The organism is Collinsella aerofaciens, from assembly GCF_015554145.1.
In the GTDB taxonomy this organism is placed as follows: domain Bacteria; phylum Actinomycetota; class Coriobacteriia; order Coriobacteriales; family Coriobacteriaceae; genus Collinsella; species Collinsella aerofaciens_AA.
Map to the genome: position 1 here is coordinate 1 of NZ_JADNHZ010000007.1, position 57,671 is coordinate 57,671.

The window sequence follows — 57,671 nt, forward strand, 5'->3', positions numbered from 1 at the left end:
ATCATGCTTCACTCTCAAATCAACGCGCATAAAGAAAGCCTCCCATTTCTCATGTCCAAGAAATGGGAGGCAGTTCACACAGCCGAGGAGGGTCTTGTTGTCATCGCTATCTTTGAGCGCGGGCGCCTCGCGTTACAGTCCGCGAATCCGTACGGCCTCGGGCGGAAACTCCTGCTCGCCGGCATCGGTCTTGATGGTCGCGCGGCCCCAGATGTCCAGGCCCGCAAACACACCGACCGCAAGCGGCAAGCCGCTGGGCGACACCGCCGCGACCTGACGACCCAGCAGTGGCACCATATCGAAGTACTCACCCAGCACCGGAGCCAGCGGGCCGGCAGCGCCCTGCGGCGTGTTGGCGGCAACCGCCCAGGCGTCAACGCGGGTCAGCACAGCGGCGGCCAATGCCTCGATCAGCGCCTCATCTGCCATATCCACGCCAAGCTCACCCAGCGCCGCACGCTCAATATCAACCGTCACCGCGGCAAACATGCCCGCAGCACCGGCACCGCCGTTCACGGCAACACGCGCGAGCGACGTCTCAAACGCAGGCGCACCGCACACGATATCGCTCGGCCACTGGATACCAACTTTACCGGCAAGGCCCAACCCCGGCGTCGAAGCCGTGCCCACGAGCGCGTCCATCATGCCCATCGCGGCCACAAACGGCAGGCCGTGGAAGGCGTGCATGTTCACATCGGGACGCACGACCAGCGAAAACGTCAGCGAAGCATCGCCCACGCTCCACGCGCACCAGCCCGCGGACACGCCCTCGCGGCCCGCGTCGCGCGCCGCGTCGAGCTCGGTGCCAGCGGCAACAGCATTCATCTCGATCATCTACATACGCCCCAATTCGCCCACGATATGGCCCACGCGGTCCTCGGGCTCCTTGACCTCGACGCCGTTGTAGCGGAAGAACCGCGCCGGGTCGTGCATCAGATCCTCGAGCGGCACCAGCACAAAGTCACGCTCGCCGATCAGCGGATGCGGCAGGCGCAGCTTTTTGCCGCCGTGGGTCTCGCCGTCCATCCACAGCAGGTCCAAGTCGATGGTGCGCGGACCGTTGGCCTTGGCCTTTTTGGAGCGGTCGCGACCCAGCTCGGCCTCGATCTTCATGAGCTCGTCGAGCAGCACCAACGGCGCCAGCTCGGTCTTAATCTCGATGACGGCGTTGGCAAACGCGTCCTGGCGTGTCTCGTAGGCCGGCTCGCTCTCGTAGATCTTGGAGGAGTTGGACACGCAGGTGAGTGGAATCTCGGCGATCATGTCGCGTGCGGCGCGGATGTTGTCGCAGCGATGCCCCAGGTTGGAGCCCACGGCCACAAACGCGCGGCGCGGCTGCGGCTTGGCAACCGCCCAGTAGCCGTTCAGGAACTGCGCAAAACCCGCGGCGTCGTGCACGCGCACGATGTTGGCACCGGCCTGGATGGCGCCCAGGCACACGCCAAACGTAGCGGCATCGCGCTCGGCGGCCTCGGTCACGCCCGAGACGGCGCCCACAAAGCGCTTGCGCGATACGGCGCACATGAGCGGATAGCCCAGTGACGCCATCTTGGCAGTCTCGCGCTGGATGACGATGTCCTCGTTGGCCGTCTTGCCAAAGCCCGGACCGGGATCGATGCAGATGCGGTCGCGCGACACGCCGGCGTGGATGAGCGCGCGGGCCTGGTCGGACAGAAAGCCCATGACGCGGCGCATGATGGGCGCCGAATCGGGCAGGGTGAAGCGGCGGAGCTGCGAGGTGGGCACGTAGGCTTCCTCGCGGCGGGCGCTGCGGCGCATCATGGCGGCCAGGTGGTCATTGGGCTCCGATGCGGCCTCGGTGGCTGCGGGCGCGGCCTCGGGCGCGGGCGCGACGGTCTCGGCGGCAGTAGCCTGCTCGGCGGCGGGCGCCTCCTGCTCGCTTGCGGGCTCAGACGTGGGCTCCGGTTCACCAAACGGCAACGAGGGCTGCACCACGCCACCCGGAAGCTTGGCCTCCGGCTTAGACTCGCCCAGCAACTTGCCGCGACGGCGGCGAGCCGGCTTCTCGGCCTCACGCGCGGCCTCGGCAGCCGCCTCGCGCGCCTTCTCGGCAACAAACGCCGCTGCCGAGGTATCGAGCTGCACCGTTGCGTGCGTGCGCGCGGGCGCGGCGACCTCGCCGGCATGCATCACGATGACGCCGCAGGTGCTCGTCTTAACAAACTCGACCATCTTGGGGTCGGTGAAGCCGGTCACGTCGTTGACGATCGAGGCGCCGCAGCGCACGGCCGCCTTGGCAACCGCCACGTGACGCGTGTCGATCGAGACGATGGCGCCCTCCTTGGCCAGCGCGCGCACCACGGGCAGCACGCGGCGAGCCTCCTCGTCGGGATTGACCGGGGTAAAACCAGGGCGCGTGGACTCGCCGCCTACGTCGATGATGTCGGCGCCGGCGTCGAGCATCGTCAGGCCATACTCGATCGCGGCATCCGGGTCGAAGTGCTCCCCGCCATCGCTAAACGAATCGGGCGTCACGTTGAGGACGCCCATGATGCGCGGACGGTCAAAGCTGAGCTCGTACTTTCCGCACCGCCATGTCTTGCTGTCGTTCGCCATGAACATCCTCCTAAAATGCCCACGCCGCCGAGCTTGGGGAGCTGGCGGCGGGGTCGCTTTGCACTCAGTCTTTCTATTGTATCCGCGCGCGCGGGCTAGAACGCAAACGCGGCCGCGATGTCGCAAGAAATCAGCAGGTCGGCATTTGCATCCTGATCGGTGGGGGCAAGGTTGCATATGGCCAGTGTATCGCCGGTAAAGTAGCGTGTAAGGCCCGCCGCCGGATACACCACGAGCGAGGTCCCGCCTACAATGAGGGCATCGGCCGCGGCGATGGCGACAACGGCACCGGTCAACACATGCTCGTCGAGCGGCTCTTCGTAGAGCACCACATCGGGCTTGATGCGACCACCGCACGCGGGGCACACGGGCACGCCCGCGGCGTCCTCGTGCTCGCGCGAGCAAATCCACTCGGCGCTATAGACCGCTCCGCATGACTGGCAAATGTTGCGATGGACCGATCCGTGCAACTCAAACACGCGCTGCGAGCCCGCCATCTGATGCAAGCCGTCGATGTTTTGCGTCACCACGGCGTCAAGCTTGCCGGCTCGCTCCAGTTCGGTCAGCTTGGTGTGGCAGCGGTTGGGCTTAGCGTTAAGCGCGATCATCTTGGTTCGGTAAAAGTCGAAGAACTCCGCCGGATGTGTCTCGTAAAAGCTGTGCGACAGCATGGTCTCGGGCGGATAGGCAAACTGCTGGTGATACAGGCCGTCCACGCTGCGAAAATCGGGAATGCCGCTTGCCGTGGAAACACCAGCGCCGCCAAAGAACACCACGCGCTCGTGGGTATTGAACAGCTCCGCCAGCGCGGCGGAGGCCTGCCTGGGGTCCGATATTGCCTGCGTCATATGAGTCCTCCGTCCTTGTTAGTCGGGCAGCGTTGGGCGACGTCCCAGCATGCGGCCTTTAAGTCAGCATGCGCGGAGCCCGCCCCGCCCCTGTTGCGCTAATCTTAAGCCTGCCAACCCCGTCGAAAGGACACCATGCCTCAGACTTACACTTTCGCCTCGTGGAACGTCAACGGCCTGCGCGCCGTGCTAAAAAAGGACCCGAGCTTTATCCAGATCGCGCAAGAACTCGACGTCGATATCCTGGCGCTGCAAGAGACCAAGCTGCAAGAAGGCCAGGTCGATATTGACCTGCCCGGCTATCACCAAACCTGGAGCTACGCCGAGCGTAAAGGCTATTCGGGCACTGCGGTCTTTAGCCGCCAGGAACCGCTGCGCGTGCTGCGCGCCGACGCGCTGCTACCCTACGCCGGCGAGGGCGAGGCGGCCGCACTCGTCGCCCAAGCCGTAACCGAGGGCCGCGTCTGCGCGCTCGAGTTCGACAAGTTTTGGTTTGTCGACGTCTATACGCCCAACGCCCAAAATGAACTCGCCCGCATCGACGTGCGCATGGCCTGGGACGATGCTTACCGCGGCTTTTTGAACGCACTCGAGCGCGAGACCGGCAAACCCGTCGTGACCTGCGGCGACTTTAACGTGGCGCACGAGGAGATCGACCTTAAGAACCCCAAGTCCAACCGCGGCAACGCGGGCTTTTCGGACGAAGAACGCGGCAAGTTCACCGAGCTACTCAACGCCGGCTTTACCGATACCTGGCGCACGGCAAACCCCGACGTCGAGGGCGTCTACAGCTGGTGGAGCTATCGCTTTAATGCCCGCAAGAACAACGCAGGCTGGCGCATCGACTACTTCCTGGTAAGCGACGCAATCGCCGACAACGTACGCGACACCGGCATCCGCGGCGACATCTTTGGCAGCGACCACTGCCCCGTCACCCTCACGCTAGAGCTCTAGCCCCAACTGATCCCCTGGGGACGGAGGAAAACGGATCATTTTGGGCCTCGTGAGGGTATCCGCATGACCCATCCGCCACGAAACACGCCCATCTACTACGTTTAAGCCACCACCCTCAACCACAGCGAACAACGCAAAAAGAAAACCGCAGGTAGAAAGCCTGCGGTTTTTCATAAAACGCGGTCATGGTCGGGGGTATCAAGCTAAACGTAGTAGATGGGCCAGTTTCGTGGCAAGCGCCGTCAACTGATTCCCTGGGGACATCTGGGGACGGAAGAAAATGGATCAATTTGGCTCTCTGAGGGCCACGATGCCCGTCATATCAGCCGGCCATTCCAAAACTATGCCGGTTTACGGGGCTGAATCGCGAACCCCCAACCATACGCAATTCCGAGATAATAAAACCGCAGGTGAACGGCTTGCTCTATTTCAAAAAAGCCGGCATGGTCTGCCTGCGCCAATCTAGCCCCGTAAACCGGCATAGTTTTAAAATGGCACCGAAGCAGTATTGATTCCCGCCCCGACGCAACCAGCCCTACAGCCCGTATTTCACGACGACACGGTTAATGCGACGGCACCAAGGCTTGTACAAGGCGGCCAAAAACACGCAGGTCGCAAGGCCGTGCGTAATATCGAACGGCACCGCCGTGGCAAGACGCGCCACGGCACCCGCCCAAGTAAGCGGCTGTACAAAACCAATGATGTCATACGCGTTGATCACGACGCCATAGAGCAGGCCCGACGCAAAGCCGTACGCCAGCAGTGCTGGCATGCGCACGGTGCCGTCGGCGCGGTCGAACGCACCCGCATGCGCCAGCGCGCCGCCGACATAGCCAACCAGGCCCCAGGCATACATCTGCCACGGCGTCCACATGCCCTGTCCAAAAAAGAAATTGCTGGTCAGCGCCGCCAGCGCGCCAACCATAAAACCATTGCGGCGACCAAGCGTCGCCCCCGCGATAATGGCGATGGCACTCACCGGTTTAAAGTCGGGAATGGGACCGAACAAGATGCGCCCTGCCGCGGCCAACGCCGCCAACACCAGCGTGGGCATAATCTGGCGCAGGCCCGGGCGCGACGCCTCGTAACCCGCAAAGAACAGCGCAAGCACCAGTGCCACCACGACAAGCATGGCAAGCGCCGCCTGCTCAATGCCCGCCAGCAACGTTGCAGCCATCACCGCAGGAACTGCCAGCAGCAGCGGGATCTCCATATGTTGCAACGCACGCGACAACGGCAGCCTCCATCAGACAAATGCCCGTACATGGTAGCACGCGCAAAAAAAGAAGCCGACCAGTCCCCCGGTCGGCCCCGACAGCCATTCGTCTGTTATACCCGCTGCACAAGCGGCACCAAGCTCTATTCGCCCGTCACCTTAGCGGCAAGCGCCGCGGCAAAGGGGTCAAACAGCAAGCCGCCCACAACAACAAACGCCCAGCCACCCGTCACAAGACGTGCCCAGCGCGAAAAATAAGGCATGCCATTGACCACGCCAAAGCCCGTCTGAAAAGCAATCTCAAACAGTCCGATAAGGCAAAAGAGCAGCGTAGCGCCCACAACGGTTCCGCAGACACGCGCGCCGGGAGTACCTGGCTCAAAGCCAAAAAACTCGACGCACATGCCGACGGTTTTACCAAAGAGCGGCATAAAGCTCACAATTTGCGCAATGGCAATGGCTAGGGCAAGCTGTCCCCAAAAGCCCGTGACGCCTTGAAAATCGAGTGCGGCTTTTCCCTCGATAATCGGCAAAAACGAACACATGAGCAGGGGGTTGACGATGCCATTGAGGATCGTCACGACGGTGCTCTTTTTCAACGTCAAGTAAATCAACTCCTAGTATTGTGCCAACCGGCATCGAACAAACGGGGGCGTGGCACTACGTAAGCGAATCGGGCGAGGGCAGAAGCGGAGACGCCAGCGCCGTGGCGCCAAACAGAACGGCGCATCCCAAAAGGAGCGTTTCGTAGCTCTCGCCAATGCAGCAAGAAAGCACCACGGGAATCAAAAACGTCAATCCCAGCGAGACGGTACTCACCACACCGCCGGCGCTTCCCGCAAGGCCATCGCGCACGCCGGGAAGCATGTACGGCAGCGACTGGACGACGGGCCCGGCAACGGCGCTCGCGATGCCGATCGCAAACATCAGCCCTATCGAAGACGTGGAAATAAAGGCTTCCCCAGCCCACATGAGCACGCCTCCGGCGACCGCCGACAAAGCCATAAATGCACGGTAGTCCTTAAACTGCGCGCGCATATAGGGGCCGACCACGCTCCCGACAATCGATCCGAGGGTTACAAACGAAGCCAGGACTCCAGCGGTTTGCGGCTCGATCGAAACCTCGAGCGCCGATACCAAATAACCGGAGTACGCCGTAGCCGACGCGAGGGCGACTCCAAGTAGCACCGCCACAAGCCAAATCATCGGCATCTTGGCCACCGTTCCAAAAGCGCCCGCCATCGGCACGGAGTCACCGGCGCCGCCATCGCTTGCTGCACGCACGGCGTCCGCCGACGGCGCGACAAGCAGCCACAGCAGCCCAAATACCGCAAACAAGACAGCGGCGAGCACGTATGCCTGCCCAGCCGCCGCAAAGAGAGGAGACGTCGCAAGCGAGCAGGCAATGCCGGCGGAGCCCGCCGCATAAAACCACCCCATGGCGCGATCGGTGTCATCGCCAAAAGCAGGTCCCAACACCTTCAACGCAATGGCGTTGATGACGCAGGGCGCCGCGCCCAGCAGCATGCTCGCTGCAAACAGCGTCGCAAACGAGGAACACGCGACGCGCGCGGCCGCCGCGGCCGCAGAAACCGCCGATGCGAAAAACACGAGCGCCTTCACGCCGCGACGATCGGCACAAACGCCTGCCGGCATACCAAACACCACGGCAGGAATAAACGGGGCAAACAGGACAGCCGAAAACTCGGCAGACGACAACCGCAGGCTCGACACAACCATGTGCGCCAACCCCGACACCTGGTACTGCGCGTAGTTGGCGGCAAACACGACGCCGCACACCACAAACAGCAACGCGTACTTCTCGACCGTCCCTTTGCTCACATCAATCACCCTAACTATGCCTCGTCCTTGCGATAGACAATACGCCCATCGAATATGGTCGTCTCGACCTCCAGCTCACGAAGCGCCATCGGGTCCATCTCAAACGGGTTACCCGACAGGATAACGATGTCGGCCAGCTTGCCGGCGGCAAGACTGCCCAGACGGCGCTCGAAACCCTCGACATAGGCGGAGCCGAGCGTATGCGCCTGGAGCGTCTCGCCAAGCGTCAGCGCGTTCTCGCGGAAATAGCCTTCCGCCGGATGCCCATCGAACTCGCTGCGCGTCACCGCGGCATATACGGTGTCGATGGGATCGATCGACATGACCGCAGGCCAGTCGGTACCAAGGCCCAGATGGATTCCGCCGTCGGCCTCCTCCCGGTAGCGCCACATATGGCTCATGCGCTCCTCGCCGAGCGAGCCCTCGTACACGCCCTGCCCAAGGCCTCCAATGGGATGCTGCGGCTGAATCGCGGCGTTGATGCCCAGGCGCTTCATACGCGCAATGTCCTCAAACTGCAGGTTGTCGGTGTGCTCGATGGCAAAACGCGTCCCCTTGTCGCCGCACGCCTCCTCGGCGCGCTCGACGGCATCGATGATCATCGTGGCCGAGGCATCGCCAATGGCATGGATGCGAACGTCAAAGCCGTTCTTATCGGCCTCGAGCACCATGTGGTCGAGCGTCTCTTGGTTGCACGCCGGCTCGCCGCGGAAGCCCTTGCCCATGGGGGCGTTGAGATACGGCTCGTGCATGTATGCCGTATAGGCCTCGGGGCAGCCGTCCAGGATGTACTTAAGGCCCGCCATGCGCACGCGCTCGCCATGATGGCGCGCCCTCAGAGCCTGCGACTCCGCCATGGGAGCATCGAGCGCAGAGTAATAGCTAATGCGCAGCGTGCTGAGGTCCTCGTTTGCCAGTCGGTCGTAAATGTCGTACACGCCGGGCGTAGTCACGCCCAGGGGATGCATGTCGCCGATCGAAGTGATGCCGAGCCTGTTAAACTTGCGCATCGACTTGAGCAGCGAAGCATCGAGGTCCGGCTTGTTGAGCACCACATCGAGCAGAATGTTCGTCGCCTGGGGCTCGGACAGAAAACCGTTGGGCTCGCCGTTGTCAAAGTGGCGGATGAGGCCGCCCTCGGGCGTCGGGGTGTTACGGTCGATGCCGACCGCTTTGAGCGCGGCGGTATTGCACCAAACCACGTGCATCGAAAAGTCCGAAAGCACAATCGGGCGATCGATGTCGAGTGCATCGAGGCTACGGCAGTCGGGATCAGTCGGATCCTCCCATGCGGGCGAATACCAGCCCTGGCCGTAGATCCACGGGTTGTCGGGGTGCTCGGCGGCAAACTTCGCCACGGCATCGACGCAGGCCTGCTCGCTCGGCAAGAACATCAAATCGCAGCAGAAGTCCTCGTCTTTCTGGATGGAGCCGAGCGCAAAGTGCATGTGCGAATCGTTGAATCCGGGCATGACCAGCTTGTTGCCCGCATCGATCACCTCGGTATCGGGACCGACAAACGGCTGCACCTTGTCGGGTGCGCCCACGGCGACGATCTCGTTGCCGCGAACCGCGACGCATCCCGCATGGGGCTCAAGCTCCTCGGCCGTAAACAGCGCCGTCGTCTTAATGACGATGTCGGCAGGAACCACCGCCTCCATGATTACTCGCCGTCCTTAGCGGCGGCAGCCTGCATAGCCTTGCGGCCGAGCTCGGGCAGGAAGAAGACCGGCACCACGGAAAGCAGGAAGCAGAGGCTCTCGAGGCCCATGTTCATGGTGTAGTCGGCGCCGGCGACAGCGGAGATGCCGATGGGCAGGAAGTAGCTCATGAGCAGGGAGATGGTGCCAACGATGCCGCCAGCGGAACCGGCGTACGTGTCGCCGATCTCGGGGAGCAGAACCGGCATGGACTGCATGATCGGACCGTTGATGGCGGTGAAGAAGCCGTTGGTGACCAGGATCGCCCACAGCAGGAAGCCGACGGGGGTGTACCACGTCACGAACATCGAGACAGCGCCGATGAGCGTGGTGACGATGAGGAAGCCCTTGAACTTGCCAAGCTTGTCGCAGAAAGCAGGTCCCACGATGCAGCCGAAGAAGCTGCCGACGGTGACGATGGCGGCCATGAAGCCGGCGGTAGCGGCATCGATGCCCTTGCCGAGCTGGAGCGCCTGGGGCAGGAAGCCGGCATAGGCAGTGGTGGAGGCGAGGCCAAAGCCAACGCCGATGGAGATCAGCCACACGCCGGGGCTCTTGATGGCGACCTTGAGGTAGTCGAGCACGGGCTCGGGCTCGGGAAGCGGCTGACCCTCGGGCACGTCACGGTCGAGTACGATCCAAAGGACCCAGGAGATGGTCATGGCGACAGCGGCAACCATGTAGGAGTTGAAAACGCTGCCGAACATGCCGGCGCAGATCTGGGCGACGACGATGGCGACGCACGAAGCGGCGTAGAACAAGCCCATGGCAAAGCCGGTCTGCTCGCGGAACCACGTGCCGAGCACCTTGATGAGGTTGGCGTTGAGCGCCGAGATGCCCATGCCGATCAGGAACATCGACACCATCTGCATCGTGAACGAGTCGAGCGTAAAGCAGCGGAGGAAGCCGCCGGCAACCGAAATTGCGGTGCAGACCGCAACGACCTTCTTGGAACCGATGCGGTCACCGAGGGCGCCCAGCGGAATCGAGAAGAAGACAGCAGTAAGCATGGGGACGAGGAACAGCATCGAGAAGCCGACGGTATCGATGTTGAGCATCGGCATGACCTCGACGGCGAGCGCCGAGACCTGGTACTGCATGTAGTTAGCCATAAAGCACAGCAAGCAAACGACCGAAACGATCGCCCAGCGCCATGAAGGAAGCTTCTCTTCCATGATGACTCCTTTGGTTAGTCGAGTATTCAGACAGCTTGGAGAGCCGGGCCCTGGCTCTTCGGTGCCCACATTTTGCGATTGACCCTTCACCGAAACCATTCGGCATCCGGCTTATCATCATGCGAAAAAAAAGGAGTAGTATCACTACGCTAAATAGCTAAAACGCCAGCTTAAACCCTACGCAATTTCATCGGAGGTCATCTTGAGCTTTCTGTCCGATTCCGAGTGGCTCTGCTTAAACGATCTTGTGCTTTCGATTAATTCCATCGACAACGACCGAGAATTCCGGTCGACCATCCTCAAGAAGTTGCGTTTTCTTATCCCCTACGAGTCGGCAGCGTTTTTCCTGAGCGATCTTTCCAAAGACCTCGTTTCCACCCCGCAGGAATGGAAGACGCGCGTCTTTCTCGACCCGCTCGGCATCGACGTCCCCGCCGGGATGCTCGAGCGCTACACCGAAGAGTACTGGCAACAGGATATGATCGTCGCGCATCGCAACCTCACGCGCTCGACGGTGCTGCGCGAATCCGACCAGCTCAGCCCCGGCGATATCGAGAGTAGCTATATGAAGGACTACCTTGGCGGCCGTCATGTCGTCAACGTGAGTTTCTTTAACGATGAGGGCTTTTTGGGATCGCTCAATCTCAATCGCAAAAAAGAGGAAGGCGACTTCACCGACCGCGAAGTCCAGATTCTGGAGCTGGTCGAGCCCCACCTTACCAATCGCCTATCCAAATGGCGCGTCCGGGCCGACCGCAGCTCATCCGAGGTGGTGTTCGCCCATGACTACGATGTCTCGGCGCGCGAAATCGATGTGTGTCGTTGCGTGTTATCGGGCATGGACAACGCGGCCATCGCCGAAGAGCTCTCCATCAGCACTGGCACCGTTAAAAAGCATCTGGAGAACATCTTTCGAAAAACACAGGTCAACAGCCGCGTTGGGCTCATGGCGCTCCTTCAGCAGTACACGGCGCTCAAGCAGTAAGACCGTTCTCGCCCGCGAACCCGCTCACGCCCTATAAAACACGTTGTCGGCAAAGAAGTCGGTCGGCGGCTCCATGCAGGCGATCTCGCCATCAAACATCATGGCAATGTCATCGGCAACCTGCTCGGCAAAATCCAGGTCGTGCGTTGCCATGATGACGGTGCCGCCAGCCCGCGCATGGTCGCGCAGGGCGCGGGCGATGATGCGGCGGCTGGCCAGGTCCAGACCCTTGGTGGGCTCATCGAGCAATAGCAGTTCGGGGCCGATTAGCAGTAGCTTTGCCAACGCAAGCAGTTGGCGCTGTCCGCCCGAAAGGTCATAGGGGTGGCGTTCCCCTAAGCCCGCGAGCCCCAGACTCACCGCGCGCTCCCGCGCCATATCCTCGCCGTACCCGCAGGTCGAAGCCCATTCCATCAGCTCGTCGCGCACCGTCTCGGCAACCAGCAATGCTTTGGGATTCTGAGGCAGCAGCGCCGCCGAGGCCGCTCCGCGCATCATGCGGCCGCGCTGCAGCTTGGCGGTCTTCGCCAGCACCGAAAGCATTGTCGACTTGCCGCAGCCGTTACCGCCAACAACCGCATGCACCGCGCCAGCCGAAAACGACGCATCGAGCCCGCGCAGCACCCAACCGCCTGCGCGATCGTAGCGAAACCAGCTCCCTGCCAGGGTGGTAGCCGACCCAGCGTGCATTTTTTGGAGTATTCTGCTTCCATCCGTGCGCGGGAAGGCTTCCGAGCCGTTCTTGAGCGACGTTTGCGCCACAAATTCGGACGATTTGTCCAATTCCGAACTTTTTTTCGCGCTCGATGCGTCCACGGGCGACTCCAGAGAGCCCAAACTGTCCTCACGCCTGCTGAATACTCCTGTTTTTGCACATCGGATGGCACCCCACCCCAACATGTCATCGGAAAACAGCGATTCTCGGCGTCCCAAAGAAGCCATATCCGCCACCTCGCGCACGCGGCCGCCCTCAATCCGATACGCGCACGTCGCATATTCGAGCATCGGGCGCGGCTGGTGCGTTGCCACAACAACCGTGCAACCCAGCTCGCGGTTCACGCGAAACAGCGCGTGCAGAAAATTTTTCTCGGCAACAGGATCGAGCTGGGACGTGGGCTCGTCGAGCAGCAGCACGCGCGGGCGCAAGGCCAGCACGGCCGCCAACGACAGCAGCTGCTTGCGTCCGCCCGAAAGTGTATCGGTATCGCGGTGGAGCCAATCCTCCAGCCCAAAGAAATAGCTGGTCTCGGCTACGCGACGGCGCATCTCGTCGCGCGACATACCCAGATTTTCCAGGCCAAACGCCATCTCGTGCCACACGGTTTCGCACACGATCTGGTTCTCGGGATCCTGGAACACATAGCCCACGCGCTCCGCCGATGCCCGCACGTCCATGTCGGCAACGTTCTCGCCCAGCACGCGCGCATCACCAGTGCGCTCGCCCGCCGGAGCGATCTCGGGCTTGAGCAGCGAGAGTAGCGTCGATTTGCCCGACCCAGTACCACCAACCAGCAGTGCAAACGCACCTTGGGGAACAGACCAGTCGAGCTCGTCGAGTACCGGCGCCTCAGCCCCGGGGTAGGTAAAGCTCAGGCCCCGCACCTCAATCGCAGGCACATCGGAGCCGCACGCCCCGCCCGTTACCGAGCAGTTATCCAACCGGGTCATCAGCCAAACCTCTTCTCGTCAATCGCGTGCAGCACACAGGGCAACACCATCCAAGCCGCGTACACAATATAGCCAGGCCACGGCGCCGGCACCGAAAGCTGCGGGTAAAACGAATACTGCGTCGTCGCGGTCCACGCCACCGCCACCGCGGCAGCACCAAGCAGCGCGAGCCCGACCAGCGCGGCAACGTCGCTGCACCCCAGTCGATACCGCGCATACGTCGTACGACGCGTCGCGGCACCCCACCCGCGCGAGCGCATCGCGTCCGCACGCTCCAGCGAATCTTCCATGCCCCAGCCCATCAACACGCTCGACGCCCGCAAGCGCGAGCGCACGGGGTCGGCCGGCGCGCGGCCCGGCACATCAATCGCATCCTGCACCGCCAACACCGTACGACCGCGGCGCAAAAACTGCGGGATAAGCCTCATGCACATCGAGATCATGAGCGCAATCACCGGTGCGGCATTGCCCAGCAGCGCGAGCACCTTGTCGTATTCGAGCATCGACGCCGCCGCCTCAAACCACAGCACGCTCGCCACAAACAGCCCGCCCATGCACAGGCCGTATACCATGCTCTCCAGATACACCGCGCGCATGCCAATACGGAACAGCTCCGTCGAGCCCGAGGCGCTAAACAGCGGATTGAGCACCGCGACGATCAAAATCACCGGCAGCTGCCAGCGGAGTGCGCCCAGCGTGCGGGCAGCCCCACGCGTCGCAAATCCATACGCCAGCCCGCCCGCAAGTGACAGCGCAATCAGTACCGGCTGCATCGAGAACATAGTGAGCCCCAGCGTCAGCACTATATAGAGTGCCGGCACAGCCGGATGCGACATCGAGAATGCCGCGACGGGCTCGCCGCCAAACTCCTCTCGTATGTTGTCCACGGGCACCCCCGTCCCCTCGCTCAAACAACAGCTCCGCAGCACCGCCAACGCCGCACGTACGCAGTGCAAACGCCACGCCGGCGGCGCAAGCCTCAACCGCCGCAAACCAATCGTTACGCGCTCGTCATATGCCTGCGGTATCATATTGCGCCGTGTATCGTTTCCAAACACACGTCTCTATAACGTAACAGGAGATCACATGGACGCAACCGCAATTATCCTCGCTGCCGGCGAGGGCACCCGCATGAAGTCGAACCACTGCAAGGTTTCGCACAAGATCCTGGGTAAGCCCATGGTCCAGTGGATCGTCGACGCTACCATCAAGGCCGGCTGCAGCCGCGTCGTGGTTGTCATCGGCAGCCACGCCGACGAGATGCGCGCCCTCATCGACGGCGCCTACGCCAGCAGCGCCACCAAGGTCGAGTGCGTCGAGCAGACCGAGCGTCTGGGCACCGGTCACGCCGTGAAGGTCGCGCTCGAGGCCTGTGGCATCACGCAAGGCCCCGTCGTGGTGCTCAACGGCGACCTGCCGCTCATCACCGCCGACACCGTCGCCAAGTTCGCGCAAACCGTCGCCACCGGCGAGCTCGCCTGCACCGTCATGACCATGACCCCGCCCGATCCTTTCGGCTACGGCCGCATCAAGCTGGGCGCCGACGGTCAGATCGAGCGCATCATCGAGCAGAAGGACTGCACGCCCGAGCAGGCCGCCACGCTGCTGGAGTGCAACGCCGGCTGCTACGCCTTTGACGGCGCGCAGCTCGCCGCCCACATTAACGAGATCGGCAACGACAACGCGCAATCCGAGTACTACCTGCCCGACATGCTCGAGATCCTCAAAGGCCACGGCCAGGCTGTCTCCATCTTCCACTGCGACGACTACCGCGACGGCCTGGGCGTCAACAGCCGCATCCAGCTCGCACAGCTCACCGCCATCGCGCGCGACCGCATCAACGAGCACTGGATGGCCGAGGGCGTTACCTTCATCGACCCCACGCAGGCCTGGATCGGCCCCGATGCCGTTATCGGCCGCGATACCGTCGTGTGGCCGCAGACGCACCTGATCGGCCACGTCACCGTGGGCGAGGAGTGCCAGCTCGGTCCCAACAGCCGCCTCACCGACACCACCGTCGGCAGCGGCTGCACCATCGATGAGACCATCGCCATCGAGGCCGTCATCGAGAACGGCGTCGACTGCGGCCCGCGCGCCTACCTGCGCCCGGGCACCCACATGCTCGACGGCTCCAAGGCCGGCACGCACGTGGAGATCAAGAAGTCCACGATCGGCGAGGGCTCCAAGGTGCCGCACCTGTCCTACATCGGCGACACCACCATGGGCTCCGGCGTCAACGTGGGCGCGGGCTCCATCACCTGCAACTACGACGGCGTTCACAAGCACAAGACCGTCATCGGCAAGGATGCCTTCATCGGCTCCGACACCATGATGGTCGCGCCCGCCCAGATCGGCGACGGCGCGCTCGTGGCCGCCGGCTCCGTCATCACCGAGCCGGTCCCGGCCGACGCACTTGGTCTGGGCCGCGCCCGTCAGGTAAATATTGAGGGCTGGGCCGCCGATTACCGCCGCCGCCTGCACGAGGACGACGAGGTATAACGTTTTACCAAGCACAAAAGGAGCTGCTCCATGGGGGCGGCTCCTTTTTCTATCGTGACCTGCGCAACCGGATGAGTGGTCGGTTCGTGTCCGTTGGCGGTAAAGACGTTATCAGGACCCGATAAACCCCGCCGCGCGGTTACAATGCAACAAGGCATCTATATGGCATTCGATGTATAAAGGAGAAGGGTAATGCCGATTAATGATCCCGAGAAGTCGGAGAATATGCGCAAGTCCATCCGCGTGTATTCCGGTTCCTCCAACCGTCCCCTCGCTCAGAAGATTGCTGAGTACCTTGGGGTCGAGCTTTCGGGCCTTACGCTAAAGCAGTTCGCCAATGGTGAGATTTACGCCCGCTACGACGAGACCGTCCGCGGCGCCGACGTCTTCCTGATTCAGTCCGTGGCCGGCGGCAACGTCAACGACATGCTCATGGAGCTGCTCATCGCCACCGACGCTGCCAAGCGTGCATCCGCCCGCTCCATCACCGCCGTCATCACCCACTACGGCTATGCCCGCCAGGACCGCAAGGCCGGCCCGCGCGAGCCCATCACCGCCCGCCTCGTCGCCAACCTGCTCGAGCGTGCCGGCGTCAACCGCATCATCACCCTCGACCTGCACCAGGGCCAGATCCAGGGCTTCTTCGATATCCCGGTTAACCACCTGTCCGCACTGCCGCTGTTTGGCCAGTACTACAACGACATGCACTTCGACACCGACAACCTGGTTGTCGTCTCCCCCGACGTGGGTCGCGCCAAGGCCGCCAAGAAGCTGTCCGACATGCTCGGCTGCGACCTGGCCATCGCCCACAAGGGCCGTCCGCGCCACAACGCCGCCGAGGTCATGGGCATCATCGGTGACATCAAGGGCAAGACCTGCATCATCAACGACGACATGATCGACACTGCTGGCACCCTGTGCGCCAACGTCAAGGAGCTCAAGGCTATGGGCGCCGGCGACATCTACGTCTGCGCCACCCACGGCATCTTCTCCGGTCCGGCCATCGAGCGTCTGAACGACGCCCCCATCGTCGAGTGCGTCGTCACCGACGCCATCCCCGTCGAGGTCGGCGGCAAGATCAAGACTATCTCGGTCGCCGAGGAGTTCGCTCAGGCCATCTCCGCCGTTTACCACGAGGAGCCCGTCTCCACGCTCGTCGGCGGCGACTTCGCGCTGTAATCGCATCGTCCTTGCAACCCGGCGCTTCGCCGTCGGAACAGAAGAAACCCCCGCGCTCCCCCTTGCTTCGCAAAGGTCGCGCGGGGGTTTCTTCTGTTCCGACGGCTCGCTCTGCCGCGGCCGCGCTTTTGTCTGGTGGGATTTCGCTGAAACGAAGTCTCGCCTTCGGCGGGCGTGGTAGCCTTTGTCGTTGATTAAACTTTTATGTGTAACGGAAGGACAAATATGGCAGCTGCACAGCCGCTTAAGATTCGCATGGTTGCCGGGCTTGGCAACCCGGGCGAGGAATATGCCGAAACCCGCCACAACGCCGGCTTTAAGGCGATTGACGAGCTGGCCCGTCAGGCCGGCGTCACGTACTGGAAAAACCAGGCCGGCGCCGAGGTCGCGCTCATCAACATCAACGATCCCGAGGAAGAGGGCGGTAAGCGCCAGATTGTACTGGTCAAGCCGCAGTCGTACATGAACACCTCGGGCGGACCCATCTCCAAGCTCTGCCGCGAGTACAAGATCAAGGCCGAGGAGCTGCTCGTCATCCACGACGAGCTCGACATTCCCGCCGGTGACGTGCGCGTCAAGGTGGGCGGAGGCCATGCCGGTCACAACGGCCTGCGCTCCATCATCGACAAGATGGGTAGCCGCGACTTTAGCCGCATCCGCACCGGCATCGGCAACCCTCCCGGCAAAATGCCCGTGGCCGACTATGTGCTCAAACAGCTGCGCGCCCGCGAGGCCGATGACTTCCAGGACACCTGCGCCCGCGCCGCCGACGCCGCCGGCCTGGCCATCGTGCACGGCGTGATCTATGCCCGCGACCACGTCAACGGCGCCGCCTCCGCCAACGGCAAGCACTAAAACCTACCGTTTAGGGACAGGTTTATTTTGGCAGGTTTTATCTGCGGAAACGCCCCGGTGGCCGCATCGCAATAGACCCCCCCCCGCCGCCATACACGCATAACACCCCAAAGGGGGCCGGCCTCATCACAACCCGAGGCCGGCCCCCTTTGCCGTTTTACCTGATAAAACCGACCAAAATAAACCTGTCCCTATTTGGTAGGTCGAAGTGGATAAACCCTTTTCCCAACCGCCGAAGACACACGTAAACAGCATGTCCATGAGGGTATAATTTGCACCGTATGTCTGCACAACGCCTGTGCGCGTACGGTTTTACTCGGGCTACCGTCCATTTCCGTGGAGGCACGGTTCGGCGGCCCTAACAAGAGAGGGGTTCTATGTATAAGATCCTGGAGAAGACGCAGTTCTCGGAGAAGGTGTTCAAGTTCCGCATCGAGGCGCCCGCAATCGCCAAGCATGCGCACGCTGGACAGTTCCTCATGGTTCGCGCCAACGAGACGGGCGAGCGCGTCCCGTTTACCCTGGCCGGCTGGAACGGTGACGAGGGCTGGGTCGAGTTCATCTTCATGGTGATCGGCAAGACCACCGAGATGCTGTCCACCTACGAGGCCGGCGAGTCGCTGCGCGACGTCGTGGGCCCGCTGGGCGTTCCCACCGAGATGGCCGAGGGCCCCTGCGCCGTCATTGGCGGCGGCGTCGGCCTGGCAATTGCCTTCCCGGTCGCCAAGCACCTGGTCGAGACCGGCCACGAGGTACACGCCATCATGGGCGCCCGCACCAAGGACCTCCTGCTCATGGAGGACCAGTTCCGCGAGCTCCTCGACGAGGACCACATCCACATCACCACTGACGACGGCTCCTACGGCGAGCAGGGCGTTGTCACCGCTCCGCTGGAGCGCCTGCTGCAGGACAAGGCCGTGAGCCAGGTCTTCTGCGTCGGCCCCGTTCCGATGATGAAGTTCTCGACCCTCACCGCCCAGAAGTACGACACCCCCATCACCGCGTCGCTCAACCCCATCATGGTTGACGGCACCGGTATGTGCGGCTGCTGCCGCGTCGAGGTGGGCGGCGTGACCAAGTTCGCTTGCGTCGACGGCCCCGACTTCGATGCCACCCTGGTTGACTGGGATGACCTTCGTGCCCGCCAGGCCGCTTACCGTTCCGAAGAGGGCGAGTCCCTCAAGGCCTATGAGGAAAAGAGCTGCGCATGCCACTAGTTAACGGTCGTTTCGTTGCCGATATGAAGTCGCCCCGCACCCCCGATAACGAGGAGCCGGCTGCCGAGCGCGCCTGCGACTTCCGCCCCGTCGACAAGGGCTTCACCGAGGAGATGGCGCTGGCCGAGGCCGAGCGCTGCCTCAACTGCAAGAAGCCGTTCTGTGTTGAGGGCTGCCCCGTCAACATCAACATCCCCCGCTTTATCGAGCAGATCCGCGAGAAGGACTTCGGCGGCGCTCTCGATACCATCCGCGAGGACTCCATGCTTCCCGCCATCTGCGGCCGCGTCTGCCCGCAGGAGAACCAGTGCGAGGGCAAGTGCATCCGCGGCAAGAAGTCCGAGCCCGTGGCCATCGGCCAGCTCGAGCGCTTCCTGGGTGACCGCCCCGAGCTCGCCTCCACGCCCAAGATGGCCCCCAAGAACGGCAAGAAGGTCGCCGTCGTCGGTTCCGGCCCGTCCGGCATCACCTGCGCCGGCGAGCTCGCCCGTAACGGCTTTGACGTCACCGTCTTCGAGGCTTTCTTCACCGGCGGCGGCGTGCTGGTCTACGGCATCCCCGAGTTCCGTCTGCCCAAGGCAGTCGTCAAGCGCGAGATTGACGGCCTGGAGGACATGGGCGTTAAGTTTGAGTACAACTCCGTCGTGGGCAACATGGCCACGGCCGAGGAGCTGTTCGAGCAGGGCTTCGACGCCATCTACGTGGCGACCGGCGCCGGCCTGCCCAAGTTCCTCAACGTCCCCGGCGAGAACCTGCCCAACGTCTTCTTCGCGAACGAGTACCTCACCCGCGTGAACCTGATGAAGGCCAACAAGTTCCCCGAGTACGACACCCCCACCAAGCACGGCAAGAACGTCGTCGTCTTTGGTGGCGGCAACGTGGCTATGGACGCCGTCCGTACCGCCAAGCGCCTGGGCGCCGAGCACGCCATCATCGCCTACCGTCGTACCGAGGACGAGATGCCCTGCCGTCGCGCCGAGCTGCACCACGCTAAGGCCGAGGGCGTCGAGGTCCTGCCGCTCGTTTCCCCGCTCGAGTTTGTCGCTGGCGAGGACGGCTCCGTGTGCGCCGTCAAGGTCCAGAAGATGGAGCTTGGCGAGCCCGACGAGTCCGGCCGCCGTCGTCCGGTTGCCATCGAGGGCGCCATCGAGGAGATCCCCTGCGACGTCGCGATTAGCGCCATCGGCACCAACGCCAACCCCTTCGCTGCCAAGATCGGTGGCAAGATGGAGCTCAACAAGTGGGGCTACATCGTTGCCGACGAGGAGACCGGCCAGACCACCGATCCCCGCATCTGGGCCGGCGGCGACATCGTCACCGGTGCCGCTACGGTCATTCTGGCGATGGGCGCCGGCAAGAAGGCCGCCGCTTCCATCACCAAGAGCCTGCTGGGCGAGTAATCACCTACAGAGCTAGCCATTCAACGGCAAAGTCCCCGTCGAGCACGCGCCCGGCGGGGACTTTTTCTATGCCGACCGCCCAAACCACCACGATGGGGACAGGCACCTTTGTGGTGGTTGGGGGCCTGGCCGGTCGTTTTGTCTCGATCTGTAACACCTGGAGCCCGTTGAGCCTTGTAGTTGTTACAGATCGAGATATTGCTCCAGCCGCACCCGCTTTGTCTCAATCTGTAACAGTTAGAGGCCAAATTCCTCGCTACATGTTACAGATCGAGACGTTAGGTTGGCGGCCATTCGGTTCATCTAAATCTGTAACATCTAGGGCCGTTTTGGGCAGCCAGGTGTTACAGATCGAAATCTCGCAAAAGCCGAGGATGGGCGCCGTCACCAAAACCTAACGCTTGCGACGCTTGGTCGCGGCGATGCCGGCCGCGGCTACGGTTGCGCCGGCGATGCCTAGGGCGGCGACCGTCATCGCGGTGGTATCCCCCGTGGTAGCCAGGACAGCAGCGCCCTTCTTGGCCTGCGTGGTTTTCTCAACCGTCTTGATCGTGGCGGTTGTCGTAGCCGGCTTGGCCGCGGGCTTCACCCCAGGCTGCGGCGTCGGCTTGGAATCCGGCGTAGGCTGCGGGTCGGGAGTCGGCGTGGCTTCGGGCGTAAAGGTCAGATCGGTGTTGAGCCACAGGGTGTAGATCCAGCCGCTGTCCTCATCGGATACGCTATCCGCGACCTGGTAGCCGCACTCCTGGCCGTTGATCACCAGCTTGGTGTCGGGCGTAAAGTAGAAGCCGCGCGCGGACTTGAGGTAGATACCGTAGCGATAGGTCACGCCGGGCTTAAAGGCGTCGATGTGATTCGTGATGTTCTGATCCCAGAACTTCTGAGAGTTCACTTCGCTGCCATCGCTGCCCGTCCAGAACTCACACTGAGGAAGGGAGTTGGAACCCGTCGGAACGTTCGCCGTAAAGACCGGCTTATCGCCCGCCTTGAAGGTGGTCGTGGCGCCGTTGATCTCGATAACGTCGATGGCCCGCCATTCGTCGATCGGCTGCTCGCACAGCATATTGTCAGCGTTTGGCGCGAAGACGCCGTTGACGGTCTTGATGTGGTGCGCCCAATGACCGTTGACGTACATCATGCAGTCATCGGCCACGGTATTGTCGCCCTTGAGCCTCAGCTCAACGGAGTACATGTAGAACTTGTCCTCCTCGAAGTGGTCAATCTTCTTCATGCCCGGCGTGTACTTTGCGGGGTCGGAATACCAGAAGGCAACGGGCTTGAGCTCCGCAGGATCGCTGCCATCCATCTCTTCCCAGCACTCATAGGCGATCTCATACTTATCGGCATCGGCGGCAGGAATCGTCGCGGTCGCACGCGGCGCCTCGCCGGGCGCGTAGTCGGTTTTCACATCGTTGACGTTTAGATTCTCAAGAGCTTCGTTTTCCGACGAAGCAGGCATCGTAATTGTTTTAATAGCAGGGACATACAGGAATTCTCCGCTTAGACTCGACTTTACGGTTTCCCCGTTTACGGTAACAACGGTTTCATCGCTGAAGGAATATCCGTCTTTTGGCTTCAGCATAAGAGAATACACGTACTCTTTCCCGCTTTTAAACTTTGTAATAGTCGGCAGGGAACCATGTGAGCCGTTATCGGAATACCAGGCAGCAACGGGTTCGTTGTTTTCAAATTCCTGCCAGCATTCATAAGCGATTTCGTATTTATCTGCATCGTAGTTAGGGACACCTGCCGTCGCCTGCGGACCAGTATCCAGCTGCCAATTGAAGTTCGTATTCTGAACATTGGCAAAGGAGATGGATTCCGATTCTGATTCCGCTGCCGGGATAACAAGGCACGCCCTCTCGTAGACATGGGTGCGGGTGTAGTAGTCATCCCGGATCTCGTTAATAGTGGGTTTCCCGGTCGCCTCGGTGTCTCCTTTAAAGGCGTCGTCCGGATCACCGATGATGATATTCCCGGGCTCTGTACCCGTATACGTAAGCTTGGATCCATCATAGGTGGTCGTCATCTTGGACTTATTCTCCTTGTACTCCGTAAAGTACTTCTGTTCCTCCTTCTGTCTCTGAATCTTGCTGATATCCAGGGTAAGCGTTGTTTTATTGCTCGCACTGTCATACGCCGCATGGACGATCAAGTCCCCCAGGCCGATAAAAGTCAAAGCGCTACCATCGAGAGCAGACTGGTCTCCATCTACAAGGGCAATCCCCTTCACATACTCAATCGTTTCTTCTTTCTTGATGTCGGTGTAATTGTTCCGCACCGTAATATTGACCCTAACGCCGCTGCCGCCAACAACATCGGTCACACCGCAGGGCATGATGGCGTCATTCGCCGGCGTGGCGGCGTTATCGCTGAGAGTGTTTTGCTCAGCGGGTGCCGCATCGCTAGATTCATCGGCGGTGCCAGCCGGAGTCGTCTGCTGAGGTTCAGCGACGGTTTGTACCGTCGGGGCAGCATCGGTTGCAGGCGCGGTCGAAGCAGCTGGTGCGGTCGTCGCAGCCGCATCCTCCGCAACCGCCGGCGTCACCGGAGCCGCGGCAACCTCGTCCGTCCCAGCGGCGGGATCGGCGCATTCGTTCGCCAGCGCCACGCTCGGCAGCAGCAGCTGGCCGACCATAAGCGCACACGCGCCGACGCACGCGATTTTGGCACCCACACAACGCCAGGTACCGTGAACCAGCGAGCAGGTACGCTCACGCTGAGTTTGCTTATCAAAGTGGCTTCCGTTCATAACGGCCTCCTTGGTCGATGGGCCATACCACCACAAAGGTGCCTGTCCCCTTTGTGGTGGTCCTGTACCACCAAGATGTGCCAAATGACTCCGCACGCCTAGGTTCGTAGATGCGAACCTAGGCCTCTAACTGCGGTTTAATTCAATATAATTTCGCCATCGCCACACTCGTCCCAAGGACGCTACAATCGAGGACACAATAATTCGTCCATCCAAAGGACCGTCCTTGAACCTAAGCAAGCCTAAAATCAACGCGCTTCTGGCACTCGCGCTTTTTACCTTCGCCTTTCTTTCCGTCGAGTTTCGCTTCGACATCAATGTCGGCCTGCTCGCCGGCGCCGAGCGCGTTGTGCTCGCACAGGGCTTTATCCTTGGTGCCAGCGTCATCGGCTTTATCGGATATGCACCACTGCTCGGTCTCGCCCAACGCAAAGGCCAGCCCCAGGCAGCCGTCAGCGCCGCCGTTCCCATCGCCATCCTGGGATTGACCCAAATCCAGTCCCCCACGGGTTCGCTTGTGCTCGAGATTCTGGGCTGCGTGGCATTCTTTGGGCTCGGTCTGCTGGGTGCCGCAGCGCACCACGCCTTTTCATTGGCATTCCAGGATGATCCCAAGCTCGCCACCGGTGCAGGAGCGGCCTATGCCGCGGGCATCCTGATGCAGTTCGCCATCAACCTGCTCAATTGCGGCGGCATCGCAGAGCTCATCGTCCTTGGCATAGCGACCATCGCCATCTCCGCACTCAGCGTCGTTCCCCAAAAGGCCGCCGAGAGCTCCAGCCGCGCCATCAATCCCTTTGTTGAGCCCTCGCACGCCCTCGCCAAGCAGGCATGCTGGAGCATCGCGCTCATCATGATTCTTGCCTGCTTGTTCTCGACCCTGGACAACGTGGTCACGCTCTCCAACGCCCACGGCACCATTGCCGTGCAAACATGGCCGCGCCTCTTTTTGGCGGCGAGCGGCCTTGCCGCCGGCATTATCTTTGATCTTGCCGAACGCCGATACATGGGACTCGTCATGCTCGGCATCGCCGTACTCTCGACCATTTCCATCCTAGCCGTAGAGGCCGGGGCCGATCCCAACCTGGGCCTTATCGTCTTTTACCTGAGCTCGGGCTTTTTCGTCACGTTCTTCACCGCCACCTTTACACAGCTGGCACCGCGCATGCATGCGCCCGCCCTCTGGGCCGGCATGGGACGCGCCGCCAACAACATGTGCGCGTTCACTACATCGGGAATCTCGCTGACACTTGTGACCTCGGGCAATGTTGCTCTCATCATGATCGGTGCGCTCGTTTTGCTCGTCGCGGCTTGCGTGGCATTCGTTGCCGCCGGCCTGTTCCGTCTACCCCAGACCAAGCAGGAACGCGAACATCAACAGCTTGCCGAGAAAGCACTGGCAGCGCCGAGTATCGAAGAGCAACGCCAGGCCTTCATCAGCGACCGCGGCCTCACCCCGCGCGAAGTGGACGTGCTGGTAGCCGTAACCCAGGATGAACGCCCACTCAAGCAGGTCGCCGAGGAACTCGGCATCTCGATGCGCATGGTGCAGCGCCACCTAAGCTCTATCTACCAAAAGACCGACACGCAGACGCGCGCCGGTCTCACCAAGGCCTTCCCCTCGGCCTAAAAACAAAAACCACCACAAAGGTGCCTGTGCCCCTTTGTGGTGGTTCTCGCTCGGCTGCGGTTAGCCCTCGAGCTGTGCCAGCTTGTAGCGGTAGGCCGCCGCGATGACGTCTTTGCAGCCCTCGCGGCCCAGCTTGGCGCGGTTGACGACGATGTCCTTACCGCTCGTCATCTTCCACTTTCCGGCGCTGTAGCGCTTATAGAACGCCTCGCGCGCCTTCTGCTGCTGTTTGACCAGCTTGGCGCCCTTCTTTTTGTTAAGTCCGCGCTTCTTGCGCACGATTTCGACGCGGTCCTCAAAGGGAGCGGTCACCAACACGGCAATGTGGTTGGGGTTGTTGCGAAGCAGGTAATCGGACAGGCGGCCTTCGATAATGCAGCTCTCGGTCTCGCCCAGATCCAAAATCACCTGACTCATCTTTTGGAACAACTTATCCGAGTACGAACGCGCATCGTAGCGGTCGGGCAGGAACGCCATGTTCTCCACGGCCAGACGCTCGTCGTAGGCGGCCATCTTATCGAGCGACTCGCCCGTGCGCAGCGACGCACGCACCAGCAGCTCGTTGTCATACAGCGGAATCCCCAACTCGTCGGCAAGCATGCGACCAATCTCGTGGCCCTCGGCGCCAAAGTCGCGCGCGATGGTAATGACCACAGGATTCTTCTTATTCTCCAGATCGCTCATCGCGATTCCTTTCTCTATGTGACAAAGGGGCTGTCCCTTTGCCACATTCTACGCTGCCACCATTCGCCTCTGATATGCGCGAACCAGCAGCGAAATACCAAAGTTGAGCACAAAGTACATCGCAAACACCAGACCGTAGAGCATAAGCACCTGCGACAGGTCGATCGCATGGGCCATCACGACGTTTGCCGTGTACATGAGCTCGGCCACGTTAATGCCCGAAAGATACGAGCTGTCCTTGATGACGGTCGTGCACTGGCTAAACAGCGCCGGGATGATCGTCTTAAACGTCTGCGGCAGAATGATGTAGCGCATGGTGGCAAAGAAGCCGAAGCCCTGGCTCTGCGCTGCCTCAAACTGGCCGCGCGGAATCGAGTTGAGGCCACCACGCACAATCTCGGCCATAACAGCGCTGGTAAACAGCGTAAAGGCGATGGTCGAAATCACAATGTCCAAACCCTGCACCGTAAAGTAGATAAACAGGATCCACAGCAGGTTCGGCGTGCAACGGAACAGCTCGATATAGGCGCTCACCAAAATACGGAACGGGCGGGGCGCATAGCTTTTAACGAGCGCCAGCACCGTGCCAAAGATGAGCGAGAAAAAGATCGACAGCGCCGAGATCTCGATTGTCTTAACAAAGCCGCCCCAAATGTAGAGCAGGTTGGTCGCGTTGAAGATTTCCATGCGCTAGGCCTCCTCTACGTTGTCGAGCCCCAGCTCGGCCAGGCTCACGCCGCGCGGACGCTCCTTGGAGCGGTGCTCGAGCCACTGCACCAGCATGGCGAGCGGAAAGCAGATGATGAAATACATAAGGCAGCAGACGATGTATCCCTGCAGGTAACCGTACAGACTCACAAAGTTGTCGGAACGGTACATAAGGTCGCCGCCGGCCACAAGCGCCAGCACCGACGTGTTCTTGACCAGGTTGAGCGCCTGGTTACACAGCGGCGGCAAAATGATCTTGAACGTCTGGGGCAGCACGATGTACCAGTACGCCTGCGCACGGGTGAAGCCCTGGCTCTGGGCCGCCTCCATCTGACCGCGCGGAACCGCCTCGATACCGGTGCGGATGACCTCCGAAATGTAGGCCGCATGATACAGACCCACGCCCAAGAAGCCCAGCACAAACGGCGCGATGCGCACCGGCTGGTCGGCACCGGTTATGGCCTGCAAAAACTGCGGACCGGCCATGTACATAAAGAGCACCTGCACGGGCAACGGGGTGTTCTGGTAAAACTCCACGTACACGCGGCTTATGGCGCGCAGTACGCGCGAGCGAGTGGTAGAGAACACGCCCAGCAGCGTGCCCAGCACCAGCGACAGCAGCAGACCGGCAACGACCACCTGCAGCGTCACGCCAAAGCCCTCCCAGAAGGGCCCCATGTTTTGAAATGTCGTCGACCAGCGGTCGGCGTCAAACAATCCTTCGAGCATTTGATTCCTTCCTTGGACGATGCGCCTATACAAGACCCCAGGTCTTGACCTCTTGGTCGAGCCAGCCGTCGGCCAGGCGATCGCAAATCACCTGATCGACCACGGCCGAAAGGTCGCAGCCCTTCTTGGTCGCCACGCCGTAGCCCTGCTCGCCAAACTTGACCTCGGGCTGCAGCAGCTCAACGGTCTCGTTCATGTAACCGGCCAGCGTGGAGCGGTCCATGGCAAAGACGTCGATATTGCCGGCGTCGAGGGAACTCTTGATGATGGGATAGCCGCTAAAGGCCCTAAACTCGGGCTTACAGCTAAAGCCGTTGTCCTTGATCATCTGCTCGATCAGGCCCTGCGTGGTGGCACCCTGACTCACGCCAATGACCTTACCGTCCAGATCCTCAATCGAGGTAAAGCCCGAACGCTTCTTGACCATGAGTCCCACGTAGTCGGTACGGTACGGCGTCGAGAAATCCCAGCTCTTCTTGCGCTCGTCGGTGATGGTGTAGGTCGCCGCGACCACGTCAAGCTGGCCGTTATCGATCAGCGGGCCGCGCGTCTTGGGCGTTACGTCGGTAAACTCGACAAGCTCCTGAGCACGGGCTTCCTTGTAGCTCACGCCAAAGACGGCAGCGGCGATCTGGTAGCACAAATCGACTTCCATGCCCTCAAAGCGGCCCTTGGCGGTGTCGTAATAGCCATAGCCGGGAACGTCCTTCTTAACGCCGGCATTCAGATGGCCACGCGACTTAATGGCCGCAAGCTTGGACCCCTTGTCGGAGCCCTCGCCGCTGGTAGAGTTGCCGCAACCGGTAAGCGCGGCCCCCGTCAGCGCAAGCATGCCGGCGCCAGCCAGCTGCAAAAAGTGACGGCGCGACACGGCCGCCCTCGTCATATCCGTCATGTCCATCACCGCGCCTAGTGCAGAATCTTGGACAGGAACTCGCGGCAGCGCGGGTTCTCGGGGTTATCGAAGAAGTGCTCGGGCGTGCCCTCCTCCAGAATGCGGCCGTCCTCCATAAAGATGACGCGGTCGGCCACCTGGCGCGCAAAGCCCATCTCATGCGTCACGCAGATCATGGTGATGTCCTCCTGCGCGAGCTCGATCATAACGTCCAGAACCTCCTGGACCATCTCGGGGTCGAGCGCCGAGGTCGGCTCGTCAAACAGGATGATGGGCTGCTTGGTGCACAGGGCACGGGCGATGGCGATACGCTGCTGCTGACCGCCCGAGAGGTTCTGCGGATACTCGCCGGCCTTATGCGCCATGCCAACGCGCTTGAGCGCGGCGATGGCGATCTCGGTCGCCTCCTCCTTGCTCTTCTTTTGTAGCTTGATGGGCGCGAGCGTCAGGTTGCCCAGCACCGTCATGTTGGGATACAGGTTGAACTGCTGAAACACCATGGAGCTATACTTGCGGGCCATCTCCAGGTGATTCTTTTTGGTGAGCGGCGTACCGTCGATGATGACCTCGCCCGACGTGGGCTCCTCAAGATAGTCGACGCAACGGATGAGCGTCGACTTGCCCGAGCCGGAAGGCCCGATCATTACGAGCTTCTCGCCGCGCTTGACGGTGAGGTTGATATCTTTGAGCACATGCAGGTCGCCAAAGTACTTGTTGAGATGCTTGATCTCGATCATGTCTGCCATGAATGTCCCTTCCCTGCGTTTACACGAGTTGAACTATTGTACGGAAAGAACCACGTTCCCGCAGCCCACACTACATTCCCGTAAAGAACCCGCAACCTTCCGCCCACTCATTGGGGACAGACTTAAATGAGTACCCAATGAGCGGGTACTCATTTAAGTCTGTCCCCAATGAGCGCTCAACCGCCCTTGTTGAGCATAAGTCAGCGAAAACCCGTACACGCGAGTAAGGTGACGTGAAATGAAAGGGCGCAGACCTTATGGTCGCGCCCTTGAAATTGAACGTCAGATTGCCGTGTGTACGGGTTTGCAGCGTCGAGCCGTTATGCGGTTTGGTAAAACCGCATAACAAATTACGCGAGTTTGGCTCCGACGATCTTTGCCGCGGCAGGCTTGTCGAAGTTGCCGCCGGTGGCCTTGCCGAGTGCTCCCATGACCTGGCCCATCTGCTTCTTGGACGTGGCGCCCAGCTCGGCGATAACCTGCTCGATCAGCGCCTCGAGCTCCTCGCCCGAAACCTGCGCGGGCAGCAGGCTCTCCAGAATCTTGACCTGCTCGGTCAGGTTGTCGGTACGGTCCTGGTCGGTACCGGCCTTGATGGACATCTCCAGCGTCTCGCTCGTCTGCTTAATCAGACGCTTGATCATGCTGTTGACGTCTTCCTCGGTCACGTCGCGGCGCTCGTTGACCTCGATATTCTTCACCTCGGCCTTGACCTGACGGATGATGGACAGGCGAACCTTGTCCTTGGCCTTCATGGCCGCGATCATTTCCTTCTGCAGCTCTTCGTTGGTCATCTGCAAATCCTCTCTAATAGCGTGGGCGGCACTTGCGCGAGCACCGCCCCATGATTACTCAGTCGTCGACGAATCGTCGGTCGAACTCTTGGTGACGCCCTTCAGACTGACGTTGTATGGCACGTCTTTGGGCATGGGGTTGACGGTGATGTCGGCATCCTTCTTGTACTGCTCCAGCCACTCGCTGTACGCGGTGCTGGCCGCTTGCGTCTTCACCACGTTGGAGACGTACTTTTTGATGGCCTTGGGCACCTGGTTGATGTCATCAACCTGATTATCGACATGGAAGTAGTCGGTGCACTTGATGATGTGGTAACCATAGGTCGACTCGACGACTTCGCTCACATCGCCCTTGTTGAGCCCCTCGAGCGCCGTCTGGTAGCTGTCGACAAAGGTGGTGAGCTTATCCCAGCCCACATCGCCCTTCTTCTCCTTGGAACCGGTGTCCTCGGAGTACTGTTCAACGGCGTCCTCAAAGCTCAGCTCACCGGAGTTGATCTTGTCCAGGCACTCCTGCGCCTTGGCCTTGGCGGCAGCCTTGTCCTCGTCGGAAGCGTCGGAATCAACCTTGATCAGGATGTTCGACGAGCGGCGGGCGTCGTTGTAGCTGGACAGGTTTTCGTTGATGTAATCGACAATCTCGCTGTCCTTGGGCTTGCTCGTGGGCGCGACGGCATCCTTGAGTTTCTGCTGCGCCAGACTCTCCTTGAGCGAATCCTTGTAGGTGTCTTCGGTATAGCCGTAGGTCTTGAGGGTCTTCTTAAAGGCCTTGGCACCGCCCGCGCTCTTGCACGCGTCCTTCCAAGCCTTCTCGACCTCCTCGTCCGACACCGTCACGCCGTTCTCTTTCTGTGCCTGTTGAAGCAGAATCTGCTGCGTGTAGGAGTCGATGAGTTGCTTGCGATACCTCTTGGGCGTGAGGTCGTTGTCGACCAGATACTGCGCCCAGTCCTTGTCCTTGGTGTAGCCGTAGGACGTGCGCATGTTCATGATCTGCTTGGTCACGGTGTCCTCGGTGAGGTTGGTGCCGTTGATAGTGGCAGCAACACCGCCGGTCAGCTTGTAGCCCGAGGTGTCCTCGGCCTGCGACATAAGGCCGGAGCACGCCATCGCCGAGACGGAAAGCAGCATCGCCAGCACGCCGATGACCACCAGAACGATCTTGACGGTCTTGGACACGCGGGTCTTGCGCTGCTTCTTGCGAGAGCTGGAGGCGGCGCGAGCCTGCTGCTCGGGCGTCGGCTCGGGTGCGGGGTTCTTTTTCTTATTTGCCATAGTTGGCCTTTCGCATAACGAATCGAACAAACGCCATTGTGTCACAACGCAGCCCCCGCGGCACGCTTGGTGCATTGGGGACAGGTTAATCTGCACCATTTTGGTGCAAAGGGGACAGCTCTGGCAGCCGGCAGTTAGGGACAGTCCCCAAGTGCCGGCACATAAGGAACGTCCCTAGGTGCCGGCTTAGCCCCACCTTAGAAGTGGCGGCGGATGGCGTCGACCATGCCCTGCGGCGTGGTCTGGCCGAGCACGTCGGCTGCGGCATCGGCGTCCATAAAGATGTTCATGAGCGCCTGCAGGGCCTCGACCTGACCGCCCGGCTCGGCGATGCCCAGATTGATGACGATCTGCGCCGGCACCGGAGCGCCCATGCCAGCCATAGCGTTAAATGTCACGGGCGCGGCGGGCTTCACCACCGCGATATAGGGCTTGGCCACAAACCCCGGATCGGTATGCGGAATGGCAATGTTTGCCGCCGGCATGGCAAGACCCGTGGGATAGGCATCCTCGCGCGTGCGAACGGCGTCGAGCCAACCGTCGGCAATGTAGCCGCGCGGAGCAAGCTCACTCTCGAGTTGCGCAAACACCTCACCCGGCGTCGCACACTCCCAATCAAAAAACACCAGCTCAGGCGTAAACAGCGCTTCGTTATCCGCCATGCGCTCACCTCTCTCACCTAGTCATTCAGGAACGTCCCCGATGACCACCCAAAACAAAAGGTGGTCACGCGCGCCTTGGCGCCAATGACCACCCTGACCACTCAACTAAATTGTACTGTGCGCCGCTAGCCGCGGGGCGCATCAATTGCGACCTTGCCGCTCTCCAGCACGTGGACGCGGCCGTCGGCGAGCATCTGCACGACCTCGGGATACAGCACGTGCTCAATCGCGTGGATATGCTCCTCGAGCGTGTCGACGTCCCAGCCTTCCTCGACAGCCAGCGCACGCTGGGCGATGATGGGGCCGTTGTCGTAAATCTCGTTGGCAAAGTGCACGGTCACGCCGGTCACCTTGACACCACGCGCAAACGCATCGTCAATCGCATGGGCACCGGTAAAGCTCGGCAGCAGCGCCGGATGCAGGTTGACCACGCGATTGGGGAACGCCGCCAGCAGCGGCGTGTGCACCATGCGCATGTAGCCGGCCATGACCACATACTCGCAGCCGCGTTCGAGCAGCTCGTGCGCGATGATCTCATCGGCGGCGATGGGGTCGGCATAGACATCCTTGGACAGCGTGAGCGTCTGGATGCCCGCGCGCTCAGCGCGCTGCAAACCCCTAGCCGAAGGACGGCTCGACACCACAAGCTCAATCGAGGCGTTGAGCTTACCGGCGGCGATCAGATCGATCAGCGCCTGCAGGTTGGTACCCGAGCCGCTGATAAGCACGCCAATCTTAAGCGGCTCGGCCGTATCGGTGCCGGTCGGACGGGTGTAGGGCACAAAGCCCAGGCCCTCGGCAGCAGCCATCTGCTCGTTAGCGCTCATCGGAGTACACGACCTTACCGGAACCCTCGACGCACTCGCCCACGCGGAACGGCTTCTCGCCCAGCGCGACCAGTGCCTCGGTCACGGCGGCCTCGTCCTCGGGGGCGACGATCAGGCACAGGCCGACGCCCATGTTGAAGGTCTTGCATGCCTCGTTGGGCGCGAGCTCGGCCTGACGCGACACGTAAGTGATAACGGGCGGAACGTCCCAACCCATCTCGGCGCCGTTGCGGGTGACCACGGCGTCAACGTCGTCGGCGAGCGCGCGGTTGAGGTTCTCGGTAATACCGCCGCCGGTGATGTGGGCGATAGCATGCACGTTGGCGCCGCCGCGCAGCAGCTCAAGAATCGGCTTCACATAAATGCGCGTGGGGGCCAGCAGGGCGTCAGCCAGCGAAGCGCCACCGAGCTCCTCGAGCGGACGGCTCAGCTCCTCGGCCTTAGCGGCGGCCTCGGGCGTGCCCGGCTTGATGCCGTCGACGCCGATGACCTTGCGCACGAGCGAGTAGCCGTTGGAGTGCACGCCGGTGGAAGGCAGGCCCAGGATCACATCGCCCGGGCGAACGTTCGCGGGGTCGAGCATCTTGGGACGATCGACGACGCCCACGGTAAAGCCGGCGAGGTCGTAGTCGGCCGGAGCCATAACGCCCGGGTGCTCGGCCATCTCGCCGCCCACGAGCGCGCAGCCCGCGAGCTTGCAGCCGTCGGCCACGCCCTTGATGATCTTTGCCATGTGCTCGGCCTCGATGTGACCGATGGCAACGTAGTCCAGGAAGAACAGCGGCTCGGCGCCCGAAGCCAAAATGTCGTTGACGCACATAGCGACCAGGTCCTGGCCCACCGTCTCGTGACGGTCCATGATCTGGGCGAGCACGAGCTTGGTGCCCACGCCGTCGGTACCGCTGATCAGGATCGGGTCTTCCATATCCTTAAGCGCGGCAGCCGAGAACAGGCCACCGAAGCCGCCGATGCCGCCGATAACTTCGGGACGATTGGTGTCCTTGACCATCTGCTTAATCGCGTCGACGGCGCGACCGCCCTCGGCGGTATCGACGCCGGCGTCCTCGTACGTCACATGCTTGCTGTCGCTCATCTGAGCCTTCCTCTCCCACTACCGTGGCGCCGCGCGGGCGCCAAACGGTGCTCATAGTTGCGTTCATTTCGGCGCGCGCCATAACAGCACGCGCCGTCATATCAACAAAACAGCAGGTAAAACCTACCAAAATAAACCTGTCCCCACATGGCAGGTTTTAGGCCTCGCCGTGCTCCTCTTCCCAGCTGCGGTCGTCGTATTTCTCGACCACGGCGTCGTCGTCAAAGTACAGCGGCTTGTCCAGGTTGCGGGGCTTAAAGCCCTCCATAAACTTGTCGCGGCCAAAGCTATCGGGAATCGCCACGGGATAGCGGCCGGTAAAGCACGCGTCGCAGTAGCCGCCCTTGGGCATGACCTTAAGCAGGCCCTCGACCGAAAGGAAGGCCAGCGAATCGGCGCCGATATACTCGCAAATCTCGTCGACCGTCTTGTTGGCGCTGATAAGCTGCGACTGCACGTCGGTATCGATACCGTAGAAGCACGGCCAAATGACCTCGGGCGAGTTGATGCGGATGTGAATCTCCTTGGCGCCGGCGTTGCGCAGCATCTTGACGAGCTGCACCATGGTGGTGCCGCGCACGATGGAGTCGTCGATGACGACCAGGCGCTTGCCCTCGATGTTGTCGCGCAGCGGGTTGAGTTTCATACGCACGCCCATGGCGCGCAACTCCTGCGTGGGCTCAATAAACGTACGGCCCACGTAGCGGTTCTTGATAAGGCCCTCGCCAAAGGGAATACCGCTCTCGTGCGAATACCCCTCCGCGGGCGGCAGGCCGGAGTCGGGCACGCCGATGACCAGGTCGGCCTCGACGGGCTCCTCATGTGCCAGCTGACGACCCATGTCGTAACGGCAGGCATAGACGCTCTTGCCGTTCATGATGGAGTCGGGGCGGGCAAAGTAAACCTGCTCAAAGATGCAGTTGGCGGGCTCTTCGGCTGCAGGCACGCCCTGCTCGGATACCAGACCCTCGGCGCTGATGCGCAAGATCTCGCCGGGACGGACGTCACGGACGTACTCGGCACCCACGATGTCGAGTGCGCAGGTCTCGGAAGCAACGACCCAGCCGCCGGCGCGCGTGACACGGACGGCGGAGTCGACCGTCGCGGCGCCGTCCTGCGACGGCAGCTGCGAAACGGCTGCGGCATCGGCCTGGTCCAGACCCTCGTCCACCAGCTTGCCCAGCACGAGCGGGCGAATGCCGTGTGGATCGCGGAATGCGTAGAGCGCCTGCTCGTTGATGAGCGTCATGGCGTAGCCGCCGCGCACGAGCTCCATGGTCTTGCGAATGCCCTCGCGCAGATGGCCCGTACGCTGGGTAAAGTAGCCGATGAGTTTGGTCGCGACCTCGGAATCCGAATTGGAGAGGAATGGCACGCCCAGCTCGATCAGCTGGCGGCGCAGCTCGTCGGTGTTGACGAGGGTGCCGTTGTGAGCAAGCGCGATAATGACGCTGTTGATGGTAGAGAGGTGCGGCTGAGAGGCTTCCCAGCTCTTGGCGCCGGCGGTGCCGTAGCGCACATGACCCACGGCCAGCTGGCCGGAGAGCGTCGACAGGTCGGCATTGGAGAACACGCGGTCGAGCAGGCCCAGATCCTTGCGGACCATAACCGTGCCGCCGTCACCCACGGCGATTCCCGCCGATTCCTGGCCACGGTGCTGCAGTGCACGCAGGCCAAAGTACGTCAGTCGAGCCACGTCGCGATCGGGCGCCCATACGCCGAAAATGCCACATTCCTCATGCAGCTGGTCGGAGTCCGGATCATACGTCGACATGGTGTTCACCTGTCCCGCGGCACGCTCGGCCGCGCGGATGGTTTCTTGAGACATGGTATCCCCTCAGAGCCTCGTATTTTTGGCGTTACCCGCCTTATTATACGCACGGCGCGACGTGCTCCCCAGCGCATGAGCAGCGCTTTTTAAAAGCCCACCGAGCTAATAATCCGTTTTGTTGCCAAACATTTTATCGGTCTGTCCAGCGTAAGTGCCCGCGCCCCCAGATGGCCGCCGCGTCCGCCGTTGGGGATTACAAAGTTGCAATTGGGACGTTCGTCCTGTCTTTTGGCAGGTCGGCGGCGTATCCTTATAATCTACAACAAAGCGAGAAAGGTTCTGTATGGATCGAAACGAACTCGACCCCAGCGTCCCCAGCGCCACGGAGGTCAAGAAGATCCCCCTCATCATTAAGGTGTACGCCGTCCTGTGCATCCTTTCCGGCGTGGGCACGCTCCCGTCGGTCGCTGCCTTTATGTGGCAGGTCATCACGGCACTTGTTAACGGCAACGCCACCGAAAAGCTCGGCGACAACACGCTCGTCGCAGTCGGCCTTATCGTCGCCGGCATCATGCTCTCTGCGGCAAGTGCCGTCATCCTAATCATCTTTGGCCTGGACCTTATCAAAAACCAGCGCCGCAACGCCGCCCGCCTGTCCTACATCCTTATTGCATTCACCGTCGTCGAGCTTTTGGTCGACGTGATGCTCCAGGGCATCGGGCCCTTCCTACTGCGTCCCGCGATCCAGCTCGGCATCCTTGTTGCACTTTCGGCAACCGTCGACCCCACGCTGCGTCAGGAGCGCGAACTGCAGCGCCGCCTGCAGGAGATGCTCGACCGCGACGCCGCCGCCGAGGGCATGCTCGGGCGCGATGAAACCGGCGAAGGCTACATCAAGCTCAACTACTTCAACCTGTTCTGGGTTTTCTTTGTCTGCTGCGTGCTCGGCCTGATCGCCGAGGACATCTGGCACATGACGGTCGACGACCCGGGCGTCTATCAGAACCGCGCCGGCATGCTGTTTGGCCCCTTCAGCCCCATCTACGGATTTGGCGCCGTGCTCATGACCATGGTGCTTAACCGCTTCTACAAAAAGAACCCCATCATCATTTTCCTGGTGAGCGCCCTGCTCGGCGCCAGCTTTGAGGTGTTCGTGGGCTGGTTTATGCAGACCGCGTTTGGCGTGGTCTCGTGGAGCTACTCGCACATAACGCTGTTCGGTTTGCCCGATCCGCTCGTGGTCCTCACGGGCGGACGCACCTGCACGGGCTTCGCCTGCCTGTGGGGCCTGGGCGGCCTCATCTGGATCAAGCTGCTGCTGCCGAGGCTGCTTAAGCTTATCAACAAGATCCCCTGGAAGAGCCGCTACTCGGCCACCGTCATCTTTACCGTTATCATGCTGGTCGACGGCGTCATGACGCTGCAGTCGCTCGACTACTGGTACCAGCGCGTTAACGGCACGGAGCCGGACATTCCCGTCGCACAGTTCTACGGAGAGCACTTCGATAACGAATACATGGAAAACCGCTTCCAGAGCATGACCATGAGCCCCAAGGATGCGACGCGCGTGTAGCGCTCACCGCGCCCAAAACGCAAAATGCCCGCCGGTATCACACGTACCGGTGGGCATTTTTATAAACGATCCTTCTATCGACGCAAGCCTCTACGCCTCGCACTCGACCTCGCTCACACACTCATTTTTGATGGTGCCGACGAGCGCCTGCAGCGCATCGACCACGTGCGGGCGAATGTCCCCGCCGATGAGCACGAGCATGATGTCGTCACCTACGGCAAGCTCGCCGCTTGCCAGCCACACGCGCACATAGCCGATACCCGGCATCGCGCGCGTGGCCCCGATAGCAGACCGTACCTTTTCGGCGTCGTAGTCAAAGACCATGCCGCCCACCCTGCGGCCTGGTGCCACGCCATCGGTCTCGACTCCGCGCACCTCGGCCTTGGGCGTCGCACGCACCACACCGTTATGCGTCAGATACATCCCGCAGCCTGCCGCCGAAGCATCGGCCTTGGCCTCGCGCAGCCAAGCATCAATCGAAGGCATCAATTTGCCACTCTCAAGCATCGTTTCTCCCTTACCGTCGTCGAGTAGCCAATTTGGGACGGGGCCTTTTTAGCTACTCTCGAACAACTTATTCCTCGACCGGCGTGAGCACCATGACGGCGCGCGTGTTGCTCAGCGACAGCGAACGACAGGTCACAAGCGTTACAACCTTAGTTGCCGAAGCGGCACGATCGGTAGCATCACTCGCCACGGCAGAAGCGCCGTCGAGCATCTCGAACAGGTAGTTCTTGAGTCCGTCGTCGCCCTCAAAATTGGTCGTGCGCGCCTTGGCATACGTGTCCTCGACCACCTTGGTCGCCAGCGGACGCAGCTTATACGTCGCATCGCGCGTGATGTAGTACACATATTCAATGCTATCGAACGTTGCCTGGTCAGTCGTATCCGAAATCACGTTGAACATCGACCCATCGTTCATATGGTGGCCGTAGATCGTGGTCTGCTGGTCTACCATTCCCGGCGCGGTGTCATCGCTATCCAGGAAAATGGCACCGGACGCGTTAGCCGTACCGTCAAACAGCGTGTTGAGGTATTTGGAGTTGTTGTTGGTCTGCACCACGGGATAGTTGATATTGGTTCCCGGCACGTAAATCCAACCCACAATCTCGGGGTTCGTCTGAGCAAGCGCATCAAAGTCGATAATCGGCACGCCGCTGGCATCCTTATCGCTTACATATTGCTTCTCGATTTTCTGATACGAATCGCTCGCCTGCTTATAGCCAATCTGGGCATTAATAAAGATAGCGGCGGCGGCGACAATCAGGCCGATACCGATGATGATGAGCAGAATGGGAATAATGGAGCGGCGCTTTTTGCGCGGCGGCTCGGTGCAATCCGACGGCGCGGCATGCGATGAAGACCGGGGCGGCTTCTTAGCGGAGCTATAAGACGAAGGACGATATGCGGCCGGCGCGTCCTGTCGACGATGCGTCGCCGGTGTCACGGGGCGCGGCGCGCGCGGCTGCTGAGGAGAGGATGTCCGACCCTGCTGCGCCGCATGGGCGGCACCCGGCTTCGACGGATCGGGAATCTGAGAAGCCTTGAATCGTTTTCCCTGATAATCGGACATGGCTCTCCTTATACTGCGGTGAAACGGCGGAACGCCTAGGCGTCAGCCATCTCCTGCTTCATCTTCTCGATAACCTTGCGGTACTCGGGGTCGCAAGCACCCAGAATCTGCGTGGCATAGATAGCGGCGTTCTTGGCACCGTTGATGGCAACGCAGGCCACGGGCACGCCCGAAGGCATCTGCACCATCGACAGCAGCGAATCCATACCGCCCAGGTCACTCGTCTTCATAGGCACGCCGATAACCGGCAGCGGCGTAAAGGCAGCCACGACACCACCCAGGTGGGCGGCCTTGCCGGCGGCGGCGATAATCACTTTGATACCGCGATCGGCGGCAGTCGAAGCCCACTCGTGGACCTTCGCCGGCGTGCGGTGCGCGCTCGCAATGACGAGCTCATAGGGCACACCCAGTGCCTCGAGCTCGGCGGTGCAGCCTTCCATAACGCCCAGATCGGACTTGGAACCCATGATGATCCCGACAACCGGCTTCTGATCTGCCATAAACATAGACCTCCTGTTGAGAGCGGTGACGCAGCGAATCCGCGACCCTTAACTACTGAGAGTAGTATAGCTGCTCCCGTCCCTGCGGTCCCCGGGTGCCCCGCGGCGGGCTGGGTTTTTATCTTCGCTCCGGTTGCTTCGCAAAGTCGCTCAGCTAAATAACCCAGCCCGCCGCGGGGCACCCGGGGACCTACCGGGGATTGCCATGACGTACGTTGGCTGAAATATTAACGTGGGCTCCGCCGTTCGAACGAACGGCGGAGCCCACACTCACTTTTTATTCAGCCCTAGTCATCGCACAAAGCCCCTTCGGCAGCACACGGTGCAGCCAAGTCACCGCAGGCCGGGGCGGGAGGCGGTCCTTTCTCTCGGAAAACTTCGCGAAGCCCAGTTTCCGAGAGAAAGTGTCCGGCTCCCGCCCCGGCCGGACAGCTCGACCTACACCGTGTGCTGTGGCAGGTCCTGCAGGGCGATGACGTCCATGCCCATGTCGTTGGCGCTGCCGTGACCCTGCTGGTCCTCGCGCACCGCCTCGATGGCACTCACGTACGTGTTGGCCGCAGACATCGCGGTCACGCAGGTCACACCGCGTCGCACTGCCTCGGTGCGCAGCAGATAGCCGTCGCCGCGCGAGCCCGGACCGTACGGCGTGTTGATGATCACCGCGATCTTGCCATCGGCGATGAGGTCGCCGATGTTGGGGCGCTCGCCGTCGTGCGGGCCGCTAATCTTCTCCACGATCTCGCACGTCACGTTGCCTCCACGCAGCACGCGCGCCGTACCCTCGGTGGAGCAGATATCAAAGCCCAGGTAACGCAGGATACGCGCGACCGAAAGGATGTGGCGCTTGTCGCGGTCGCACACGCTGATGAACACCTTGCCGGCGCTCGGGTCGGGCAGCTTGTAGTCGATCGCCAGCTGCGTCTTGGCGTATGCCTCGGGATAGCTCTTGGCGATACCCATGACCTCGCCCGTCGACTTCATCTCGGGCCCCAGGATGACGTCGGCGCCCGGGAAACGACCCCAGGGCATGACGGCTTCCTTCATGCAGAACCAGTCCAGCTGACGTTCGTCGCTCGGCAGGCCCAAGCTCGCGATGGAATCGCCTGCCATGATGCGCGCCGCGCATTTGGCCAGCGGCACACCGGTGGCCTTGGAGATAAACGGCACGGTACGGCTGGCGCGCGGGTTGGCCTCGATCACGTAGACGGTCTCGCCCTTGATGGCATATTGCACGTTGACCAGACCGCGGACTCCCAGCGCCATCGCGATGCGGCGCGTGATCTCGCGGAGCTTCGCCTGCAGGCTCTCGCTAAAGCTGAACGGCGGGATGCAGGTCGCGGAGTCGCCGGAGTGAATACCGGCTTCCTCGATATGCTCCAGGATGCCGCCGATGTATACCTCTTCGCCATCGCACAGGGCGTCGACATCGGACTCGATTGCGCCCTCCAGGAAGCGGTCCAGATACACCGGGTAGTCGGGGCTGATGCGCGCAGCCTCTGCCATGTAATCGCGCAGATGCTCGGCATCGTAGGCGATCATCATGCCGCGGCCGCCCAGCACATAGCTCGGGCGCACCAGCAGCGGATAGCCGATGTGCGCGGCCACGGCCTCGGCCTCCTCAAACGAGGTCGCCTGGCCCGCCGGCGGGTACATGATGCCCAGCTTGTCGAGCAGAGCGGCGAAGCGCTCGCGGTCCTCGGCAAAGTCGATGGCATCGGGCTTGGTGCCCATAATGTTCACGCCGCTCTCCTCGAGCATGCGCGCCAGCTTAAGCGGAGTCTGGCCGCCGAGCGTCACCACGACGCCGTCGGGGCGCTCGACATCGATAACGTCCATGACGTCCTCGTAGGTGAGCGGCTCAAAGTACAAGCGGTCCGAGGTGTCGTAGTCAGTCGAAACGGTCTCGGGGTTGCAGTTGACCATGATGGTCTCGAAGCCGCGAGCCGCCAGTGCGTAGCTCGCGTGCACGCAGCAGTAATCGAACTCGATACCTTGGCCAATGCGGTTGGGGCCGGCGCCCAGGATCATCGCCTTGGGCTTGTCCGCCGGCGTGGTCTCGTCGGGAGCCACGCACTTCTTGGCATCCGGGCTCGTGCGGTAGATGTTCTCGTACGTCTTGTAGTGGTACTCCGTGGCGCTCGAAAACTCCGCAGCGCAGGTATCGACCGTCTTCATGCTGGGAACCACGCCCAGACCCTTGCGATAGGCGCGCACAAAGCGCTCGTCCGAGCCGGTCAGCGCGGCGATCTCGGCGTCACTCGTGCCATACTGCTTGAGCAGGCGCATTGCGTCGGCGTCAATGTCCTCCACACGCAGGCCGCGGATGCTCTCCTGAACTTGCACCATATCGTTGATACGGTTGAGGTACCACGGATCGATACCGCAGATGGCATGGATGCGGGCGATGTCCCAGCCACGGCGCAGGGCCTCGACCACAAAGAAGATGCGGTGCTCGGTCGGGGTTGCCACGGCCTGAGCGAGCTCGTCGTCGCTCAGCTTGTCGGCACCCTCCTTGCCACCGGCGCAAATGCCCTGATGTCCGTCCTCCAGCGAGCGCATGGCCTTGCCAAAGGCCTCCTCAAAGGTGCGGCCGATCGCCATGATCTCGCCCACGGCCTTCATGCGCGTGGTGAGCGTGGGGTCGGTACCCTTGAACTTCTCGAAGGCAAAGCGCGGCACCTTGACCACGCAGTAGTCAATCGTGGGCTCAAAGCAGGCGGGCGTTGCCTTGGTGATGTCGTTGACGATTTCGTCGAGCGTATAGCCAACGGCCAGGCGCGCGGCGGCCTTGGCGATGGGGAAACCCGTGGCCTTGGAGGCCAGTGCGGACGAGCGGCTCACGCGCGGGTTCATCTCGATGACGATCAGACGGCCGGTCTGGGGGTTCACGGCAAACTGCACGTTGGAGCCGCCGGTCTCGACGCCAATCTTCTCCAGAATGGCGAGCGACGCGACACGCATGCGCTGGTACTCAAGATCGGAGAGGGTCTGCGCAGGCGCCACGGTGATGGAGTCGCCGGTGTGCACGCCCATGGGATCGAGGTTCTCGATGGAGCACACGATGATGCCGTTGCCGGCGTGGTCGCGCATGACCTCCATCTCGTACTCTTTCCAGCCCTCGATGGACTCCTCGACCAGCACCTCGTGGGCAGGCGAAAGCTCGAGGCCCTGGCTCACGATAGAGACGAGCTCCTCGTGGGTGTGAGCGATGCCGCCGCCGGCACCGCCGAGGGTAAAGCTCGGACGCAGCACGCAGGGATAGCCCACGCGCTCGGCGATGGCCTCGGCGTCAGCCACGCTATAGGCGTAGCCCGAGCGCGCGACCTCCAGGCCGATCTCGGCCATGGCCTCGTTAAAGAGCTTGCGGTCCTCGCCGCGCTCGATGGCGGCCAGGTCGCAACCGATCATCTCGACGCCGTACTTGTCCAGCGTGCCGTCTTTCGCCAGCTCGACGGCGGCGTTCAGACCGGTCTGGCCGCCCAGCGTGGGCAGCAGCGCGTCCGGGCGCTCTCTCTTGATTACGCGCTCGATAAACTCGGCGGTGATGGGCTCGACATAGGTGCGGTCGGCAAGACCCGGGTCGGTCATGATGGTCGCCGGGTTGGAGTTGACCAGGATGACCTCAAAGCCATCCTCCTTGAGCACCTTGCAGGCCTGGGCGCCGGAGTAGTCGAACTCACAGGCCTGGCCAATAACGATGGGGCCCGAGCCAATGACGAGGATGCGCTTGATGTCAGTACGTTTAGGCATGTTAGTTCTCCTCGTTCTTGGTCGCGGCGGAACCACCATCGGCGAAATTCCAGCCGGCGAGGCGGTCCTTCGCGGTGTCGATGTCCAGGTAGTTCTCCTCGCCGTCCATGAGTCGCGTAAAGGCGGTAAAGAGATAGTGGGCATCGGTGGGGCCGGGCGAAGCCTCGGGGTGGTACTGGACCGAGAAACACGGGGCGTCGAGCAGCTGGATGCCCTCGGCGGTGCCGTCGTTGAGGTTCACATGTGTCAGGCGAATGCGACCAAAGCGCTCGTTCATCACGACCGGCGCGACGCCGCGACGCACCCAGGCGCGCAGGTCGCCATCGGCCGCATGCTCGGTTTCGCCGCCGGAAAGCTCCGGAATCAGTTTGCCCAGACTGGGGAACAGCAGGCCAAAGCCGTGGTTTTGCGCGGTGATCTCCACGCGACGGCTCACCAGATTCATAACCGGCTGGTTACCGCCACGGTGACCGAATTTAAGCTTTTCCATTTGGGCGCCGCAGGCCAAGCTGATCATCTGGTGACCCAGGCAAATACCAAAGACCGGCACCTTGCCGATCAGCTGCTGCACCTGCTCGTAGGTCTCCACCACGGCATCGGGGTCGCCGGGGCCGTTGGACAAAAAGACGCCATCAGGATTCATGTCGAGCACCTGCTGGGCGGGCGTATCCCACGGCACGACGGTGAGGTCGCAGCCGGCACGGACCAGGCCCTCCAGAATACCGCGCTTCACACCGCAGTCGTAGGCGACCACTTTGTGACGGGCAGGAGCGGCAGCCGCAAGCGCAAAGCCATGCGTGGCAGGCAGGTCGGCGGCCACAAACTCGTGAGGCGCGGGACAGCTCACGGTCTTGACCAGGTTCTCGCCCACCAGCGTGGGCGCTGCGTCCAGACGCTCGGCGAGCTCGTCGACGTCGAAGATCTCTGTCGAGATAATGCCCATCTTGGAACCATTGTCGCGCAGATGGCGCACCAGAGCGCGGGTGTCGACACCCTCGATAGCGACGATGCCGTGAGCGCGCAGGTACTCCGGCACGCTGACGGCCGAGCGCCAGTTAGAAGGCGTGGCGCACATGTCGCGAACGATCATGCCGCGCATAGCCGGAGCGCTCGCAGGGCGCACGGCGTCGCCGGGGAAGGCCGACTGGACATCGGTCTCGTCGATACCGTAATTGCCGATCTGCGGATAGGTCATGGTTACAATTTGGCCGGCATAACTCGGGTCGGTCATGACCTCAAAGTAGCCCTCAAGCGAGGTGTTGAAGCAGACTTCGCCGGTCGCGGTGCCCTCGGCGCCGCATGCACGTCCATAAAAAATGGTCCCATCCTCAAGATACAGGATACAGGGACCGCAGGTGCCCTTGCTGGTTTTGGCCAGCATACGCTGGCAAAGCTCGCTGGGCGCGAAGGTGCGGGCGGCAGCGCCCGCGGTATGGTTGTTCGCCATAATTCTCCTTCCCGGTCTCACAGGACCGGCTTAAAGGTTGGTAGTTAGGCCTCGCGGTATTCTAACCGCAAGCATCGCCTATGGCATTAATTACATAGAATTGTTTACAAAAAGATAATTATGACGTCTCATGCATAATGATTTTTCTGGGACGGGGATTAAAAATCATCCCGCGGGGCTTGTGGCTCACACGGGATGATGGCGTCTTATTTTTTCTTGTCCTGTTCCAGCAGATCGGACGGTGAACGATCGGGCTTGCCGCCGCGGAAAATCTCGCGGCCATGCAGACGATGCTCCAGGTCACGTTCGGCCTTTTCCTCGTCAATCTTGGTCTGGCTCACCACCGGGTCCTCGATCAGCGACGAAACCGAGTTCACCTGTTTTTGAATGCGCTCGGCAATGGTGTCGTCCATGCTTACGATGCGCATCTTCCAGTCGATACTCGTGGCGTTGGATGAGCTCTTGGTCCACACAAACGTCAAAATGGCGCTCTGATGACCCCGCGCGGGGAACATGCCAAAAAAGGAATCGTGCTGAATGTTGCTATCCTCGTCGATATAGGCGTGAACGTTATACACCACGCGGTCAATCTTGTCGTTGAGCAGGGCGTTGGTCGCAAGCGCCGCGGCCTGGATCTGCCCGTTGGACAGCAGCTCGAGCTCATTGGCAGACGACGTGTCCAACACCGTCACCTCAACCGTGCCCGTGCGCTCATCGGCCTCGTCGACAGAAAAATCAAGCGGGAACTGCGTAAAGCCGTTGCCCCATTCGAGTCCACCCTTGAGCGCGGTCGAGACGGTATCCACCGAAACGCTCTCGGACAGGTTGGCGGTATTCAGACGGCGCATCACGCCGTAGCCGATCTGCATGCCCACGATCAGCACCAGAATACCGATGACCACGGCCATCGCGGTCTTCGTAATGGTATGGCTCACCTGCGAGCCCGAAGGATCGTCCTCGGACAGCGGGTCGATATGTTTTGCCTGGCTCGCGCGGTCCTCGCTGCGCAGCTGCGCTAGCGCCGCTTTGTCACCGCGCTTGGCCGCAGCCTCCTTCTCACGCATGCGCTCGGTTCGCTTTTTGGCAAGCGTGGGATCCAAGACACCGGATGCATCGATTTCGGAGAATAACTCCGTCACTTCTTCCGGAGTCAAAGGGTTCTTGTCAGCCATAAACTTCCTGTCATATCAATCAGTCGAGCTCGTGCGCACGCGCACCTTCGAACTGCATTCGATAGTAACGGGCATAGGTGCCGCCACGGGCGAGAAGCTCCTCGTGCGTGCCACGCTCCACAACGCGACCATGCTCAACGGTCGCAATCTCATCGGCATGCTTAATGGTCGAAAGACGATGGGCGATGATGATTGTGGTACGGCCGCGTGCCAGCTCTTCGAGTGACTCCTGCACCGCCTCCTCGCTCTCGTTATCCAAAGCACTCGTCGCCTCGTCCAAAATCAGGATCTTGGGGTTCTTGAGAAACACGCGCGCGATGGCAACGCGCTGTTTCTGTCCGCCCGAAAGACGGCTGCCGCGCTCGCCCACGACCGTGTCATAGCCCTGTGGAAGCGACTCGATAAAGGCATCGATGTTGGCACGACGGGCGGCCTCGGCGATCTCTTCTGCCGTGGCGCCCGGCTTGCCGTAGGCGATGTTCTCGCCGATTGTTCCGTCAAACAGGTAGACATCCTGCTGCACCAGGCCGATAGCGCGGCGCAGGCTCTGCTGCGTCACATCGCGCACGTCCTGACCGTCGATGCTAATGGACCCAGCGGCAACGTCGTAAAAGCGCGGCAGCAGCGAACAGGTCGTGGACTTGCCACCGCCCGAAGGGCCAACCAAAGCGATGGTCTGCCCGGGCTTGATGGACAGATCCATATGGTCGATAACGGGACGCTCGTCGGCATCGCCCTCGCCCAGCTCAACATCCTCGTAGTTAAAGCACACGTCGTGATAATCCACGGCGCCGGCGGTCACCTGCAGATCCATGGCGCCCGGCTTGTCCTGGATATCCGGCGCGGTCGAGAGTACCTCGTCCATACGCTTAAAGCCGGCGATGGCCTTCTGATACGTTTCGGCCGAATTGACGAGTGTCTCGAGCGGCGTGCAGAACAGCGAAATATAGAGTGCAAAGGTCGCCATATCGACCGCCTGCAGCTGTCCCTGGGCGACCAGCCAGCCGCCCAGCAGTACCACGATCACATAGAGCACACCCGAGAGCAGGCCATACGTCGCAGTATAGACGCCCATGGCGTGATACATGTTTTCCTTGGACGAAAGGTAGCGATTGTTGGAGGCGCGGAACTTAGAGCGCTCGGTCTCCTCATTGGCAAAGCTCTTGACCACGCGCATGCCCGCCAGCGAATCCTGCAGCTGCGCATTGATGCCGCTGATCTTTTTGCGGTTGTCGCTAAAGACCTCGCGCATGCGCATGTTCTGCCAAAACATGATGACCGAAAACGCTGCTGTCACCGCAGCCATGGCAAGCGCCAGCACCGGGGCGATGGTAAAGAGGATCACAAACGAGCCGATAATCTCGATGCCGCAGATGATGATCCACTCGGGCACGTGGTGCGCCGCCTCGCAGATATCGAACAGGTCGTTGACCACGCGGCTCATCATGTCGCCCGAGCTGTTACGGTCGAAGTACGCAAAGCTAAAGCGCTCATACTGGTCGAACAGGTCCTCGCGCATCTTGGACTCCATGCGCGCACCCATCACGTGACCCCAATAGCTCACAAAATAGCGGCAGGCGCAGCGGACGGCATACATCAGCACCAAACCCACCGCGATCATACCGAGCGCCTGCATAATGGCAGCCTGACCCTGGGTAAAGAGCCCACCGGTCAAATTGCGCAGGATAATGGGGAACGCCAGGTCAATGGCGGCAAGCACCAGAGCACAAACAGTATCAGCAACAAAAAGCCCCATCTGGGGCTCGTAATACGAGAGAAACCTTTTAAACATGCAATCCTCGAAGAGAAATAAATAGCGTGAGAAATCCGGTTGAACCGGTCAGGCTGAAAACAAAGCGTCCCAACAAGCATAACGCCGATGTTCTGGCAGCGTCAGCGAAAACGTCCCTAAGCGAGCAAGGTGCCTTGAAAGAGGAGCGACGCGTACTTCGGTACGCGAGCGACGATTGAAAGGCAGATTGCCGCTTAGGGGCGTTTGCAGCGTCGACTCGTTACGCGGTTTGGTAAAACCGCGTAACCTAGAGCTCCGCACCCCCAAGGCGATGCGCGATGCTATCGCAGGCCAAGGCGCCCACGACGGTCTTGGCGTCTTCGATCTTGCCGTCGAGCACGGCGTCGATCAGCTCGTGCAGCGGCACCAGGTCCACGTTGACAAACTCGTCATCATCGGGGTTGGGCGCATCAAACTCGAGCTTGGTAGCCAAGTAGATGCGGATGATCTCATCGCAAAAACCGCAGGACGTGACAATCGACGTCAAAAAGCGAATACGACCAGCCCTAAAGCCCGTCTCCTCATGCAGTTCGCGCTTGGCGCAATCGAGCGGATCCTCGCCTGGATCGAGCTTGCCGGCGGGAATCTCGACCGTCACGCGGTCGATGGCGGTGCGGTACTGACGCACCAGTACGATCTTGCCGCTCTCGGTCAGCGCCACGACGGCCGCCGCACCCGGATGGCGAACGATATCGCGGGCGCTGCGGCGACCGTTGGGCAGCTCAACCTCAAGACGGTGGACGTCGAGGATCTTGCCCTTCCAGGCGCACTCCTCCGAAAGAATCTTCTCGTGCAGCTCGGCATCGTGCGGGTCGTCGTCGCCCAGCACCAGCGCCGGCTCGTCAGCGACCTCGCCACCAGGCTCGCCCTCGGCGTGCCCATACATGCGGCTGTCCTCTTCGACGATCTGCGCGTCCACGAGCTCTTCGTTCTTCTCGTCCATCCGTCTCATTCCTCTCGGATTTAGGCATCCCAGGCGTCGCGGCCGCGCAGCGCGCGCAGGCCGATGTCGTGACGCAGGGTCTTGCCCTCAAAATCAATCTTCTCGCAAGCCTCGTAGGCAAGGTTGCGAGCGTTCTCAAACGTGTCGCCCAGAGCGGTCACGGCAAGCACGCGGCCACCATTGGTCACGAGCTGGCCGTCCACCACGGCAGTACCCGCGTGGTAAACGGTCACGTTCTCCATGGCCTCGGCATCCTCAATGCCAGTGATGACCTTGCCCTTCTCGTAGCTGCCGGGATAGCCCGCGCTCGTCAGGACAACGGCCACGGCCCACTCGTCACGCCAGTCGAGCTCAATCTGATCGAGCTCGCAGTTGGCGCAGGCGAGCATGACCTCGACCAGGTCGTTCTTAAGGCGCGGCAGCACAACCTGAGTCTCGGGATCACCAAAGCGGGCGTTGAACTCCAGCACCTTGGGGCCGGCGGGGGTGAGCATAAAGCCGCCATACAGGCAGCCGCGGTAGTCGATGCCCTCGGCAGCAAGCTCGGCCACGGTCTGCTCCATGACCGCCACCATCGTGGCGTGCTCTTCATCGGTCACGATGGGCACCGGGCTGTAGACGCCCATGCCACCGGTGTTGGGGCCCTTGTCGCCCTCGAGCGCGCGCTTGTGGTCCTGCGAAGTGGCCATGGGGCGCACGGTCTTGCCGTCGGTAAAGGCCAGCAGCGAGCACTCGGGACCGGTCAGCATCTCCTCGATGACCACGGTGCTGCCGGCATCGCCAAAGGTGCCGCCAAAGCACTCGCGCACGGCCTCCTCGGCCTGCTCAAGTTCGGTCGCCACGATAACGCCCTTGCCCGCGGCAAGGCCGTCGGCCTTGACGACCAGCGGGGCGCCCTGCTCGCGCACGTAGGCGAGAGCCGAAGCCTCGTCGGTAAACGAACCATAGGCTGCCGTCGGAATGCCCGCACGCTCCATGAGCTGCTTGGAGAACAGCTTGGAGCCCTCCATCTGGGCGCCCTCGGCACCCGGGCCAAAGCAGGGAATACCCGCCGCGCGCACGGCGTCGGCCACGCCCGCCACGAGCGGAGCCTCGGGGCCAATTACCACGAGTCCGCATCCGTGGCTCTGAGCAAACGCCGCCACGGCCGCGGGATCGCAGTCTTCGAGAACAACGTTCTCGCCGCAGCTCGCGGTGCCGCCGTTACCCGGCGCAATGTAGAGCTTGCCGGCGCGCGGTGATGCTGCGAGCTTTGCTGCCAAAGCATGCTCGCGGCCGCCGCTGCCCAACAACAGGATGTCGATGGTTTGAGTGTCCGCCTTCAAGGGTGCCTCCTCTATGGATGAATGGCCCGCTCCGCGCGAGCCCTTTGCAAGCAAATATACCCCTCGGCCGCCCACTTGGGCTGCAAAGGGGTATATCGCAATAACCAAATGGTCCCGATTACTTCCAGAATCGGTTGATGATCTGCTCGCGACCAGCGCCAACGCCAATGAACGTCACGCGGGTGTGTGCCAGATCCTCGATAAACGCCACATAGTCCTGAGCCTCTTGCGGCAGCTCGTCAAAGCTGCGGCAACCGGTGATATCGCACTTCCAGCCGGGGAGCTCCTCGTAGATGGGCTTGGCGTGCTCAAAGCGCACCTGATGCTCGGGCACGCTCGTGTAGCGCTCGCCATCGACGTCGTAGGCCACGCACACCTTGATGGTGTCGAAGGCCGAAAGCACGTCGAGCTTGGTCACGGCGATGTCGGTGAGGCCGTTGACGCGCGAGGCATAGTTGGCGATAGGGCCGTCAAACCAGCCGCAACGACGACGGCGACCGGTGGTCACGCCGTACTCATAGCCCTCCTCGGTCAGCGTGTGGCCGGCCTCGGACTCATAGGAAAGCTCGGTGGGCATGGGGCCCGAACCGACGCGGGTGATATAGGCCTTCATGACGCCCAGCACGCGGTCGACGTTCTTCATGCCCACACCGGAGCCGGTGATGGCGCCGCCGGCGGTACAGTTGGAAGACGTCACGTACGGATAGGTGCCGTGGTCGATGTCGAGCAGCGTCGCCTGGGCGCCCTCAAACAGCAGGTTCTTGCCCTCATCGATCATGTTGTTGAGCAGCAGGCTCGTCTCGGTGATGTAGGGACGCAGGCGCTCGGCCATCGGCAGATACTCGTCGCAAATCTGGTCCACGGTGTAGGTGGGCAGGTTGTAGATGAGCTCGAGCTCGGGGTTCACGCGGGCAAGAGCGGTCTCCAGCTTGTCGCGGAACAGCGTCTCGTCCAGCATGTCCTGCATGCGCAGACCAATGCGGGCCATCTTGTCCTGATAGCACGGACCGATGCCGCGCTTGGTGGTACCGATGTTCTTCTTGCCGAGCTTCTGCTCAAAGGCGCCATCCAGATCGATGTGGTACGGCATGATGACATGCGCGTTGCCACTAATCTTGAGGTTCTTGGTGGTGATGCCGTCGGCCTCGAACATGTCGATCTCCTCAAGGACAACCTTGGGGTTGACGACGCAGCCGTTACCGATCACCGACACGTGGTCGGAATACATGATGCCGGAGGGCACCTGGTGCAGGCCGTACTTCTTGCCGTTGACGACGATGGTGTGACCGGCGTTGTTGCCGCCCGAGTAGCGCACGACAGCATCGAAGTCGCCGGCGACCAGGTCGCAAATCTTACCCTTGCCCTCATCGCCCCACTGGGCACCGACCAAAACGGTTGACGGCATGTTTACTCCTTACATTCATGGACTGTCTACGCGCCACGCCGGCACGCAGAAGCACAAAACATTCCCAGTATACCCGTGCAACGGGCGCCTGTCCTACTCCTCGGCATGTGCCCCATCAAGCTCATAGAACTTGGTGGATGCCGGCAGGAACATCAGGTCGACGTCGCCGATCGGGCCCGAACGGTTCTTAGCCACGACGATACGCGTAACGCCCTCGTCGGGTCGATCGTCGCGCGAGGCTTCGGCCTCGTCGGCGGAGCGGTCCAAGAACATAACGATATCGGCGTCCTGCTCGATGGAGCCCGATTCACGAAGGTCGGAAAGCTGCGGGCGCTTGCCGGTACGGGATTCGACCTGACGCGAGAGCTGCGACAGCGCGATGAGCGGGATCTTGAGCTCCTTGGCCATGATCTTCAGACCACGCGACATTTCCGAGACCTCGACGGTACGGCTCTCGGAGCGGCGTCCCGGCGGAGGACTCACCAGCTGCAGGTAGTCCAAGATGATGATGGCCTTCTCCTTGTTGTGGAGCATGCGGCGGCTCTTGGCGCGGATCTCGGTCACCGTGGTGCCGGGCGTATCGTCAATCAGAATATCGAGCTTGGACAAGGTCTGCGTGGCCTCGTTGATATTGGCCCACTGCTCGGGGCTAATGCGGCCCATGCGGAAGTCACTGATCGAAATCATGGCGTAGGCGCAAATCAGACGCTGGGCAATTTCCTTGCCCGACATCTCCAGAGAGAAGAAGCCGACGGTATAACCGGCGGCGGCGGCGTTGAGCGCCAGGTTCAGGGCGAACGACGTCTTACCCACAGCAGGGCGGGCGCCGATGATGATGAGCTGGCCCTCGCGAAAACCCATGAGCATGCGGTCGAGCGACGGGAAGCCCGTGGGCACGCCCGCAGCCTGGCCGCCGGCCTGGCACACTTCCTCGGCCTCGTTATAGGCCTCGACCATAAACTCGGTCAGCGTCTTGTAGCTCGACTTGACCTCGCGCGCCGTGACCTTGAGCAACTTGCTCTCGGCCAGCTCCACGACCTCTTTGGTGTCGGTGGGGGCGTTGTATGCCAGCGCGTTGATCTCGTTGGTGGCGCCGATCAGCTCACGCAGCATCGAATCGCGGCGAACGATAGCGGCATGGTGCTGCCAGTTGACGAGCGACAGGGTCTGACCCATCAACTCCAAAATGTACGCTTCGCCGCCCACGGCATCGAGCTTGTTGATGCTTCGCAGGTAATCGATCAGCGAGATGGAGTCGATGGGAATGCGGCTGTTGTACATATCGACCATCGCGGTATAGATGGTCTTATGAATGGGCCGGTAGAAGTCATCGGGCTGCAGCTCGACCTGGGCTTCTTCGACCACCTCGGGCGATAGCAGCATAGCGGCCAGTACATTGGCCTCTGCATCTTGGTTTTGGGGAAGACCCAACTTTGAGCCGCGGTCCTCAACCGTCAGCCCGGTCTCCCTATCGTCATATGCCATGAGCATCCTCATTCATATCGCTTGCGAGCATCCATAGTATCAGCCACGGTCCCAAAACGCGCCGCGCGCCGCCAATCATCACCGAACCAAACGGATGAACGGTCCTGTGTATAGGACTTCGACGCAACGTTCACCATGACACTCACTCAGCGCAAATAAAACAAAAGGGCGCCCTGGTTTCCCAGAGCGCCCTTCTTAGAACAAGATTGTTGCGTTGCAGCAAATGCTACTCGGCAGCAGCCTCAGTCTCGACCTCGGCGGTCTCGGCCTCGGCGACCTCAGCGGCCTCCTCGACCTCAGCCTCGGCAGCGAGCTCCTCGGCGGTAACGCCGACGAGAACGACAACCTCGGCCTTGATCTCGCGGTACAGCGAGATGGCAACGGTGTGGGCACCGGCAACCTTGATGGGCTTACCGAGCTCGACGCGCTTGCGGTCGATGTCCATACCGAGCTGAGCCTTGATGGCGTCAGCGATCATAGCGGCGGTAACGGAGCCAAAGAGGATGCCCTCGTCGCCGACCTTGACGTCAACGGTGACCGTCTTGCCCTCGAAGGCAGCCTTGGTCTCGTTGGCGGTAGCCAGACGGACGGCCTCGCGCTTGGCGATGTTGTTGCGACGCTCGTCAAGCTGCTTGAGGTTGCCCTTGGTGGCGGCAACAGCGAGCTTCTTGGGGAACAGGAAGTTCTCAGCGTAACCCTGAGCGACCTCTACGACGTCACCCTCGCCGCCCTTGCCCTTGATCTCATCGAGAAGAATAACCTTCATGATGCGTCTCCCTTCTTAGCCGCGGTCGCGGTTGCCACGAGAGGAAACCACGGGGACGGTGTACGGCAGGAGTGCCATCTCGCGGGCGCGCTTGATGGCATTGGCGATGTCATGCTGATGCTGCGTGCAAGCGCCAGTGACGCGACGGGGCTTGATCTTGCCACGGTCGGTCATGTACTTACGGAGAAGCTGAGTGTCCTTATAGTCGATGAACTCAGTGTTCTCCTTGCAGAACTGGCAGTACTTACGACGCGGCTGACGTGCAGAAAAATCATTAGCCATGTCAAAATACCTTTCATTTGGCAACTTCGGCGAACCGAAGCCGCCTCTCACTCAAAAATAGGTGAACAACCCTTAGAACGGGATGTCCTCATCGTAGACGTCGACCGCGGGCGGCGTAGCCACCGGTGCGGCAGGACGTGCTGCGGGCGCGGGAGCTGCGGGGGCGTAACCGCCCTGATCGTAGCCACCCTGGCCACCACGGGAGCTCATAAACTCGATCTCATCGACGATGACCTCAAGCTTGCTCCGGCGCTGGCCGTCGCGCTCCCAAGAGCTGTAGCGCAGCTTGCCCTCGATCGCGACCTTGTTTCCCTTTGCCAGGAAACGGCTCACGGCCTCGGCGCGGGTGCCGAACATGGTGCAGTCGACAAAGTTGGGATAGTCCTCCCACTCGCCAGTCTGCGCGTTGCGGCGACGATCGTTCACGGCGACGCCAAAGGACAGAACCTGGGTTCCGCCGGCGGTGGCGCGCAGCTCGGGATCGCGGGTGAGGTTACCGGTGATGTTCACTCGATTGATGCTCATAACTCACTACTTCCTCTTGGGGCACAAGCCCAGTCCAAAACGACAGTCTTACTCCTGGTCGTCACGACGGACGATCATGTGGCGGACCACAGCGTCGGTGATGCGCAGGACGCGATCAAGCTCGGCGATCTGGGTAGGATCTGCGTGGAAGTTGATGAGGGTGTAGTCACCATCGGTGAGGTCGTTGATCTCGTAGGCGAGCTTGCGCTTGCCCCACTCGTCAACGGAGTCGACCTTGCCAGCGCCCTCGGCGATCGTGGTATCGATACGCTTCATAACAGCGAGACGAGTCTCGGGGTCGAGCGACGGGTCAACAAAGAACAGCAGTTCATAAGCCTTCATATTGTCACCTCCTCTGGGCAAATGTGGCTTCAGGTCGTGAAGGTGCGCCTGAAGCAGGAAAAGACTTGGTAATAATATCTTTCAACCTCCCAGGCCGCAAGAATATGCAGCTACAACCTCATGACCTCCACATATGCCCATATTCGCACGACGTTTCATGCGCATTCCAACCAAATGCCGACCAAGAGCTTGACGGATTTGTGGACAAGATACGGTGCCGCGGGGACAAGCTGAGCCAAGCCGCAGGTCAACGGGCACAAGGCTGTGGTCGCAAAATGCATACCAGTGGTCCACAGCACCACCCAAAGATTTTTATATTCATTGCCAAGTCGCTTATGAATACCCCTTTTGAACAATTGAGTTGATCAACCACGCTGGTCGGAAGCCGTTTTTTGGCACCTCAAACCCCACTGCAACGCCAAGCGCGGCCAAGCGTTTTAAAAAATGCCAACTTTTCTGTTTGCACTTTGCGATTCCTCGTGTATACTGACTTTCGCATTTAACGGAGAGTTGTCCGAGTGGCCGAAGGAGCACGATTGGAAATCGTGTAGGCGTCAAAAGCGTCTCCAGGGTTCAAATCCCTGACTCTCCGCCAGTTAATTCCAAAGCAGGCCTTCGAGCCTGCTTTGTTTTTACCCCACGCGGAGGGGTGGCAGAGTGGTTGAATGCGGCGGTCTCGAAAACCGTTTGGCCTGTATAAGGTCACGAGGGTTCGAATCCCTCCTCCTCCGCCATTTTGGTTGAGAAAGCTCCCAACAACGGGAGCTTTTTTGTTATCGAGTCATGTTCAAGCAAATACGGCGGAGGAGGAGGGATTCGAACCCGCCAGGGCGCAAAGCGTAAAGAAAACGCGCCACGGGCGCGTTTTTAGCGCAGCGCGGTCGGCGTAAGCCGACCGGATAAATTTTGAGCGCTGCTCAAAATTTAGACATCCCTCCTATTCAACCACGCCCCCATCGCGTTCAGCATCGACCCAGATCCCCAAACATGGAACCTACGCCCGCATCCAGTCCCGACCGTTTGCCGAGCAATAGGGTCGCAATCGGCGCCGAACATGTACTATGTACGGGCATTGTCCAAATCCGTAATCCAAAGGACCCCATCTTGCCCGTCGTCGCCGCTATGACCGTTACCTCACACGCCACGGATGCCATGGTCGCCATCCCGTTTTGGCTCGAAATGTTCGCCGTCGTCGCGGCTTCAATCTCGGGCGTGTTGGTCGCGCGCGAGCACAAACTCGACCTGGTGGGTGCAGTTGCGCTCGCCGTGGTCTGTGGCTTGGGCGGCGGTCTTTTACGCGACATGACGCTGCAGGTGGGCAACGTCTACATCCTCAACCAGCCAATGGCGCTGCCGCTTTCCATTGCCACGGCAGCCATCATCTATATTTTCCCGGCAATCGTCGACAAGCCCGAAAAACTCATTCCCCTGCTCGACATCATCTCGGTCGGCATCTACGCCGCCACTGGAGCAGACAAGGCGCTGGTCTACGGCTTTGCACCGGCGGTGTGCATCATGATGGGCTTTTTCACCGCGGTGGGCGGCGGCATGTTGCGCGATGGCTTTATGGGCGTGGTTCCGGGCATTTTCCAACGTACTAACTTTTATGCCATCGCCGCCATCGCCGGATCGACAAGCTATGTGTGTCTCGTTATGAGCGGCATTATGAGCAATGTCGCCGCGCTGGTCGTATGCGTTGTCGTGACCATGGGTCTGCGCTGGCTCTCGCTGCGCTTTGACATCAAAAGCCCCACCGAAGAAGATATCGCGCGCTTCTTGCACCGTAAAAAGTAAACAGCACGGCACGACCCTTCGAAATGCAACCGAGAGGTTCTTTTAGAGCGCCCACGCGTTGGGTACCCTGTTAGGTGCATATCGAGCATCTGACGAAGGATTCACTATGCCCTGCAATCAATTCCCGTCGACCCAACGCCGTAAAGCGCGGGGCCGCATCACCATCCTATTCGCGCTCATCGCTCTGGCGCTCACCGCACTTCCCGCTACGGCTCTTGCCGGCACGGACACCGCAGGCAACGTACTTGCGACCGACAATGACGCCACTCCGTCCGGCGTCGAAGGTGACCTGTACTGGGCAGGTCAGGCCCTCAACTTGGACGATGCGTCCATCGGCCGCGACATAATTGCAGCAGGCGAGAGCCTCTCCATCCGCGACTGCACGGTGGGCGGCGCCGTCCGCTTGGCGGCGCGCACCATCGACATTGCCAAGACTACGGTTGATGGCAGCGTGACCGTTGCCGGCCAGCATGTCGTGCTCAACACCGGTAGCACCGCCAACTGTTTTTACGCGATGGGCGAGACGGTTGCCCTGCGCGGTTCTACCAAGTCGGCAGTGCTCGCGGGCGACACCGTGACCATCGATGGCACCGTCGAGGGCGATGTCGAGGTTTGGGCCGATAAGCTCATCCTGGGCAAGAACACCCACATCACCGGCACCGTGAACGCGCACGTCTCCGAGAACCCCGAGCGCGCCGCGGGAGCCGAGGTCGGCGCGCTCAAGATCGACCGCACCGAGAGCGAGGATACTTCCACCGTTAACGATGTCATCGGCGGTATCGTCGCCGCGGCACTCTCGACCTGCTTTGTCGCCCTACTGCTCGAACTCGTCTTTCCGCGCGCAACCGCCAGCGCCGCCGGCATGCTCCACCAGCGCCCCATGCCCCTGTGGGTGAGCGGTCTTCTGGGCACGATTGCTGTCGTCCCCGCCGTCCTGCTGCTGATTATCTCGATTGCCGGCCTGTCGCTTGCCGGAGCCCTCTTGTGCGGCGTTATCGGCATCGCGTTGGTGTCGAGCGCCTTTGCGGGGTGCGCGATCGGCCGCATGGTCGGACACAACCAGAACCGCTACGCCATGGCAGCCGTCGGCGGTGTGGCCGCAGGCGCCCTCACAGGACTCCCCCTCATCGGCGACTTCATCAGCGGCGTGGCATTTGTCTTTATGCTCGGCTACGTTATCCAGATCATCTGGCGCAACGCTCACCTCAAGTCGCAACAGCCGGCTAATACGCCAGGACTCCCCACCGCCTAGTCGCCAACCACCACAAAAGGGCCAGGCACCTTTGTGGTGGTGCAAGCGAACCTGTCCCCCTTGCACCAAAAAGGGCGCCGACCATTGCGGTCGACGCCCTTTCTTATTGGCGGTTATAAGCCCCAGCGCTTATTTGTTGACCTGGCCAGCGCGGACGGCTGCCTTCTTACGGTCGGTGGCGTTGAGCAGACGCTTGCGCAGGCGGATGTTCTTGGGAGTAATCTCCACCAGCTCGTCGTCGGCGATGTACTCCAGCGCCTCTTCCAGCGAGAAGGTGCGAGGCGGCACCAGCTGGACGGAGATATCGGAGGTCGAGGAACGCTGGTTACCCAGGTTCTTGGTACGGGCGATGTTGACGACCATGTCGCCGGCCTTGCTGCGCTCGCCCACAATCATGCCCTCGTAGCACTCGGTACCCGGCTCAACAAACAGCTGGCCGCGCTCCTGCAGCGTGCCCAGAGCGTAGGCAACGGCCTTCTCGGTGGTCATGGAGATCATGGCGCCGTTCTGGCGGTTGCCGATCTCGCCGGCGTAGGGACCGTACTCCAGGAAGGTGTGGTAGAACACGCCCTCGCCGTGGGTGACGTTCATAATGCGGTTCTTAAGACCCATGATGCCGCGCGTCGGGATCTTGAACTCAAGATGGGTCACGATGCCCGAGGTGTCCATGCTCGTCATGATGCCACCGGAGGTACCGAAGACCTCGACGACCTTGCCCGAGTACTCGTCCGGGCACTCGACAACAGCCTGCTCGACGGGCTCCAGCTTGTTACCGTTCTCGTCCTTCTTAAACAGAACGCGGGGACGGCCGACCTGGAACTCAAAGCCCTCGCGGCGCATGGACTCCATCAGGACGGACAGGTGCAGAATGCCGCGGCCCGAGACCTCGACGCCGCTCTTGTCCTCGAGCTCCTCGATCTTCATGGTCACGTTGTTCTCGGCCTCGTTGAACAGGCGCTCCTTGAGCTGACGGGCACCCACAATGTCGCCGTCACGGCCGACGAGCGGGGAGGTCGAAGCCTCAAAGACGATGGACAGGGTCGGCGGGTCGATCTCGATGG

At 61.2% G+C, this 57,671-nt stretch carries 49 protein-coding genes and 2 tRNA genes (1 of these 51 running past the window's edge); 13 read left to right on the forward strand and 38 right to left on the reverse strand.

The annotated features are described in order from the left end of the window. Positions 1-132 precede the first annotated feature (132 nt). The 3 genes from I2E13_RS03885 to I2E13_RS03895 all read right to left on the reverse strand — a co-directional run bounded on the left by I2E13_RS03885 (position 133) and on the right by I2E13_RS03895 (position 3,425). Positions 133-834: a hypothetical protein gene (locus tag I2E13_RS03885; RefSeq protein ID WP_195404236.1), complete on the reverse strand. Its 702-nt coding sequence runs from the start codon at positions 832-834 to the stop codon at positions 133-135. Continuing rightward, a complete protein-coding gene (folP, locus tag I2E13_RS03890) occupies positions 835-2,577 on the reverse strand; it encodes a dihydropteroate synthase (RefSeq protein WP_195404237.1) in 1,743 nt (580 codons plus the stop codon). A gap of 95 nt (positions 2,578-2,672) precedes the next feature. Next, the gene (locus I2E13_RS03895; protein ID WP_195404238.1) at positions 2,673-3,425 is read right to left on the reverse strand and encodes an NAD-dependent protein deacylase; all 753 of its coding nucleotides are present in this window, start codon (positions 3,423-3,425) and stop codon (positions 2,673-2,675) included. A gap of 135 nt (positions 3,426-3,560) precedes the next feature. On the opposite strand from I2E13_RS03895, the gene I2E13_RS03900 reads away from it, so the two are divergent. Continuing rightward, the gene (locus I2E13_RS03900; RefSeq protein WP_195404239.1) at positions 3,561-4,379 is read left to right on the forward strand and encodes an exodeoxyribonuclease III; all 819 of its coding nucleotides are present in this window, start codon (positions 3,561-3,563) and stop codon (positions 4,377-4,379) included. Positions 4,380-4,914: 535 nt separating this feature from the next. Here the strand turns inward: I2E13_RS03900 and I2E13_RS03905 are convergent. The 5 genes from I2E13_RS03905 to I2E13_RS03925 form a co-directional block, all read right to left on the reverse strand. Next, positions 4,915-5,613 (reverse strand): DUF6580 family putative transport protein, encoded by a 699-nt coding sequence (locus tag I2E13_RS03905; protein ID WP_229057813.1) that lies wholly within the window; start codon positions 5,611-5,613, stop codon positions 4,915-4,917. A 125-nt stretch (positions 5,614-5,738) separates the two neighbouring features. Then, positions 5,739-6,200, reverse strand: coding sequence for a hypothetical protein (locus tag I2E13_RS03910; protein WP_147579400.1), 462 nt, complete (start codon positions 6,198-6,200; stop codon positions 5,739-5,741). 55 nt (positions 6,201-6,255) lie between these two features. Then, positions 6,256-7,437 (reverse strand): MFS transporter, encoded by a 1,182-nt coding sequence (locus tag I2E13_RS03915; protein WP_195404240.1) that lies wholly within the window; start codon positions 7,435-7,437, stop codon positions 6,256-6,258. Positions 7,438-7,451: 14 nt separating this feature from the next. Beyond that, a complete protein-coding gene (locus I2E13_RS03920; RefSeq protein WP_195404241.1) occupies positions 7,452-9,098 on the reverse strand; it encodes an amidohydrolase in 1,647 nt (548 codons plus the stop codon). Between the two features lie 2 nt (positions 9,099-9,100). Next, positions 9,101-10,312, reverse strand: coding sequence for an MFS transporter (locus I2E13_RS03925; RefSeq protein WP_157758014.1), 1,212 nt, complete (start codon positions 10,310-10,312; stop codon positions 9,101-9,103). A gap of 202 nt (positions 10,313-10,514) precedes the next feature. Between I2E13_RS03925 and I2E13_RS03930 the strand changes: the two genes are divergently transcribed. Continuing rightward, positions 10,515-11,297 carry a helix-turn-helix transcriptional regulator gene (locus I2E13_RS03930; RefSeq protein WP_195404242.1) on the forward strand — a complete coding sequence of 261 codons (783 nt, stop codon included), beginning with the start codon at positions 10,515-10,517 and terminating at the stop codon, positions 11,295-11,297. 24 nt (positions 11,298-11,321) lie between these two features. Here I2E13_RS03930 and I2E13_RS03935 read toward each other — a convergent pair whose 3' ends face one another. Both I2E13_RS03935 and I2E13_RS03940 read right to left on the reverse strand, forming a co-directional pair. Continuing rightward, complete coding sequence (locus tag I2E13_RS03935) at positions 11,322-12,965, reverse strand: ABC transporter ATP-binding protein (protein WP_195404243.1); 1,644 nt, start codon at positions 12,963-12,965, stop codon at positions 11,322-11,324. Continuing rightward, positions 12,965-13,852, reverse strand: a complete 888-nt coding sequence (locus tag I2E13_RS03940; RefSeq protein ID WP_271817588.1) for an energy-coupling factor transporter transmembrane component T — start codon at positions 13,850-13,852, stop codon at positions 12,965-12,967. The genes I2E13_RS03935 and I2E13_RS03940 overlap by 1 nt, the downstream gene beginning before the upstream one ends. Before the next feature lie 199 nt (positions 13,853-14,051). On the opposite strand from I2E13_RS03940, the gene glmU reads away from it, so the two are divergent. The 5 genes from glmU (at position 14,052) to gltA (ending at position 20,115) form a co-directional block, all read left to right on the forward strand. Then, positions 14,052-15,464: a bifunctional UDP-N-acetylglucosamine diphosphorylase/glucosamine-1-phosphate N-acetyltransferase GlmU gene (glmU, locus tag I2E13_RS03945; RefSeq protein ID WP_195404245.1), complete on the forward strand. Its 1,413-nt coding sequence runs from the start codon at positions 14,052-14,054 to the stop codon at positions 15,462-15,464. 192 nt (positions 15,465-15,656) lie between these two features. Next, on the forward strand, positions 15,657-16,643 hold the full coding sequence (locus I2E13_RS03950) for a ribose-phosphate diphosphokinase (RefSeq protein ID WP_089573682.1): 987 nt from the start codon (positions 15,657-15,659) through the stop codon (positions 16,641-16,643). Between the two features lie 225 nt (positions 16,644-16,868). Beyond that, positions 16,869-17,498, forward strand: a complete 630-nt coding sequence (gene pth, locus I2E13_RS03955) for an aminoacyl-tRNA hydrolase (protein ID WP_195404246.1) — start codon at positions 16,869-16,871, stop codon at positions 17,496-17,498. Positions 17,499-17,875: 377 nt separating this feature from the next. Further along, on the forward strand, positions 17,876-18,715 hold the full coding sequence (locus tag I2E13_RS03960) for a sulfide/dihydroorotate dehydrogenase-like FAD/NAD-binding protein (protein ID WP_006235793.1): 840 nt from the start codon (positions 17,876-17,878) through the stop codon (positions 18,713-18,715). Then, positions 18,706-20,115, forward strand: coding sequence for an NADPH-dependent glutamate synthase (gltA, locus tag I2E13_RS03965; protein ID WP_117734771.1), 1,410 nt, complete (start codon positions 18,706-18,708; stop codon positions 20,113-20,115). Before I2E13_RS03960 ends, gltA begins: the two co-directional genes overlap by 10 nt. Before the next feature lie 394 nt (positions 20,116-20,509). Here the strand turns inward: gltA and I2E13_RS03970 are convergent, their stop codons facing one another. Next, the gene (locus tag I2E13_RS03970) at positions 20,510-22,867 is read right to left on the reverse strand and encodes an LPXTG cell wall anchor domain-containing protein (RefSeq protein WP_195404247.1); all 2,358 of its coding nucleotides are present in this window, start codon (positions 22,865-22,867) and stop codon (positions 20,510-20,512) included. A 226-nt stretch (positions 22,868-23,093) separates the two neighbouring features. On the opposite strand from I2E13_RS03970, the gene I2E13_RS03975 reads away from it, so the two are divergent. Continuing rightward, positions 23,094-24,497: a helix-turn-helix transcriptional regulator gene (locus I2E13_RS03975; RefSeq protein WP_195404248.1), complete on the forward strand. Its 1,404-nt coding sequence runs from the start codon at positions 23,094-23,096 to the stop codon at positions 24,495-24,497. A 60-nt stretch (positions 24,498-24,557) separates the two neighbouring features. Here I2E13_RS03975 and I2E13_RS03980 read toward each other — a convergent pair whose 3' ends face one another. The 11 genes from I2E13_RS03980 to purF all read right to left on the reverse strand — a co-directional run bounded on the left by I2E13_RS03980 (position 24,558) and on the right by purF (position 34,738). Next, the gene (locus I2E13_RS03980; RefSeq protein ID WP_195404249.1) at positions 24,558-25,181 is read right to left on the reverse strand and encodes a cytidylate kinase-like family protein; all 624 of its coding nucleotides are present in this window, start codon (positions 25,179-25,181) and stop codon (positions 24,558-24,560) included. Between the two features lie 48 nt (positions 25,182-25,229). Next, complete coding sequence (locus I2E13_RS03985; RefSeq protein WP_006235796.1) at positions 25,230-25,868, reverse strand: amino acid ABC transporter permease; 639 nt, start codon at positions 25,866-25,868, stop codon at positions 25,230-25,232. 3 nt (positions 25,869-25,871) lie between these two features. Further along, positions 25,872-26,618 (reverse strand): amino acid ABC transporter permease, encoded by a 747-nt coding sequence (locus I2E13_RS03990; RefSeq protein ID WP_195404250.1) that lies wholly within the window; start codon positions 26,616-26,618, stop codon positions 25,872-25,874. Positions 26,619-26,643: 25 nt separating this feature from the next. Next, positions 26,644-27,519 (reverse strand): transporter substrate-binding domain-containing protein, encoded by an 876-nt coding sequence (locus tag I2E13_RS03995; RefSeq protein ID WP_195404251.1) that lies wholly within the window; start codon positions 27,517-27,519, stop codon positions 26,644-26,646. Between the two features lie 8 nt (positions 27,520-27,527). Beyond that, entirely contained in the window at positions 27,528-28,259 is a 732-nt protein-coding gene (locus I2E13_RS04000; protein ID WP_055251548.1) for an amino acid ABC transporter ATP-binding protein, read from the reverse strand. A 350-nt stretch (positions 28,260-28,609) separates the two neighbouring features. Beyond that, positions 28,610-29,053 carry a GatB/YqeY domain-containing protein gene (locus I2E13_RS04005; RefSeq protein WP_117564043.1) on the reverse strand — a complete coding sequence of 148 codons (444 nt, stop codon included), beginning with the start codon at positions 29,051-29,053 and terminating at the stop codon, positions 28,610-28,612. A gap of 54 nt (positions 29,054-29,107) precedes the next feature. Then, a complete protein-coding gene (locus I2E13_RS04010) occupies positions 29,108-30,328 on the reverse strand; it encodes a peptidylprolyl isomerase (RefSeq protein WP_195404252.1) in 1,221 nt (406 codons plus the stop codon). 197 nt (positions 30,329-30,525) lie between these two features. After that, positions 30,526-30,990: a PTS sugar transporter subunit IIA gene (locus tag I2E13_RS04015; protein WP_117778667.1), complete on the reverse strand. Its 465-nt coding sequence runs from the start codon at positions 30,988-30,990 to the stop codon at positions 30,526-30,528. Positions 30,991-31,115: 125 nt separating this feature from the next. Beyond that, positions 31,116-31,817 carry a phosphoribosylglycinamide formyltransferase gene (gene purN, locus I2E13_RS04020; protein WP_195404253.1) on the reverse strand — a complete coding sequence of 234 codons (702 nt, stop codon included), beginning with the start codon at positions 31,815-31,817 and terminating at the stop codon, positions 31,116-31,118. Then, positions 31,807-32,910: a phosphoribosylformylglycinamidine cyclo-ligase gene (purM, locus tag I2E13_RS04025; RefSeq protein ID WP_055251557.1), complete on the reverse strand. Its 1,104-nt coding sequence runs from the start codon at positions 32,908-32,910 to the stop codon at positions 31,807-31,809. Before purM ends, purN begins: the two co-directional genes overlap by 11 nt. Before the next feature lie 157 nt (positions 32,911-33,067). Then, complete coding sequence (gene purF, locus I2E13_RS04030) at positions 33,068-34,738, reverse strand: amidophosphoribosyltransferase (protein WP_195404254.1); 1,671 nt, start codon at positions 34,736-34,738, stop codon at positions 33,068-33,070. A 286-nt stretch (positions 34,739-35,024) separates the two neighbouring features. Here purF and I2E13_RS04035 point away from each other — a divergent pair, with 286 nt between their 5' ends. Next, positions 35,025-36,254 (forward strand): putative ABC transporter permease, encoded by a 1,230-nt coding sequence (locus I2E13_RS04035; RefSeq protein WP_117776583.1) that lies wholly within the window; start codon positions 35,025-35,027, stop codon positions 36,252-36,254. 90 nt (positions 36,255-36,344) lie between these two features. On the opposite strand, the gene I2E13_RS04040 is transcribed toward I2E13_RS04035, so the two are convergent. The 15 genes from I2E13_RS04040 to rpsF all read right to left on the reverse strand — a co-directional run bounded on the left by I2E13_RS04040 (position 36,345) and on the right by rpsF (position 53,564). Beyond that, the gene (locus tag I2E13_RS04040; protein ID WP_055251563.1) at positions 36,345-36,761 is read right to left on the reverse strand and encodes a molybdenum cofactor biosynthesis protein MoaE; all 417 of its coding nucleotides are present in this window, start codon (positions 36,759-36,761) and stop codon (positions 36,345-36,347) included. Between the two features lie 67 nt (positions 36,762-36,828). Then, complete coding sequence (locus I2E13_RS04045) at positions 36,829-37,827, reverse strand: class B sortase (RefSeq protein WP_055251565.1); 999 nt, start codon at positions 37,825-37,827, stop codon at positions 36,829-36,831. Between the two features lie 35 nt (positions 37,828-37,862). Next, entirely contained in the window at positions 37,863-38,327 is a 465-nt protein-coding gene (gene purE, locus I2E13_RS04050) for a 5-(carboxyamino)imidazole ribonucleotide mutase (RefSeq protein ID WP_006235810.1), read from the reverse strand. Between the two features lie 438 nt (positions 38,328-38,765). Continuing rightward, on the reverse strand, positions 38,766-42,080 hold the full coding sequence (carB, locus tag I2E13_RS04055; RefSeq protein WP_195404255.1) for a carbamoyl-phosphate synthase large subunit: 3,315 nt from the start codon (positions 42,078-42,080) through the stop codon (positions 38,766-38,768). Position 42,081: 1 nt separating this feature from the next. Further along, positions 42,082-43,527, reverse strand: coding sequence for a glutamine-hydrolyzing carbamoyl-phosphate synthase small subunit (gene carA, locus I2E13_RS04060; protein ID WP_195404256.1), 1,446 nt, complete (start codon positions 43,525-43,527; stop codon positions 42,082-42,084). Positions 43,528-43,733: 206 nt separating this feature from the next. Then, positions 43,734-44,699: a hypothetical protein gene (locus I2E13_RS04065; protein ID WP_055251358.1), complete on the reverse strand. Its 966-nt coding sequence runs from the start codon at positions 44,697-44,699 to the stop codon at positions 43,734-43,736. Between the two features lie 19 nt (positions 44,700-44,718). Then, a complete protein-coding gene (locus I2E13_RS04070) occupies positions 44,719-46,491 on the reverse strand; it encodes an ABC transporter ATP-binding protein (protein WP_195404257.1) in 1,773 nt (590 codons plus the stop codon). A 247-nt stretch (positions 46,492-46,738) separates the two neighbouring features. Further along, on the reverse strand, positions 46,739-47,434 hold the full coding sequence (locus tag I2E13_RS04075) for an NUDIX domain-containing protein (protein WP_195404258.1): 696 nt from the start codon (positions 47,432-47,434) through the stop codon (positions 46,739-46,741). 20 nt (positions 47,435-47,454) lie between these two features. Further along, positions 47,455-48,759, reverse strand: a complete 1,305-nt coding sequence (gene purD, locus I2E13_RS04080) for a phosphoribosylamine--glycine ligase (RefSeq protein WP_117735842.1) — start codon at positions 48,757-48,759, stop codon at positions 47,455-47,457. 118 nt (positions 48,760-48,877) lie between these two features. Beyond that, positions 48,878-50,164: an adenylosuccinate synthase gene (locus I2E13_RS04085; RefSeq protein ID WP_089572585.1), complete on the reverse strand. Its 1,287-nt coding sequence runs from the start codon at positions 50,162-50,164 to the stop codon at positions 48,878-48,880. 93 nt (positions 50,165-50,257) lie between these two features. Further along, complete coding sequence (dnaB, locus tag I2E13_RS04090; RefSeq protein WP_006235827.1) at positions 50,258-51,655, reverse strand: replicative DNA helicase; 1,398 nt, start codon at positions 51,653-51,655, stop codon at positions 50,258-50,260. A gap of 220 nt (positions 51,656-51,875) precedes the next feature. Next, positions 51,876-52,415 (reverse strand): 50S ribosomal protein L9, encoded by a 540-nt coding sequence (gene rplI / locus I2E13_RS04095; RefSeq protein WP_022094073.1) that lies wholly within the window; start codon positions 52,413-52,415, stop codon positions 51,876-51,878. 15 nt (positions 52,416-52,430) lie between these two features. Then, positions 52,431-52,697, reverse strand: a complete 267-nt coding sequence (gene rpsR, locus I2E13_RS04100) for a 30S ribosomal protein S18 (RefSeq protein ID WP_006235829.1) — start codon at positions 52,695-52,697, stop codon at positions 52,431-52,433. A 72-nt stretch (positions 52,698-52,769) separates the two neighbouring features. Further along, positions 52,770-53,222 (reverse strand): single-stranded DNA-binding protein, encoded by a 453-nt coding sequence (locus tag I2E13_RS04105; RefSeq protein WP_006235830.1) that lies wholly within the window; start codon positions 53,220-53,222, stop codon positions 52,770-52,772. Positions 53,223-53,270: 48 nt separating this feature from the next. Further along, positions 53,271-53,564 carry a 30S ribosomal protein S6 gene (rpsF, locus tag I2E13_RS04110; protein ID WP_006235831.1) on the reverse strand — a complete coding sequence of 98 codons (294 nt, stop codon included), beginning with the start codon at positions 53,562-53,564 and terminating at the stop codon, positions 53,271-53,273. 504 nt (positions 53,565-54,068) lie between these two features. On the opposite strand from rpsF, the gene I2E13_RS04115 reads away from it, so the two are divergent. The 4 genes from I2E13_RS04115 (at position 54,069) to I2E13_RS04130 (ending at position 56,610) form a co-directional block, all read left to right on the forward strand. Next, positions 54,069-54,159: transfer RNA gene (locus I2E13_RS04115), tRNA-Ser, on the forward strand. Between the two features lie 48 nt (positions 54,160-54,207). Then, positions 54,208-54,298, forward strand: a tRNA-Ser gene (locus I2E13_RS04120). 370 nt (positions 54,299-54,668) lie between these two features. Beyond that, positions 54,669-55,358: a trimeric intracellular cation channel family protein gene (locus I2E13_RS04125; protein ID WP_229057814.1), complete on the forward strand. Its 690-nt coding sequence runs from the start codon at positions 54,669-54,671 to the stop codon at positions 55,356-55,358. A gap of 106 nt (positions 55,359-55,464) precedes the next feature. Further along, positions 55,465-56,610, forward strand: a complete 1,146-nt coding sequence (locus I2E13_RS04130) for a bactofilin family protein (RefSeq protein ID WP_195404259.1) — start codon at positions 55,465-55,467, stop codon at positions 56,608-56,610. 129 nt (positions 56,611-56,739) lie between these two features. Here I2E13_RS04130 and typA read toward each other — a convergent pair whose 3' ends face one another. Continuing rightward, positions 56,740-57,671: the 3' portion of a translational GTPase TypA gene (typA, locus tag I2E13_RS04135; RefSeq protein WP_195404260.1), read on the reverse strand. It continues 907 nt past the right edge of the window; 932 of the gene's 1,839 nt are visible here — the last part of the coding sequence; the start codon falls outside the window, past its right edge; the stop codon is at positions 56,740-56,742.

What these genes read in the sequence shown, in the direction of transcription:
- I2E13_RS03885 (WP_195404236.1), bottom strand. Translation starts at nt 834, where the DNA reads ATGATCGAGATGAATGCTGTTGCCGCTGGCACCGAGCTCGACGCGGCG.
- folP (WP_195404237.1), bottom strand. Translation starts at nt 2,577, where the DNA reads ATGGCGAACGACAGCAAGACATGGCGGTGCGGAAAGTACGAGCTCAGC.
- I2E13_RS03895 (WP_195404238.1), bottom strand. Translation starts at nt 3,425, where the DNA reads ATGACGCAGGCAATATCGGACCCCAGGCAGGCCTCCGCCGCGCTGGCG.
- I2E13_RS03900 (WP_195404239.1), top strand. Translation starts at nt 3,561, where the DNA reads ATGCCTCAGACTTACACTTTCGCCTCGTGGAACGTCAACGGCCTGCGC.
- I2E13_RS03920 (WP_195404241.1), bottom strand. Translation starts at nt 9,098, where the DNA reads ATGGAGGCGGTGGTTCCTGCCGACATCGTCATTAAGACGACGGCGCTG.
- I2E13_RS03925 (WP_157758014.1), bottom strand. Translation starts at nt 10,312, where the DNA reads ATGGAAGAGAAGCTTCCTTCATGGCGCTGGGCGATCGTTTCGGTCGTT.
- I2E13_RS03935 (WP_195404243.1), bottom strand. Translation starts at nt 12,965, where the DNA reads ATGACCCGGTTGGATAACTGCTCGGTAACGGGCGGGGCGTGCGGCTCC.
- glmU (WP_195404245.1), top strand. Translation starts at nt 14,052, where the DNA reads ATGGACGCAACCGCAATTATCCTCGCTGCCGGCGAGGGCACCCGCATG.
- I2E13_RS03950 (WP_089573682.1), top strand. Translation starts at nt 15,657, where the DNA reads ATGCCGATTAATGATCCCGAGAAGTCGGAGAATATGCGCAAGTCCATC.
- pth (WP_195404246.1), top strand. Translation starts at nt 16,869, where the DNA reads ATGGCAGCTGCACAGCCGCTTAAGATTCGCATGGTTGCCGGGCTTGGC.
- I2E13_RS03960 (WP_006235793.1), top strand. Translation starts at nt 17,876, where the DNA reads ATGTATAAGATCCTGGAGAAGACGCAGTTCTCGGAGAAGGTGTTCAAG.
- gltA (WP_117734771.1), top strand. Translation starts at nt 18,706, where the DNA reads ATGCCACTAGTTAACGGTCGTTTCGTTGCCGATATGAAGTCGCCCCGC.
- I2E13_RS03970 (WP_195404247.1), bottom strand. Translation starts at nt 22,867, where the DNA reads ATGAACGGAAGCCACTTTGATAAGCAAACTCAGCGTGAGCGTACCTGC.
- I2E13_RS03980 (WP_195404249.1), bottom strand. Translation starts at nt 25,181, where the DNA reads ATGAGCGATCTGGAGAATAAGAAGAATCCTGTGGTCATTACCATCGCG.
- I2E13_RS03985 (WP_006235796.1), bottom strand. Translation starts at nt 25,868, where the DNA reads ATGGAAATCTTCAACGCGACCAACCTGCTCTACATTTGGGGCGGCTTT.
- I2E13_RS03990 (WP_195404250.1), bottom strand. Translation starts at nt 26,618, where the DNA reads ATGCTCGAAGGATTGTTTGACGCCGACCGCTGGTCGACGACATTTCAA.
- I2E13_RS03995 (WP_195404251.1), bottom strand. Translation starts at nt 27,519, where the DNA reads ATGGACATGACGGATATGACGAGGGCGGCCGTGTCGCGCCGTCACTTT.
- I2E13_RS04000 (WP_055251548.1), bottom strand. Translation starts at nt 28,259, where the DNA reads ATGGCAGACATGATCGAGATCAAGCATCTCAACAAGTACTTTGGCGAC.
- I2E13_RS04005 (WP_117564043.1), bottom strand. Translation starts at nt 29,053, where the DNA reads ATGACCAACGAAGAGCTGCAGAAGGAAATGATCGCGGCCATGAAGGCC.
- I2E13_RS04010 (WP_195404252.1), bottom strand. Translation starts at nt 30,328, where the DNA reads ATGGCAAATAAGAAAAAGAACCCCGCACCCGAGCCGACGCCCGAGCAG.
- I2E13_RS04015 (WP_117778667.1), bottom strand. Translation starts at nt 30,990, where the DNA reads ATGGCGGATAACGAAGCGCTGTTTACGCCTGAGCTGGTGTTTTTTGAT.
- purN (WP_195404253.1), bottom strand. Translation starts at nt 31,817, where the DNA reads ATGAGCGCTAACGAGCAGATGGCTGCTGCCGAGGGCCTGGGCTTTGTG.
- purM (WP_055251557.1), bottom strand. Translation starts at nt 32,910, where the DNA reads ATGAGCGACAGCAAGCATGTGACGTACGAGGACGCCGGCGTCGATACC.
- purF (WP_195404254.1), bottom strand. Translation starts at nt 34,738, where the DNA reads ATGTCTCAAGAAACCATCCGCGCGGCCGAGCGTGCCGCGGGACAGGTG.
- I2E13_RS04035 (WP_117776583.1), top strand. Translation starts at nt 35,025, where the DNA reads ATGGATCGAAACGAACTCGACCCCAGCGTCCCCAGCGCCACGGAGGTC.
- I2E13_RS04040 (WP_055251563.1), bottom strand. Translation starts at nt 36,761, where the DNA reads ATGCTTGAGAGTGGCAAATTGATGCCTTCGATTGATGCTTGGCTGCGC.
- I2E13_RS04045 (WP_055251565.1), bottom strand. Translation starts at nt 37,827, where the DNA reads ATGTCCGATTATCAGGGAAAACGATTCAAGGCTTCTCAGATTCCCGAT.
- purE (WP_006235810.1), bottom strand. Translation starts at nt 38,327, where the DNA reads ATGGCAGATCAGAAGCCGGTTGTCGGGATCATCATGGGTTCCAAGTCC.
- carB (WP_195404255.1), bottom strand. Translation starts at nt 42,080, where the DNA reads ATGCCTAAACGTACTGACATCAAGCGCATCCTCGTCATTGGCTCGGGC.
- carA (WP_195404256.1), bottom strand. Translation starts at nt 43,527, where the DNA reads ATGGCGAACAACCATACCGCGGGCGCTGCCGCCCGCACCTTCGCGCCC.
- I2E13_RS04065 (WP_055251358.1), bottom strand. Translation starts at nt 44,699, where the DNA reads ATGGCTGACAAGAACCCTTTGACTCCGGAAGAAGTGACGGAGTTATTC.
- I2E13_RS04070 (WP_195404257.1), bottom strand. Translation starts at nt 46,491, where the DNA reads ATGTTTAAAAGGTTTCTCTCGTATTACGAGCCCCAGATGGGGCTTTTT.
- I2E13_RS04075 (WP_195404258.1), bottom strand. Translation starts at nt 47,434, where the DNA reads ATGGACGAGAAGAACGAAGAGCTCGTGGACGCGCAGATCGTCGAAGAG.
- I2E13_RS04085 (WP_089572585.1), bottom strand. Translation starts at nt 50,164, where the DNA reads ATGCCGTCAACCGTTTTGGTCGGTGCCCAGTGGGGCGATGAGGGCAAG.
- dnaB (WP_006235827.1), bottom strand. Translation starts at nt 51,655, where the DNA reads ATGCTCATGGCATATGACGATAGGGAGACCGGGCTGACGGTTGAGGAC.
- rplI (WP_022094073.1), bottom strand. Translation starts at nt 52,415, where the DNA reads ATGAAGGTTATTCTTCTCGATGAGATCAAGGGCAAGGGCGGCGAGGGT.
- rpsR (WP_006235829.1), bottom strand. Translation starts at nt 52,697, where the DNA reads ATGGCTAATGATTTTTCTGCACGTCAGCCGCGTCGTAAGTACTGCCAG.
- I2E13_RS04105 (WP_006235830.1), bottom strand. Translation starts at nt 53,222, where the DNA reads ATGAGCATCAATCGAGTGAACATCACCGGTAACCTCACCCGCGATCCC.
- rpsF (WP_006235831.1), bottom strand. Translation starts at nt 53,564, where the DNA reads ATGAAGGCTTATGAACTGCTGTTCTTTGTTGACCCGTCGCTCGACCCC.
- I2E13_RS04130 (WP_195404259.1), top strand. Translation starts at nt 55,465, where the DNA reads ATGCCCTGCAATCAATTCCCGTCGACCCAACGCCGTAAAGCGCGGGGC.